The sequence below is a fragment of the Azospirillum sp. Sh1 genome (assembly GCF_008365135.1).
Lineage (GTDB): Bacteria > Pseudomonadota > Alphaproteobacteria > Azospirillales > Azospirillaceae > Azospirillum > Azospirillum oryzae.
On sequence record NZ_VTTK01000009.1, the window covers coordinates 1 to 56959 of the forward strand.

The following is a 56959-nucleotide window of genomic DNA, read 5'->3' on the forward strand; positions in this document are numbered from 1 at the left end:
CTCTCAGACCAGCTACGGATCGTCGGCTTGGTGCGCCGTTACCACACCAACTACCTAATCCGACGCGGGCCCCTCTCATGGCGTAAACTTTCCCCCGAAGGGCACATCCGGTGTTAGCGTCCGTTTCCAGACGTTATTCCGAACCATAAGGCAGGTTCCCACGTGTTACTCACCCGTGCGCCACTAAGGCCGAAGCCTTCGTTCGACTTGCATGTGTTAGGCATGCCGCCAGCGTTCGTTCTGAGCCAGGATCAAACTCTCAGGTTCAGATCGCAAGACCGAAGCCACGACTGACAGGACCGCCTTAGCGATCTCCTGAAACGTCGATACTGTTACAGTTTCTCTGCTCAAAAGATGCACAGACGATCCTCATTGTGCCGATCCCCTTCAGAGAACCAACACCCCAAGGCCGCAACGGCTACCAACTGCCGCCGCCTGCGCATCCCTTCTCACAACACGGTATAAACTTGTCAAAGAACCCGCCCGATGCAGAAACCGAAAGCTCCGCCGAACCTCTGGGGTTCAGCAGTCAAGCGCCGGTTTGTCGGGCTTCCCCGTCGCGTGTCGGTCGCTGCCGTTTCGGCGGCGCCGGCGTCGTTCGCGTCGGGAGGCGCTTTATATGCGGCACCCCCCAAACCGCGCAAGACCTTTTTTCATCTCCCATGACGATTTTTTGAACGAGCCGCCGTCAGAAGGCGGCCGACGGGATCTCGTCGTCGTGCCAAGTGCGGCCGTCGCGCTCGATCAGGGCAATGGACTGCGAGGGGCCCCAAGTGCCGGCGATGTAGGGCTTCGGCATCTCGTGCCGGGCCATCCAGCCGTCGATGATCGGTTCCGCCCACTGCCATGCCGCCTCGACCTCGTCACGCCGCATGAACAGGGTGGAGTTGCCGCGCACGACATCCATCAGCAGGCGTTCGTAGGCATCCGGGAACCGGCCGCCGAAGGTCTGGGCGAAGCTGAGATTCAGCGCCGCCGGCCGCAGACGCATGCCGCCCGGTCCCGGCTCCTTGGTCATCAGATGCAGGCGGATGCTCTCGTCGGGCTGGAGCCGGACGATCAGGCGGTTGGCCTGCAGCTCGCCCGCTCCCTGCGGGAAGATCGAGTGGCGGATCGGCCGGAACTGGATGACGATCTCCGACATCTTGGCCGGCAGCCGCTTGCCGCTGCGCAGGTAGAAGGGCACGCCGGCCCAGCGCCAATTGTCGATCTCCAGCTTCAGCGCGACGAAGGTCTCGGTGCCGCTGCCGGGCGGGATGCCGGGTTCGTCAAGATAGCCGGGCACCGCACCGCCGGCGACCGCGCCGGCGCGATACTGGCCGCGGACGGTGCAGCCGCCGATCTCGTCCGGCCCGATGGGCTTCAGCGAGCGCAGAACCTTCAGCTTTTCATCGCGCACCGATTCCTGGGCGAGCGAGATCGGGCACTCCATGCCGACGAGACAGACGAGCTGCAGCAGATGGTTCTGCACCATGTCGCGGAGCGCGCCGGACTGGTCGTAATAGCCGCCGCGCTCCTCCACGCCGACCGTCTCGGCGACGGTGATCTGCACATGGTCGATATGGTCGGCGTTCCAAAGCGGCTCGAACAGGGAGTTGCCGAAGCGCAGAGCCAGCAGATTCTGCACCGTCTCCTTACCCAGGTAATGGTCGATGCGGTAGATCTGCGGCTCGGTGAAGACGGCACCGACCCGGTCGTTGATATCCTGCGCCGACGCGAGGTCGCGGCCGATCGGCTTCTCCAGCACGACGCGCGAGTCGGGCGTGGCGAGACCGAAAGCGCGCAGCTGGTCGCTGACCGGGCCGAACAGGCTGGGAGAGGTGGCGAGATAGAAGATGCGGACGGCGTCGTTGCTGCGCGACGGCGGATTGTTCAGCCGGTCCGCCAGTTCGTCCCAGCCGTCGTCGGAGGTGACGTCGACCGGCACATAATCCAGCCGCTCCAGGAAACGCGCGATCACCGCGGTATCGCGCTCATCCGCCGGCACATGCTGGCTGATCGCCTCCTCCGCCTTGGCGCGGTAATCCGACGGGGCGAGCGGGCTGCGCGAGACGCCGATGATGCGGCTGCCGTCGGCCACCTGCCCCGCCTTGTCGCGCAGATAAAGCGCCGGCAGCAGCTTGCGCAGGGCCAGATCGCCGGTGCCGCCGAACACCGTATAGTCGAAGGGAGGCAGTGCGGGGGCTGCGACGGTGGAGCGGGAGTGCATCTTCGGACCTCTCGACGTCGATGGCACGGTGCCTTCGGCAACCCGTGCGTCATGGTGCCACAGGGATGGGCCGGTCACAATGCGGGCCGGCATGGCCCGATGCCGGCCCAAGGTTCCAGGGTTTTCTCCTGCCAGCTCAGCCCGGCAGGTTTCAGCCCAGCAGGTTGAGGACGGACGCGCCGCTCTCCGCCGGGCCGGCATTGTTGCGGAATAGGGAGAACAGCTCCCGCCCGCAGCCGTGGGAGGCATCCTCGCTCGGCGGCGGGGGAGCGCCGCGGCTCTCCCACTCGGCGGCATCGACCAGAGCATTCAGAGTCCCGGCCTCCGCATCCAACCGCAGGATGTCGCCGTCGCGCACGCGGCCCAGCGGACCGCCGCCCTTCACCTCCGGCGTGACGTGAATGGCGGCCGGTACCTTGCCCGACGCGCCGGACATGCGGCCGTCGGTCACCAGTGCGACCTTGAAGCCCTTGTCCTGCACCACGCCCAGCGGCGGCGTCAGCTTGTGCAGTTCCGGCATGCCGTTGGCGCCGGGGCCCTGATAGCGGACGACGACGATCACGTCGCGGTCGAGTTCGCCGGCGCGGAAGGCGACCTGAACGGCTTCCTGACTGTCGAAGACACGGGCCGGTGCCTCGACGAGGCGATGCTCCGGCTTGACCGCCGAGATCTTGATGACGCCGCGACCGAGGTTGCCGGTCAGTACGCGGAGGCCGCCTTCGGCCGCGAAGGGAGCCGCGGTGGTGGCGACGACCGCCGGGTCGCCGCTCTGGTCGGTGGCTGCGCGGGTCCAGGTCAGGGCGCCGCCCTCGTCCAGTTCCGGCATGCCGCGATAGGGCTCCAACCCGCCCTCGCCATAGATGGTGGAGATGTCGGTGTGGACGAGCCCGGCGTCGATCAGCTGGCCGATGATGAAAGGCATGCCGCCGGCCTGATGGAAGCGGTTCACGTCGGCGGTTCCGTTGGGATAGACGCGGGCCAGCAGCGGGACGACCGCCGAAAGCTCCGCGAAGTCCTCCCAGTTCAGTTCGACGCCGGCGGCGGCGGCGATGGCCGGGATGTGCAGGGTATGGTTGGTCGAGCCGCCGGTCGCGAGCAGCCCGACGATGCCGTTGACCAGCGCGCGCTCGTCGACGATGCGGCCGATGGGGGTGCCGGCGCCGGGTGTGGTCATCGCCACCACCCGGCGGGCGGCGGCGTCGGTCAGCGCATCGCGCAGGGGCGTGTTGGGGTTGACGAAGCTGGCGCCCGGCAGGTGCAGGCCCATGATCTCCATCAGCATCTGGTTGGTGTTGGCGGTGCCGTAGAAGGTGCAGGTGCCGGGCGCGTGGTAGGACTTGGACTCGGCCTCCAGCAGTTCCTCGCGGCCGACCTTGCCCTGGGCATAGAGCTGGCGCGCCTTGGCCTTGTCGGCGTTCGACAGGCCTGACGGCATCGGGCCGGCGGGCACGAAGATCGTCGGCAGATGGCCGAAGGCGAGCGAGCCGATCATCAGGCCGGGGACGATCTTGTCGCAGATGCCCAGGCACAGCACGCCGTCGAAGGTCGCATGGGACAGCGCCACACCGGTCGCCAGCGCGATCACGTCGCGGCTGAACAGTGACAACTCCATCCCCTCATAGCCCTGGGTGACGCCGTCGCACATGGCGGGCACGCCGCCGGCGACCTGCGCCACGCCGCCGGCCGCACGCACCGACTCGCGGATCATGGCGGGATAGCGCTCGTAGGGCTGATGGGCCGAGAGCATGTCGTTGTAGGCGGTGACGATGCCGATCGACGGCTGGGTCTCGCCGCGAAGCGCCGCCTTGTCGTTCGCCCCGCAGGCCGCGAAGGCGTGGGCGAGGTTGGCGCAGCCAAGGCGGTGGCGGCGCGGCTTCCCGCCTGCGCTCTCCAGCCGCGCCAGATAGGCGGCACGGCGGTCGCGGCTGCGCTCGGCGATGCGCTCCGTCACGCGGGCGACGACAGAATTCAGGGGGGCGGGCTTGCTCATGATCGCGTCTCGACCGTTTGTGGGAGGCGATGATTTCCGAAACGGACCATACGCCAGGGGCAGCGGACTGTGAAGAAAATTTTTTTCATATATGGGGTGCTTCGACTGGATTTCTCGCCATACACGGCAAAATTCTTCATAGTGACAGGAGCACCCCTTGCAGCACCGCGACTGTCCGGCAACCAGCAGGTCCGCCCCATCCAGGGAGTTAACTTTACGTCATGGCATCCCCGGTCAACAGCGCAGCCGCCAATCCTGCACCAACGGACATATTGGATGAGGTTCGCCGGCTGCGGGGCGAACTGAAACGGTCGGAAGGGCAGATCGCGGATCTGGTGCTCAGTGACCCGCGGCGGGTGCTTGACCTCAACGTCACGTCCCTGGCGCAGGCGGCCGAGGTCAGCGAGGCGACGGTCGTCCGCTTCTGCCGCAGCGTTGGTTGCGGCGGCTTCCCGGACTTCAAGCTGCGGCTCGCCGAATCACAGGCGCGCGATGCACTGCGTGGCGAGGTGCGCAGCGGCACCCCTTATGTCAGCCAGGATGTGGCGCCGGATGACGATGTCGGCACTCTGGCGCGAAAAATTTTTTCATCGAGTGCCGCGGCCCTGACCTCGGCCTCCGCAACGCTGGATGACGGGGCGCTGGAGCGGGCCATCGCCCTGCTGGCGGATGCACCGCGCGTGCTGTGCGTCGGCACCGGCGGGTCGAGCGCGCTGGCCCAGGACGCTGCGCACAAGCTGCTGCGCTTCGGTGCCGACGCCCAACCCTGTGCCGATCCGGTTCTGGCACGCATGCTGTTGGTCAATATGGCGGCCGACGGGGTGTTGCTGGCGCTGTCCAACACCGGGCGCAGCGGGACGATCAACGAGTTGGCGGCGGCGGCGCGGGCGCAGGGCACTGCCGTGGTGGCGATCACCGCGCCACGTTCTCCGCTGGCGGCGATGGCAAGCGTGGTCATCGCCAGCCAGCCGGTGGAGGACACCGAGATGTACACCCCGATGGCATCGCGGCTGGTGCACCTGACGCTGATCGACGTGCTGTCGACCGGCGTGGCTCTCCGGCTGGGTGACCCGGCGGTGCGGCAGTTGGCCAAGGTGAAGGCGGCGATCAATGCCGGACGGCTGCCGTCCCTGACCTGACGACCGCGACCCCCGGCCGGCGGCATGCCGCATGCGTCATCCGACCATCGACCAAGACGGTACGGCGTGAGCGTGACCGTGCACACGGCTCTTGTACCATCGTCGAATAAATACGCGAACGAACGATTGCTATCCTCGGCCGCAATCAGAATCGGCAACCGTCCTGCGCACCCGCGAAACCGGGCCAACGGCAGGACGGCAAGCGAAAGCCGAATGACGGATGCAGGAAGAGGACGCACAGATGACGCACAGGTCCGCCACGCCGCCCAAACGCCTCCGCCGCCTGGCCCCCTTCGCTCTTGCCGGGTTGATGGCGGCAGGCCTCGCCGGTCCGGTCTTCGCCCACGGCGATGTCGTTCCCCAGCCGGTCGACACCACCGGGCTGGAGAAGCTGGGCGAGACCTGGCGGGACAGCAATCCCTATCGTGGCAACGAGCGCGCCATCGAGATCGGCGCGTCGGCCTTCAACCAGAACTGCGCACGCTGCCATGGGCTGGGTGCGGTGTCCGGCGGCATCGCTCCCGACCTGCGCTATCTGGAAAAGGGCGACGCCGGCGACGAGTGGTTCAAGGAGCGCGTCACCAACGGTTCGATCCGCAACGGCGTGACCTATATGCCGAAGTTCGGCGAGGCGTTGGGACAGGAGGCTCTGTGGGCAATCCGTTCCTGGCTGGAAACCGTGCACGAGGAATGACGGCAGGGTCCAGACGATGGGGGTACGCCCAATGGCAGTGCGGCATGTTCGCGCACAAAACAATTGGCATCATTCGCGATGTTGCGCCTCCCCATTTCGGTCTGACACAATGGATGCGGGAAGCCTTCCCGCAGTTTGTTCTATCCGCCGCTGTGCAAGGAACCGCAGGCCATGACTCGGATCCTGATTGCCGATGACCACCCGATGGTGCGCGATGCGTTGCGCAGCGCGGTGCTTTATTCCTGTCAGGCCACCGACGTGATGGAGGCGGACCGGCTCGACAGCGTCATGCAGGCGCTGGAAGAGCGGGGCGACCTCGATCTCGTTCTGCTGGACGTCAACATGCCCGGCATGAACGGGCTGGGCGGGCTGCGTACGTTGCGCCAGCGTTTTCCGGCAACCCCGGTCGTCGTCGTTTCCGCCCATGAGGAGCGCCGCTGGGTGCGCGAGGCGATGGAGAGCGGGGCCGCCGGTTTCATCCCCAAATCGACCCCGCGCGACGCCATCGCCGCGGCGCTGCGCCAGGTGCTGAACGGCGAACTCTATGTTCCGCCCTCCGCCACCGACGAGGACGCCGCCGAGGTTCTGGAAGATGCCGAGACCGCGGAGATCGCGCGCCGCATCGCCACGCTGACGGCGCAGCAGTTGCGGGTGCTGGAACTGCTGGGCACCGGCAAGCTGAACAAGGAGATCGCCTTCGATCTCAGCATCACCGAGACGACGGTGAAGGCCCATGTCTCCGCCATCCTGCAGAAGCTGAAGGTCTACAGCCGCACCCAGGCGGTGGTGATCGCCAACCGCGTTCTGGCCGACCGGCGGTGAGGGGCTTGTGCGGCTATCAGCGCTCTTGATTTACCTAACCCTGCCCCCTCCCCGACCCTCCCCCGCTTCGCGGGAGAGGGAGTTTGGTGGCAGGGCTGCGGAGTTCCCTCTCCCGCGTAGCGGGGGAGGGTTAGGGAGGGGGCAAAGCTGGAGGGGGCAAAGCTGGAGGGGGCGAGACTTCCCGAAGATCGCCACTCTCCTCCTCGCTCTCCTCCCCACCCCCGCCCTCGCCACCGGTGTGCCGCAGCCGGAAGGCTACCGCCTGTCCGATTACCGCTCCCCCACGCCCGATGGCGTGACCGGCGCGACGACGGTCGACACGCCGGCCGTGCAGTCCCTGCTGTTGCAGGGCCGCGTCATCCCGATCTTCGTCCAGCGGCTGGAGCGCAGCACGCTTCCGGGCGGACCCTGGCTGCAATCGAAGCCCTACCGGCAGATCCCCGGCAGCGTCTGGCTGCCCAATGTGGGGGTGGGCGCACCGGACGCCGCGACGCTCGGCTGGTTCGAATCCAATCTGGAGCGGCTGACCGGCGGCGACCGGGCGCGTGATCTTTTGTTCTACTGCCTGTCCGATTGCTGGCTTTCATGGAACGCCGCCAAGCGCGCGGTGTTGCTTGGTTATGCCCGGGTCCATTGGTACCCGACGGGCATCGACGGCTGGATGGAAGCCGGCCTGCCGACGGAGGAAGCGCACCCGCTGCCGCCGCCGGCCGCTGCCGCCCCCTGACGCCGCAGGTGGTCCGGCGCCGAAAGAGGTGGCGGATTACACCATGGTAGCATGGCGGTCGACCGCCCCCGACCGCTACTCTTCACCTTGCCAACCATCATGGTCAGCAACAGTCAGCAAGCAGGAGTATCACGCGATGAAGACCTGGCGCAAACCCAAGACCACCGAGATCGCCGTCGGCACCGAGATCAACGCCTACGCCTGCGCCGGCCTGTAAGCCGGACGATCGGAGACCGGGGAAGGACGGCGTGACATCCTCTTCCCCGGCCCTTTCTCTCCCAGGACCGTGCATGAGACGGTGGCCATGAAGATTCTCGTACTCGGTTCGGCGGCCGGCGGGGGCTTCCCGCAATGGAACTGCGCCTGCGAGGGATGCCGCCGTGCCCGTTCCGGCGACCCGGCGGCAAAGCCGCGCACCCAATCGTCGCTGGCGGTTACCGCCGACGGCGAGCGCTGGCTGCTGCTGAACGCCTCGCCCGACCTCGGCGCGCAGTTGCTCGCCAGCCCGCAGCTGCATCCCCAGGGAGCCCTGCGCGGAAATCCGATCAGCGCGGCCCTGCTGACCAACGCCGACATCGACCATGTCGCCGGGCTGCTGACCTTGCGCGAATCCCACCCCTTCGCCGTCTATGCCACGCCGCGCGTCCACGGCGTGCTGGCCGCCAACAGCGTCTTCAACGTGCTGAACCCGGAACTGGTCGCCCGCCGGCCGGTGGCGCTGGGCCAGCCGTTCCAGCCCGCCGGCGCCGACGGCCGGCCGCTGGGGCTGGAGGTGGAGGCGTTCGCGGTGCCCGGCAAGGTGGCGCTCTATCTGGAGGACGCGTCGGCCGGCCCCGGCTTCGGTTCCGTCGCGGAGGACACGGTCGCTTTGCGCATCCGACCGACCGACGGTTCCAGCGACGGCTTCTTCTACATCCCCGGCTGCGCCGGCATGCCGGGCTGGCTGGCCGACCGGCTGTTCGGTGCGCCGCTCGTGCTGTTCGACGGCACCACCTGGACCGACGACGAGATGATCCGCAGCGGCACCGGGGTGAAGACGGCTGCACGCATGGGCCACATGCCGATGTCGGGACATGCCGGCAGCATGGCCGCCTTCGCGCCGCTGAACGTCGCCCGCAAGATCTACATCCACATCAACAACACGAACCCCGCCCTGCTGGAGGATTCGCCCGAACGGGCGGAGGCCGAGGCGGCCGGCTGGCGCATCGCCCATGATGGGCTGGAGCTGACCCTATGACCGAATTCATGTCCCGCGAGGAGTTCCGCGCCGCCCTCTATGCCATCGGCGAGCGGCAGTATCACGACCTCCACCCGTTCCATCAGCTTCTGCACGGCGGCAAGCTGCAAAAGGGGCAGATCCAGGCCTGGGCGCTGAACCGCTTCTATTATCAGGTGTCGATCCCGCGCAAGGATCTGACCATCATGTCGCGCATGGACGACCCGGCGCTGCGCCGCGCCTGGATGCAGCGCGTGCTGGACCATGACGGGCTGACCCAGACCGGCGAAATGGACGAGACGAAGGTCGGCGGCATCGAACGCTGGCTGCGCCTCACCGACGGGCTCGGGCTGGATCGCGACTACGTGAAGTCTCTGGAAGGCATCCTGCCCGCCACCCGCTTCGCGGTGGACGCCTATGTCAACTTCGTCCGCGACCATTCGCTGCTGGAGGCGGTGGCGTCCTCGCTGACCGAGCTATTCGCGCCGTCCATCCACCGCGAGCGCATCGCCGGCTTCGAGCAGAACTATGCCTTCGCCAACGACAGCACGCTGTCCTACTTCCGCAAGCGGCTGGACGAGGCGCCGCGCGACGTGGAGTTCGGGCTGGATTATGTGCTGACCAACGCCAAGACGGGCGAACAGCAGCGGCAATGCCTGCGCGCCCTGCGCTTCAAGACGGAGCTGCTGTGGGCGCAGCTGGACGCCCTGCACCATGCCTATGTCACCCCCAACCTGATCCCGCCCGGCGCCTTCGTGCCGGCGGACATGGAACCGACGCGGTACAGCCGGTGAACGCGATCGCCCCCCATCTGACAGAGACCGACCGGCTGCGGCTGGCCCCCGGCGTCATGCTGCGCAACGACCGCCGCCGCGAGCAGTGGATGCTGATGGGGCCGGAACGGCTTCTGGTGCTGGACGAGATGGCGCTGGCGATCGTCCGCGCCTGCGTCGGGCCGGAGATCGCCGACGTGGCCGCCGGCATCGACCGGTTGACCGTGGAGTATGATGCCCCGCGCACCGAGGTCGCCGCCGACGTTCTGGAGATGCTGACCGACTTGCGCAACAAGGGCTATGTCATCACATGAGGTGCCTCCCCAGGAGATGCGTCCAATGAGCTGCGCCCTGCCCGCCTTCGCCGCCGCTTCCAATGCCGAACCGGCCCCGCCCTTTGCCGTGCTGATGGAGCTGACGCACCGCTGCCCGCTGCGCTGCCCCTACTGCTCCAACCCCGTGGCGCTCGACCCCGCCAGCGCCGAACTGGACACCGCCACCTGGAAGCGCGTGCTGGACGAGGCGGCCGACGTCGGCGCCCTGCAGGTCCATTTCTCCGGCGGCGAGCCCTGCGTCCGCAAGGATCTGGAGGAGCTGGTCGCCCACGCTACGGAAATCGGGCTCTACAGCAATCTCATCACCTCGGCCGTGCTGCTCGACCAGCCGCGGCTGGAGCGGTTGCAGCGGGCCGGGCTTCAGCATGTGCAGATAAGCCTGCAGGACGCGGAGGCCGCCGGGGCCGACCGCGTCGGCGGCTTCAAGGGCGGTCACGTGAAGAAGCTGGAGGTCGCACGGGCGGTTGTCCGGCAGGGTCTGGCGTTGACCATCAACGCGGTGCTGCATCGCCACAACATCGACCGTGTGAACGACGTCATCGATCTGGCGATGGATCTCGGCGCCGGGCGGATCGAGATCGCCAACGTGCAGTATTACGGCTGGGCGCTCGCCAACCGCGCGGCGCTGATGCCGTCGCGAGACCAGCTGCTGGCGATGGACGCCGCGGTGCGCGCCCGCCTGCCCGAACTGGCCGGTCGGATCGTGGTCGATTACGTCGTGCCCGACTATTACGCCCGACGGCCGAAGAGCTGCATGGGCGGCTGGGCGCGCCGCTTCATGAACGTGAACCCGCGCGGCCGGGTCCTGCCCTGCCACGCGGCGGAGACGATTCCGGGAATGGAATTCGAGACGGTGCACGACCGCAGCCTGTCCGAGATCTGGCGCGACGGTCCGGCCTTCACCCGCTATCGCGGCACCGACTGGATGCCGGAGCCCTGCCAATCCTGCGACCATAAGGAAGAGGATTGGGGCGGTTGCCGCTGCCAGGCCCTGGCGCTCGCCGGCAGCGCCGATGCCACCGACCCGGTCTGCGAACTGTCACCGGCCCATGCCGACGTTGCCGTTCTGCGCGACCGTGACGCCGCCGCGCTGGACAGTGATTGGACCTATCGCGGCGCCTGACACGTCTCTATGAGAAGCGTTCGAGCACCATCTGCGTCGTCACTTCGGCCACGCCGGGCATGCCGGCGATGGCGGCGCGGATCGCTTCGATGCCGCGAATGTCGGGTGCCTCCGCCCGGATGACCAGATCGATCGCCCCGGCCACCGCATCCATCGCGACGATGCCGGGAATCCGCCGCAGTTTGGGAACCAGCTGGGCACAGCTCCGCCCAGGCTCATGGCGCAGCAGGAAATAGGCGGCGACACAATCCGCGGCCGGGCCGTCCTCGACCGTCGTGAAGCCCCGGATGACCCCCGACTTCAGCAGCCGGTCCAACCGTTCCTGGGTGGCGCTGCGCGACAGCCCGACGTCGCGGGCCAGCGCCACCAGCGTGCGGCGGGCGTCCTTGCGCAAGGCCGCCAGCAGAAGCCTGTCCTTCTCGTCCATCCCCGTCCCCACACCCCCACACCCGCACCCGGCGGCGAAATGCCGGTCGGCCGGCATCTTGCCGGGCTGCAACCGGCAGCCTTTCGGCGGAACTTAGCGGACAGGGACCATGGACGATTTGCACGGAGTATCCAATGACCTTGCTTCCGGCCAACTCGCTTCTGCTGCCGGTGGACATGCAGCGCGCCTTCGACGGGCCGTCCTGGCCGAAACGCTGGAACCGCGCGGCCGACCACAACGGCCTGCGCCTTCTCGCCGCGTGGCGGCGCAGCGGCCGGCCGGTGATCCATGTGCGTCACGATTCGGCGGAGCCGGCCTCCACCCTTCGCCGCGGGCAGCCCGGCAACCAATTCCGCGAAGGATTCGAGCCGCTGGACGGCGAAGCGGTGGTCGCCAAGAGCGTCAATTCCGCCTTCATCGGCACCGATCTGGATTTGCGGCTGCGCCGGCTCGGCATCGAACGGCTGGTGGTGTTCGGCATCTCGACCGACATGTGCGTGTCTACCACGATCCGCACCGGTGCCAATCTGGGATGGCCGATCACGCTGGTCAGCGACGCCTGCGATTGCTTCGAACTGCCGGACGGCCTGGGCGGGACGATCCCGGCGGAGCAGGTCCACACGGTTCATGTCGCCACGTTGCGCTATGAGTTCTGCGAGGTGACCACCACCGCCGGAATCATCGAACGCCTGTAGCTCACCGGGCGCGCCGGGCGGCGGCCGTTCAGGCCCTGTCGCCCGATCCGCCCTTCTTGCCGCCGCCGTCCTGCTTGTTGACGGTCGCCCACGCCCGCCGTTCCGCCTCGTCGTGTGAGACTCCGCGCTTTTCGTAGCCCTCCTCGATATGCTCGGCCTTGCGCTTCTGCTTGTCGGTGTATTTGTCCTTGTCGCCCTGGGACATCGGGTCCTCCTGTTGCGGTTTCCCGTACAACAGACCGTGGCAATGGGAAGTTCCTCCGTGGAATAGGCTGAAACGCATATCCGGGACCGGACAGACGAAAAGCGCGGCTTGCCGTGAGCGACGCCGTCACCCATCCTTTCCCCAATACTTTCAGGGGGAGGTTCAGGGGTGTTCACGATCTTCAACAAGGGCCGCGCCATCATGGGGGCGGCGGCGCTGGCATTCGGGCTGGTCGCCGGTACGGCGCAGGCCGCGGACGCGGTGCGCGTCGGGTCCAAGCTGGATGCGGAAAGCGGACTGCTCGGCACCATGATCCTCCAGGTGCTGCAGGCCAACGGCATCCCGACGGAAAACAAGATACAGCTGGGTCCGACCAAGATCGTGCGCGGCGCGCTGCTGTCCGGCGAGATCGACATCTATCCCGAATACACCGGCAACGGCGCGTTCTTCTTCAACATCGACAGCGATCCGGTCTGGAAGAAGGCCGGCGCCGGCTATGACAAGGTCCGTCAGCTCGACAAGGAGAAGAACGACATCGTCTGGCTGAAGCCGGCCCCGGCCAACAACACCTGGGCGCTGGCCGTGCGCCATGACGTGGCCGACGCCAACACGCTGAAGACGATGGAGGATTTCGCCAAGTGGGTCGGCGGCGGCGGCAAGGCGAAGGTCGCCGCATCGGCCGAATTCGTGGAGAGCCCGGCGGCCCTGCCCTCCTTCCAGCAGACCTACGGCTTCGCGCTGAAGCCCGACCAGATGCTCGTGCTGGCCGGCGGCGACACTGCCGCGACCATCCGCGCGGCGGCGGAACAGACCTCCGGCGTCAACACCGCCATGGTTTACGGCACCGACGGAGCCATCGCCGCACTCGACCTCGTCGTCCTCGCCGATACCAAGGGCGCGCAGATGGTGTATGAGCCGGCGCCGACCGTCCGGGCCTCGGTGCTGACAGCGCACCCGAAGATCGCCGACCTGCTGAACCCGGTCTTCGCCAGCCTGGATGCCGAAACGCTGCGCCGGTTGAACGCCAAGATCTCGGTGGAGGGGCAGGACCAGAAGCAGGTCGCCACCGAATACCTGAAGTCCAAGGGCTTCCTGAAGTAAGCCGACGACGTGACCAGCCGCCTTCGCCTGCACAACCGCGTCGCCCTGCTGATGGCTCTGGCCGCTCTGGCCGCCGCCGTCGCATTGCCGTTCCTCGGCTTCGCACCGAACCGCCTGTTGTCCGGCCGGCCGGTTCCGCTGTGGACGGCGGTGCAGGGATTGGGCGGGGCCGCGGCCCTGCTGCCGGGGCTGGTCCTGTTGGCGACGCCCTTCCTGCGGCCAACCCGCTTCGGCCTCGGACTGACCGTCGCGGCCGGCGGGCTGTTCACGGCCGGGCTGGTCTGGCTGGCGGGCGTCCAGGCGGCGGCGCTGGCGCAGGGAGCGTCCGCGGCGGCACGAACCTCCTTCGCCTCCGGCTTCTGGGTGATGGCGGCGGCGGGTCTGTTGGCGGCGGTCGATGCCGCGCGCCGGCTGGGGCTGGGTGCCGTCGGCCGGATGGCGGTCGGTGCGGCGATCGCCGGGCTTGTAGCCCTGCAACTGGTCTCCGGCCATCTCGACGCCCTGTCGATCCTCAAGGAATACGCCAACCGGCGGGAGGTGTTCGCCGACGCCGTGTTGCGCCATGCCATGCTTGTGGCGGCGGCGCTGGTCCCGACGCTGCTGATCGGCCTGCCGCTGGGCGTGGCGGCTCACCGGGTGCAGGCGGTCGGACGCGCGGTATTCCCGATCCTGAACGTGGTGCAGACTGTGCCGTCCATCGCCCTGTTCGGACTGCTGATGGCACCGCTGGCCGCACTCGGGGCCATGCTGCCGGGATCGGGGATCAGCGGGGTCGGGCCGCTGCCGGCGGTGATCGCGCTGACGCTCTATTCTCTGCTGCCGATCGTGCGCAACACCGCGGTCGGGCTCGACGGCGTGCCCGCTCCGGTACGGGAAGCCGCGAGGGGCATGGGGCTGACGCAACGCCAGATCTTCCTGCGCGTCGACCTGCCGCTGGCGCTGCCGGTCTTTTTGTCGGGGCTGCGCATCACCGTGGTCCAGGCGGTCGGGCTGGCGGCGGTGGCGGCGCTGATCGGGGCCGGGGGCCTCGGCGCCATCATGTTCCAGGGGCTTTTCGCAAACGCGCTGGACCTCGTGCTGCTGGGGGCCGTTCCCGTCATCCTGCTGGCGGTGGCGGCCGACGCCCTGTTGTCCATCGGCATCGCCGCCGCCACCCACCGCATCGGCGTTCTGCCGGGAAGGAGTGCGCCATGATCGAATTCGAGCGCGTGACCAAGCGCTTCGGCTCCTGGACGGCGGTGGATGCCGTGTCCTTCACCGTGGCGGAGGGGGAGTTCCGCGTGCTGATCGGGCCGTCCGGCTCCGGCAAATCGACGGTGCTGCGGATGATCAACCGGCTGATCCCGGCCGACGAGGGCGCCATCCGCATCGACGGCGAGGACATCGCCTCGCTGAAGCCGGAGGAGCTTCGCCGGCGCATGGGCTACGTCATCCAGTCGGTCGGGCTGTTCCCGCACTGGACGGTGGAGCGCAACATCGCCACCGTCCCCGGCCTGCTCGGCTGGCCCAAGGCGCGCATCTGCGACCGGGTGACCGAACTGCTGGAGTTGTTGAACCTCGACCCCCGCCGTTACCGCTCCGCCTATCCGCACCAGCTGTCGGGCGGACAGCAGCAGCGCGTCGGCGTCGCCCGCGCGCTGGCGGCGGAACCGCGCATCCTGCTGATGGACGAGCCGTTCAGCGCGCTCGATCCCATCACCCGCGCCAGCCTGCAGACGGAGCTGTCGGCCATCCACCGCCGCACCGGCACGACCGTGGTCTTCGTCACCCACGACATGGACGAGGCCTTGCGGCTGGGTGACAGCATCGCGGTGATGGACCATGGCCGGCTGATCCAATGCGCCAGCCCGCTCGACATCCTGACCCGCCCGGCCAGTCCGCTGGTCCGCGACCTCGTCGGGCGCGAGGAATGGGGGTTGAAGCGGCTGGCGGTGGAGACGGTCGGCGATCGCGCCCGCCGGCAGGAAAGCGCGGCCGGCGAACCGCTGGCTGCCGAGACCCCGCTGCACCGCGCCCTGTCGGAGATGGTCGCCCGCGGCACCGAACGGCTGCCGGTGGTGGACGGCGACGGCCGGCCGGCCGGCGTGCTGCATCTGTCCGACCTCGTGCGCCCCAGCACGGGCGGAACGGCATGACCGTCGCCGGCATGGCCCCGCGCGAGTTTCTAACCGACCGCCTGATTCTGGGTCTGGTGGCGCTGGTGGCGCTGGTGCTTGGCATGCCCTCGCTGAAGCCGCTGTTCGCCACGCTCTATCCCGGCCTGGACCGCCCTTTGTACGAGGCGGAGAGCTTCGTCCGCCTGACCCTCGACCATATGGCGCTGGTCGGCATCTCCAGCCTCGCGGCGATTCTGCTCGGCGGCGGGGCTGGAATCGCCGTCACGCGCCCCTGGGGGCGGGAGTTCCGCGGCCTGCTGGAAACCATCGCCACCATGGGCCAGACCTTTCCGCCGGTGGCGGTGCTGGCGCTGGCGGTGCCGGTGATGGGCTTCGGGCCCGAACCGGCGCTGATCGCGCTGACGCTCTACGCCCTGCTGCCGGTGGTGGAGAACACGGTCGCCGGGCTGGACGGCGTTCCCGCCCCGGTGCTGGATTCCGCCCGCGGCCTGGGCATGGGACCGGCGGAGATGCTGTTCCGGGTGGAGCTGGCTTTGGCCGCCCCGGTGATCCTGGCCGGCGTGCGCACCGCCGTCATCATCAATGTCGGCACCGCCGCCATCGCGTCGACCGTCGGCGCCAAGACCCTTGGCCTGCCCATCATCGTCGGGCTGAACGGATCCAACCAGGCCTACGTCATCCAGGGCGCCCTGATCGTTGCCGCGCTTGCCGTGGTGATCGATGCCGGATTCGATCGTCTGGCAATGTGGCTGGCGCGCTGGTCGCAACACTGAAAAGTCGCGATATTTCAGATAGTTATCTTGCGTGAGACAGTTAGCAATCTTTTAGCATTCCGGTAAGAAACAGTTAGTACCCGAAAGCCGATTAGCGCGCTTATGGTCCCTTCCGAACACAGGCCGTTCGGAATGCAACATCGCTGCCCCCTCCCTAACCCTCCCCCGCTTTGCGGGAGAGGGAACTCCGCCGCTCTCGGACTTAACTCCCTCTCCCGCGCAGCGGGGGAGGGTTGGGGAGGGGGCACCGGGATAAGGCAAATTAGCAAGCATGCATCCGGACGGTCCCCAATTCAGGGAGACCGCCACCATGACCATCCGTCCACTGGACCCTGTCCAGGCCCTGGAACGCATGATGCTGATCCGGGCCTATGAAGAAACGCTGATCGATCTGCACGGACGCGGGCGCGCCGCCGGGACCTGCACCTCCGTGGGGCAGGAGGCTCCGGCCGTCGGCGTCGTCTCGGCCCTGACCGCAGACGACCTGATCCTGACCAACCACCGCAGCGCCGGCCACCTGCTGGCCCGCGGCGCCGATCCCGGCCGCATGCTGGCGGAGGTGATGGGCAAGCAGGACGGCTATTGCGGCGGCAAGAGCGGGTCGCTGCACATCTCCGCCAAGGAGCTGGGCGTCGTGCTGACCTCCACCATCGTCGGCGGCGAACTGGCTCTGGCGACCGGCGTCGGGCTGTCGCGGACGATGTTGAGCAAGCCGGGGCTGAACCAGCCGGGCATCGTCGCCTGCTTCTTCGGCGACGGGGCCGCCACCGAAGGACGCTTCCAGGAATCGCTGAACCTCGCCGCGGTGTGGAAGCTGCCGATCCTCTATGTCTGCGAAAACAACCAGTGGCAGGCCTTCGTCCACCGCAAGGAGACGATGCTGGCCGACGGCATCGCCGGTCAGGCGGCGGCGCTGGGGGTGGAAAGCGCGGTGGTCGACGGCAACGACCCGCTGGCGGTGTTCGAGGCCGCCGGCGCCGCCATCGACGCCATCCGCCGCACCGGCAAGCCCTTCCTGCTGGAGGCGATGACCTACCGTCTGCGCGGCCATTTCGAGCCGGACGACCAGGGCTATGTCGACAAGGCGGAGTTGGCCCACTGGCGCGACCGCGACCCGATCCTGTGCCTGCGCGCCCGGCTTGAACGCGAAGGCCGCCTGACCGCCGAAGCCGTCGCCGCCATCGAAGCCCGCGTCCGCGCGACAATGGAGGATGCAACGGCCTTCGCCGACGCCAGCCCCTATCCGGGCCCCGATGCCCTGACCACCGATGTCTACGCCTGAGCGGAGGCCCACCACCATGACCACCATGACCGTCAACGACGCGATCTCCGCCGCCCTGGCCGAAGAGATGCGGCTCGATCCCACCGTGATGATCTTCGGCGAGGGCGTCGCCACCAAGCGCCACGACCTGCTGGCGGAGTTCGGCGGCGCCCGCGTCCGCAACACCCCGCTGGCGGAGGGCATCATCGCCGGCACCGCCGCCGGGGCCGCCGCGACCGGCCTGCGCCCGGTGGTTGACCTGCTGTTCGCCCCCTTCCTCTGCTATGCGATGGACGAGATCGTCAACAGCGCCGGCAAGCTGCGCTACATCTCCGGCGGGCAGTTCAAATTTCCGATGGTGGTGCTGGCGATGACCGGTGCCGGATGGGGCGTCGGCGCCCAGCACAACCACAATGTCGAAAGCTGGTTCGTCCACAGCCCCGGACTGAAGATCGTCATGCCCTCTACCCCCGCCGACTTCAAGGGGCTGATGAAATCGGCGATCCGCGACGACAACCCGGTGCTGGTCTTCGCCGACATCGCCCTCGGCTACAGCGCCGGAGAGGTGCCGGAGGATGCCCATGCCATCCCGCTGGGCAAGGCGGCGGTGCGGCGCGAAGGCCGTGACGTGACGCTGGTGTCCTACGCCAAGACGGTCGGCACCTGCATGGCCGCCGCCGACACGCTGGCCGCCGCCGGCATCGAAGCGGAGGTGATCGACCTGCGCAGCCTGAAGCCGCTGGACGAGGACGCCATCCTGCGATCCGTCGCAAAAACCGGCCGGCTTGTCGTGGTGCATGAGGCGAGCCGCCTGTGCGGCGTCGGCGCGGAGATCGCCGCCCTGGTGGCTGAGAAAGCCTTCACAAGCCTGCGGGCACCGGTGCTGCGCCTGACCGGGCCGGACGCGCCGGCCCCGGCCAGCTTCCCGCTGGAACAGGCCTTCGTGCCGCAGGCCGATGCGGTGGTCGCCGCCGTCCGCTCGCTGGTGGCCGAACCGGCGACCGCCTGACCGCGCACGCCTCCCGCCCTTCTCCGGCTCTCCGCGCCCCGCCTCCGCCACCGGTGGCGGGGCGCGGAGACATTCCGGGCCTCGTGAAGCCCTACTTTTGCGAATGACTTGCATTCGCATTTCGAAAAGCCTACCCTCCGCTCATCCAATCCAAGCGGAGTCCGTCATGTCCAGCATGCAGTCCCATCGCCGCTCCATGCCCGGCCGCGAGCGCTTCCAGGACCTGCGCGGCGCCGAGGCGCTGGTCGTCTCCGTTCTGCGGCTGTGGGCGGAACCGTTGCGGGAACCGGAACGCCGGCACCCGCACTGGCAGGACGGCATGGCCGAGGCCGGCCTGTCGAACGATGCGGCGGTGGCCTTTGACACGCTGATGCGCATCGTGCTGGCCGCCACCACCCGTCCGCTCGACCTGCACCGTCCGCCCTGCCCGTCTCTGGGTACGGACGAAGCGCTTCTGCTCGACATTCTGCGGCTGGCGCAGCACGACCAGCATGGCGAGGCGGGGCTGCTGATGAATGACTGGCTGCCGCTGGCCGGCGTGCGCATGGCGATGGCCCCGCTCTGCGTCCTGGCCGCCGCCCTCGGCCGTGCCGGGCTGCATCTACCGGACCCGGCAGAGGCCACACCTTCGCCGAACCGTCCAGCCGTCGGCCGCCTGGACCGGCCTCACCCCAGCGCGGACCGCGGCGCCACCCTGCTGCATTGAGGCGCCGGCAAGCTCGATCCTGCTTGGCTAACGCCGCACACCGGCGGCGATGCGGTCGGCCAGCGCTCCGACCGCTTGGCTCATTGCCCGGACCTGGGCATCGGGTCCGGTTCCGGCGGACGGCACCTCGACGATTTCGCGCGTCGGGCCGCTCTTGCGCCCGCCGGACCCGCCGCCCGGCGACAGGCTCCATTGCGCATCCAGAAGCACGCGGCCGGTGGCGTCGGCGTCGAAGCGCAGCACGGTGACGGCAAGCACCGCAGTTCCCTCCGCCACGTTGCTTCCGGCCGTCGGCAGCACCGTCGTGCCCGGCAGGCGCGCCGACAGGTCGCCGGCCAGTGTGGAGCGCAGCCCGTCGGCCAGCGGCTCGGCCCAACGGTCGAACTCCAGCGTCTCCACCCGGTTGCCGTCGATCCGGCGGACGATCTGCGGCCGGTCGATCAGCATCGGCAGGTCCAGTGATCCCAGCGCCAGGATTTGCGGCGCGGACCGGGCGGGCTGCGCCGTGCCGGCGGGCGGCACCACCGCCAGCGTGTAGAGCCGGCTCTCCGGCGTCGACTGGCAGGCCGCCAGCACGAGAAGCGGCGCCGCCAGCGCGGCATTCCGCAATCCGCGCACCCAATCCATCACCCTCTCCTCCCCATTCCGTTACCTCTTGCCCCGAAGCAGAGCCTCCGGGTGGCGTTCGAGATAGTCGGCCAGCACGCGGAAGGACCGCGCCGCATCGTTCAACTGCCGCATCACGCCGGGCAGATCGGCCTGTCCACCTCCGCCGGCCAGCAGCCCGTTGGCACTATTCAGCGTGCCCTGGGCCGCGGTCGCCACGCCGCGCAGGCTCTTCACCAGCTGCGGCAGTTGCCGGTCGGCGTCTCGCATAAGCGCGTCGGCGCTGCCCAGCGCCTTGGCAAGCGCCGCCAGCGAGCGCGCGAGGTCGGGCGAGCCGGCAACGCCGCTGATCGACTGCAGGGTGCCGCGCAGGTCGGCCAGCAGCGCGTCGAGCGGCAGCGCCGCCACCTTGTCCATCACCTGCCCGGCCGACCGTGTCAGGGACTCCAGGTCGCTTGAGGCGACGGTCGGCAGTTCCGACCGCTCGGTCCCCGGCGCCGTCGGCGGATTGCCGGGCTCGTAGTCGAAGGACACCAGCTTCTGCCCGGTCAGCAAATTGCCCGAAGCCAGCCGGCCGCGCAGCCCCTTGGCAACCTGCGTGGCGATTAGCTTGCGCACCGCCGCCTCGTCCATCGGCTTGCCGTCGATCACGGCATAGGTCCGGGCGACCAGATCGGGTTCGATGTCGATGTCGACGGGGATGTGCAGTACCTGCCTGTTCTCGTCATACTCCAGCCGCACGGCGGCGACGTGGCCGACGGTCAGGCCGCGCATCAGCACCGGCGCGCCGGCCTGCAGCCCCTGCACCGAGCCTGGGAACTCCAGCCGATAGCGCACGCGCAACCGGTCGCGCGCCGCCGCGGCAGAGGCCTGATCCTCGTAGAGGGTGAAGGTGGCCCAGTCATTTGCCTGCGCCCCGGCCTCCGGATCGGGCGGGGTTTCCAGAACGACGCCGCCCAGCGCCAGCGACTTCAGCGATTCGGTCTGGAACTTGATGCCGTCGGCCCCGGCGGAGAACTGGATGCCCGACGACCGCCAGAAGCGGCTTCCCTCATGCACCAGATTCTCGTAAGGCGCCCGGACGAAGACCGACACCGACACCGTGCGGTCCTGCGGCGACAGGTTGTAGCCCATCACTTCGCCGATCTGGACGCCACGGAAATAGACGGGAGAGCCCTGGGCCAGCGACCCCAGCTGTTCCGTCTTCAGGTTGAAGCTGCGGCCCGGCACGTCGGCGCGGATCACCGGCGGCTCGTCCAGCGCATCGAACTCCCGCCGGTCGTCGCCGCCACCGGGTTCCATCTCCACATAGGTGCCGGAAACCACCGTGCTGAGCCCCGACACCCCGCCCAGGCTGAGGCGCGGCGCCACCATCCAGAAGCGGGTCCCCTCCTTCAGGTGGCGGGTGGCGGTGCGGTCCATGCGGGCGGTGGCGATCACCTGCGACAGGTCGTCGGACAGCCGCACCGATTCGATCACGCCCAGATCGACGTTCTTGTGCTTGATGCGGGTCCGCCCGGCCTCCAGCCCGTCACCGGACTGGAAGGTGATGACGATCTGCGGCCCACGCTCCTCGAACCAGCGCCAGCCGAGCCAGCCTGCGATCAGCACCGCCACCAGCGGCAGAATCCATAAGGGCGACAGCCGCCGGCGCGACGGCGTCGCGACCTCTGGCGGATGGCCGTTCGGGGTTTCGTCAGCCATGCGGCACCGCCCCCGCTTGGCGATCCGGAGCCGGATCGGGTGCCTCCTCCTCCGCCCGGTCCCACATTACGCGCGGGTCGAAGACATGGCTTGCCACCATGGTCAGCACGACCACCGAGGCGAAGGCGATGGCGCCGGGATCGGCGCGGACGGAGGCGACGGCGCCGAATTGCACCAGGGCCGTGAGGATGGCGATCATGAACACGTCGATGTTGGACCAGCGCCCGATGGCGTCGATGATACGGTACAGCCGCGTCCGGGCATGCAGCCTTGCGGCCGAACGCCGCCACGCGGCCAGAAGGAACCAGCCGAGCCCCGCCAGCTTCAGCACCGGCACGGCGACGCTGGCGACGAAGACCAGAATGGCCAGCGGCCACAACCCGGCTTCCGCCAGCTCGTGCACGCCACTGAGGATGGTGCTGGGGGCGCCCTGGCCGAAATTGATGACGGTCATCACCGGCAGCAGATTGGCCGGGACATAAAGGACCGCGCCGGCCGTCACCAGCGCGGCGGTGCGCTCCAGGCTGTTCGGCTCGCGCGGGTGCAGGCGGCTGTGGCAGCGGGTGCAGCGCTCCGGAGCCGGGCCGTGGTCGCAGCCATGAATCCGCTGGCAGACGGTGCAGGCGACCCAGCGCGCCGGTGCCGGCGCACCGGACGGCGGAACATGGTCGATGGCCTGCCAGATCCGGCGGCTGTCGAGCGACAGGTCCATCAGCGTGCGGACCAGCACGAAGCCGCCCAGCGCCAGTCCGCCGGCCAGGAATTCGGCATTGGCGAAGCCTTTCAGCCGCGAATATCCGACCAGCAGCCCCAGCAGGAAAACGTCCAGCATCGCCCAGGGCCGCAGCCGCTCGGCCCAGGCGAACAGACGCGCCGTTTCCCGCGCATGGACGGGTGGGCGGCCTTCGTGCAGGCGCTGCAGTACGGCGATCACCGCCATGTTGCGGGCGAAAGGGGCGGCCAGCACCAGCGCGCCGACCAGCAGCGCCAGCGGCCACATGCCCTGGTCGGCCAGCGTTTCGACCCCGGTGACGACCAGACTGGTCCGGTCGTTGCCCTGGATGTTCACCCCCATCAGCGGGTTGGCGGCGATCAGCAGCAGCAGCAGGGCGCCGGCGACCGCCACCGGCAGCGCATGGTGCAGCCCGCCCCTGGTGTGCCGGAACAGCACCGCGCCGCAACGGGTACATTCGGCCCGGTGGCCCGGTGCCGGCAGGCGGATGCGGTGCAGGCGTCCGCAGTCGTGGCAGGCGACGAGATCGTCACGAACCTCCGCCACCGTCCCCATCAACCCTTCCTTGCCCGATCCGACCAGCATGCACGCACTCGAACCTTCAAAACTGCGAAACCCGCTCTCCAATTGGCTTTCTTGAACGGCTGCGCAAGCCCTTGCGAAGCGGATAGGCGAGAATCCGCCGCACCGCAGCATAGCCAAGGGCAAGATCGGGAATTCGCGATTGACCGAAAGATTATGTACATACATTATCGCCGGAACGTCACATCGCAACGCGGCGCGGAGAGCGGGGTGCAGGGGTTGGTACGGCAAAACCTGACCGGACAGGACCGCGGTGGCGGACCGGCTTCCCAGCCGGGCGATCCGGTGCAAGGTGGCCTGACCCTGGACAGCAGCCCCAGCGGCTCACTGGATGGCGCCCTGGACGGCCGCGGCCCCCTGTTCGACCAGATCAAGCGTGCCGTCGCCGGCCAGATCCTGCGCGGACGCTGGCAGGCCGGCCAGCGACTTCCCAATGAGGCGGAGCTGTCCAGCCTCTACGGCGTCTCCCGCCAAACGGTGCATAAGGCCATCGCCCTGCTGGCGCGGGAAGGGTTCCTGGTCCGCCGCCGCCGCGCCGGCACCTTCGTCGCCACCAGCCGCCGCGACCGCTTCGCCCTGCCAATCGAGGACATCGGCGACGTGGTGGCACGAGAGGGGCGTGTCTATGAATTCCGCATCCGCGACCGCAGGAGCCTCCGCAACGGCGAGGGCATCCGCTGGCCGGACCTGCCCGACGGAACGCCGATCCTGACGCTGGAATGCCTGCATTTCAGCGACGGGACGCCGATTCAGCACGAACGCCGCCTCGTCAACCTCGACGTCGTGCCGGAGGTGATTGACGAACCGTTCGACGTCGTGGCACCCAGCCGTTGGCTGGTCGACCGGGTTCCCTGGTCGTCCGCCGACCACACCGTGCGGGCGGTCAACGCCACGGCGGAGATGGCGGCGCTGCTGGGGGTGGAGGCCGGTACGGCCTGCCTGTCGATCCGGCGGCAGACCATGCATCTCAGCCGGCCGGTGACGCTGGTGCATTTCCTGTCGGTGGGCGACCGCTTCAGCCTCAGCGGGTCGTCGATCACCGACAGCGCGACAGAGTTGAATTTGTAAACACAAAAGGACCGGCGACAGCCGCCGGCCGCAACAGGGGGTCCTTTCATGATGGAGAGCAAGGCTATGGTTCGGACGATGGTCAAGGCGGCGCTGCTGGGCGCCACGATGCTGGTCGCGGGCGCCGCCGCCGGCACGGCGATGGCCGACACGCTGGCCGACGTGAAGAAGGCCGGCGTCCTGACCGTCGCCACCGAGATGCAGTTCCCGCCCTTCGATTTCCTTGAGAACAACGAATACCAGGGCGTCGACCGCGACCTGATCGACGAGGTGGCCAAGGAACTGGGCGTCAAGGCCAAGTACATGGACCTGCCCTGGACCAGCGTGCTGCCCGGCCTGGAAGCCAAGAAGTTCGATCTGGTCATCGCCCCGGTCACCATCACGAAGGAGCGCATGAAGCGCTATTCCTTCACCGTTCCGATTTCGGAGGCGACCGCCGCCCTGATGAAGCGGGCCGACGACAAGACCATCAACAAGCCGGAAGACATCGCCGGCAAGAAGGTCGGCGGCGGCAAGGGCACCTCGCAGTTGGCCCAGGTGAAGGAATACGGTCAGACCCTGCCGACGCCGCCGGACGTGCGCGAATATGTCGACAGCAACCAGTCCTACGCCGATCTGGCCGCCGGCCGCGTCGACGCCTCGGTCAACTCGCTGCCGAACCTGAACTTCGCGGCATCCAAGCGCAAGGACACCTTCGCCGTCGTTCTGCCGCCCTTCGGCAAGCCGTCCTACTTCTCCTGGGTCGGCCGCCTGGACGAGAACGACAAGAGCCTGATTGAGGCGGTCAACGCCGCCCTGGTGAAGATCCAGAAGGACGGCCGTATGGCCACCATCCAGAAGAAGTGGTTCGGCGTCTCGCAGGACCTGCCGACCACCGTTCCGGAACCGCAGCTGTAAGAGGCGCATGACCTTCCCTCTCCCGCCCCGGGAGAGGGAGGGGACCCACGAAGTGGGGAGGGTGAGGGGCAATCCGGACATGGATTCCCCAATCCTCGCATCACCCCTCACCCTTCCCAAGCTCCGCTTGGGCCCCTTCCCTCTCCCGGGGCGGGAGAGGGAAAAGATCACCTAAGGCCCACTCGATGAAGTTCAGCGTCATCATCGACGCCCTTCCCTATCTGCTGGGGGCGGCCGTCACGACCATCTGGGTCTCGCTGCTCGGCGTGCTGCTGGGGCAGGTGTTCGGCGTTGTCGTCTGCGTGGCGCGCCAGTCCGGCGGCCGGGCGGCCGACATGGCCGGCGGCGTCTATGTCAGCTTCTTCCGCGGCGTGCCGTTGCTGATCCAGCTTCTGCTGATTTACTACATGCTGCCGCTGATCGGCATCGACGTGCCGCCGCTGGTCGCCTCCGTCGCCGCCCTTGGCCTCGCGTCGGGCGCCTATGTGTCGGAGATCTACCGCGGTGCGCTGAACGCCGTCCCGCATGGGCAATCGGAAGCCGCGCTGGCGCTGGGTTTTCCCGCCCAATCGATCTGGACGCGCATCCTGCTGCCGCAGGCCTTCCGCATCTCGGTTCCCGCGCTGGTCAACGAGCTGATCCTGCTGTTGAAGGCGTCCTCGCTGATCTCCGTCGTCGGGGTGGCGGAGCTGACGCGGACCAGCCAGACCATCTCGGCCAGCAACTACCGCCCGCTGGAGATCTATCTCGCGGCCGGGCTCATCTATCTGGCGATCAACGGCGCGCTGGCCCTGTTCGGCACGCTGGTCGAACGCCGCCTGCAACAGGCCTGATCCGATGTTGGACCTTTCCCTTCTCGTCCAGTACGGCCCGGCGCTGCTGCGCGGCTTCGGCGTCACCATCCTGTGCTGGGGCGCCGGCTGCCTCATCGGCATGGTCCTGGGCTTCGTGCTGATGCTGCTGCGGCAATTGCCGATCAAGCCGCTGCGCTGGATCATCCGCGCCTATATCGAGGTGATCCGGGGCACGCCCTTCCTGATCCAGCTGTTCCTGCTCTACAGCGGCGGCCCGTCGATCGGCCTGCGGCTGGAGGCGACGACGGCGGGCATCCTTGGCCTCGGCATCTATGGCAGCGCCTATTTCGCCGAGATCTTCCGCGCCGGCTATCAGGCGGTGCCGAAGGGGCAGGTGGAGGCGGCGCTAAGCCTCGGCATGTCCTACGGCTCCATCTTGCGCCGGGTAATCGTACCGGCGATGCTGGTGTCGACCATCCCCGCCATCGTCAACATGATGGCGATCCTGACCAAGGAGACGGTGGTGCTGTCGATCATCACCGTGCCGGAACTGATGTACGAGATGCAGACGATGGCGGCGGAGACCTTCGCCACCTTCGAAACCATCCTTGGGATGGCGCTGTTCTACTGGATGCTGGTGGAGGTGGTGTCGCGCCTGGGCCGCCGGCTGGAGGCGCGCGTCACCCGTTTCCTGACCCACGCCTCGCCGCAAGGGTCGTCGTCCGAGACTGCAACCGCGAGGGCGTGATGACCGCCGTTTCCCAAACCGCCACCCCGCCGCGCACCACGGTCCAGGGCGATGCCGTGCCGATGGTCTCGATCCGCAGCGTCGGCAAGAGCTTCGGCACCAACGAGGTGCTGCGCGACATCGACCTGACCGTCAACAAGTCGGAGGTCGTCTGCCTGATCGGCCCCAGCGGATCCGGCAAGAGCACGCTTCTGCGCTGCATCAACTTCCTGGAGGTCTACGACCGCGGCGAGATCCGCATCGAAGGCACGCTGGTCGGCTATACCGAGGACACGCCGCGCCGCCGCCTGTCGAACCGCGACCTGCGCAGCCTGCGCCGCAACGTCGGCATGGTGTTCCAGCAGTTCAACCTGTGGCCCCACATGACCGCGCTGGAGAATGTGGCCGAAGCCCTGGTGCAGGTCCGCGGCATGGACAAGGCGTCGGCTGCCGCGCATGCCGGCCGGATGCTGGACCGGGTGGGTCTGGCCGCCAAGGCCGACGCCTACCCCGCCCGCCTGTCCGGCGGCCAGCAGCAGCGCGTCGCCATCGCCCGCGTCATCGCGATGGAACCCCACCTGATGCTGTTCGACGAGCCGACCTCGGCACTCGACCCCGAACTGGTGGGCGAGGTGTTGCAGGTGATGCGCGATCTGGCCGCCGACGGCATGACCATGGTGGTGGTGACCCACGAGATGGGCTTCGCCGCCAACGTCGCCGACAAGGTGGCGTTCCTCGACCGCGGCCGCATCGCCGCCTTCGGCACCCCGCGCGAGGTCTTCCACGAGTCCAGCGAACCGCGGGTGCAGCAGTTTTTGCAGACCTACCACGAACGGAACAGTTTCTGATCTCTTACAGCGCATCACTCGGTATTGCCCCCTCCCTTCCCATGCTGACGCATGGGCCCCTTCCCTCCCCCGCCTTCGGCGGTAGAGGGAGTTGACTGCGGAGCATCGGCAGTCCCCTCTCCCGCGCAAGCGGGGGAGGGTTAGGGAGGGGGCATAAGTTGCGATTTTGGCAACTTCCCCCCTGGCACGCGCTCCATATACTCGCTAAGAACCTTTCGCACGCGCAACAGAACTGCAACGCGAAAGCCCCGTCTCCGTCGATGATCGAACTCCGGTCCGTCACCCACGCCTATGGCGACCGTCCTGTCCTGCACGACCTCTCGCTGCGGCTGACGGAACGGCGCATCGCCATTCTCGGCGGCAACGGCTCGGGGAAGAGCACGTTGGCGCGGCTGCTGAACGGCCTGATCCTGCCGACCGCCGGCACCGTCACCGTCGATGGCCTGGACACCCGCAGCGACGGACGGGCCGTGCGTCAGCGGGTCGGCTTCGTCTTCCAGAATCCCGACACCCAGATCGTCTACCCGACGGTGGAGGAAGACCTCGCCTTCGGGCTGAAGGCGCGCAAGCTGCCGAAGGACGAGATCGCCCGCCGCGTCGCCGGTGCGCTGGAACGTTACGGCCTCGCCCGCTACCGCCACCAGCCGGCACACCAGATGAGCGGCGGCGAGAAGCAGCTGCTCGCCATCGCCGGGGTGCTGGTGCTGGAACCGGCCTATGTGATCTTCGACGAGCCGACCACCCTGCTCGACCTGCGCAATCGCCGCAAAGTGATCGAGTTGCTGCGCGGGCTGCCGCAGACGGTGATCGTCGTTACCCACGACCTCGACATGATCAGGGACTTCGACCGGGCGCTGGTGCTGGAGGATGGCCGCGTCGTCGCCGACGGTCCCCCGGCGGAGACCGTGCCGGCCTACATCGAGCGGCTCGGCTGATGCTGGGGCTCTACCTGCATCGGGAGTCTCCCATCCACCGCCTGCCGGCGGGGGCGAAGCTGGGCGGGCTGCTGCTGGTGACGATGGCGGTGCTGGCGCTGCCCGGTGCCTGGGGGGCGCTCACCGCCGGACTGATCGGCGCCGCCGTGCTTGTCGCGGCGAGGCTGCCGGCCAGGCGGGTGCTGGCGGAACTGCGGGCGCCGGTCGTCATGCTGACCCTGCTGTTCGGCTTCCAGGCCCTGCTGGCCGGCGGCGGATGGGAGGAAACGGCCATCGCCGTCGCCCGTTTCGCCGCCCTGATCCTGCTGGCGACGCTGGTCACGCTGACCACCCGCGTGATGGACATGGTCGATCTGTTCGAGCGGCTGTTCGGCCTGCTGCGCCCGGTCGGGGTCAATCCGGCGAAGATGGCGCTGATGCTGGCCCTGACCATCCGCTTCATCCCGCTGCTGGGCGAACAGGTGCGCGAGGTGCGGATGGCCCAGCGCGCCCGCGGCGTGGAGCGCAACATAGCCGCCCTGTTCGTTCCGCTGCTGGTCAAGATCCTCACCATGGCCGATGATCTGACCGCCGCACTGGAAGCGCGCGGCTACGACCCGGCGGATGCCGGGGCGAACGACACCAAAACCAAAAACAGCACTCAACGATAACGTCACCAGCCGAAGGAAGCGTCCGCCATGTTGTCCACCCGCGACCTCGTTCTCTGCGCCCTGTTCGCCGCCCTGCTGGGCGGGCTTGGCATGGCGCCGCCGATCCCGCTCGGCTTCCTGCCGGTGCCGGTCACCGCGCAGACGCTGGGCGTCATGCTGGCCGGCACCATCCTGGGCGCCAAGCGCGGCGGCATCGCAGCATTGCTGTTCGTCCTGCTGGTCGCGGCCGGGCTGCCGCTGCTGGCGGGAGGGCGCGGCGGCATCGGCGTGCTGATGGGGCCGACCGGCGGCTTCGTGCTGTCCTGGCCGGTCGCCGCCTTCGTCACCGGCTGGCTGGCGGAGCGGTTCGCCACCAACGCCAACCCGATCCGCCTGTTCGCGGTCAGCGTCCTCGGCGGCATCCTGGTCGTCTATGCGGGCGGCATTCCCTGGCTGTCGCTGGTCGCCGGCCTGCCGATCGAGAAGGCGCTGTTCGGCTCGCTGGCCTTCGTGCCGGGCGACCTGATCAAGGCCGGTGTCGCCGCTGTCGCCGCCTCGGGCGTCCGCCGTGCAGGCATCCTGCCGATCCATGCCTGATCGAATGGCGCCTGACCGACCCTCCTTTGTCGGCAGCCATACCGGGGCGGACAACCTCGCCCGCCCCTTCGCACTGGCCGCCGGGCGGGCGCCCGGCCATCCCGCGCTGGTCTTCGGCGACGAGGTGGTGTCCTACGGCACCCTGCTCGACCAAGTGCGGCGGGTGGGAGCCGGCGTGTCCGCCGTGCGCCGGGACGGAGTGCCGCCGCGTGTGGCGCTCGGCCTCGGCAACCGGGCGGAGTTGCCGGCCCTGTTCTTCGGCATTGTCGCGGCGGGCGGCATCGTCGGGCTGTTCGACCCGAAATGGAGCGCCGGCCAGACCGCCGCCGCCATCGATACTTTCCGTCCCAACCTGCATCTGACGGCGGAGACGGCACCCGCCTGGATCGCCGCTCAGCCGGCGGGCTGGACCATCCCGGCGGTCGATCCGGAAACGCCCTTCCTGGTCGGCTTCACCTCCGGCACCACCGGGCGGCCGAAGGCCTTCATCCGCAACCAGGGCTCCTGGCTGGCGACGCTGGAGGCGAGCCGCTTGGAGTTCGGCATCGGACCCGATGACATCGTCCTGGTGCCGGGACCGCTGGTCCATGGCCTGGGTCTCTATGGCGCGGTGGAGGGGCTGTCGGCGGGCGCCACCGTCCGGGTGCAGCCGAAGTTCGACGCAACGGACGCCGCAACGCAGTTGGCGGAGTGCGGCGTCACCACGCTGGTGCTGGTGCCGACGATGCTCGTCGCCATCCTCGACGCGGCGGAACGCGACGGCCGGCGCTTCCCCGCCCTGCGCCGGGTGGTCTGTTCCGGCGCCAAACTCGCACCCGCGGTGCATGAGCGGCTGTCCGCCCTCTGCCCGGATGCGGCCGTGCTGGAATATTACGGCGCGTCCGAGCTGAGCTTCGTCAGCCTGCGCTCGTCGCGCGAAGGCGCCCCCGCCGACAGCGTCGGCCGCCCCTTCCACGGGGTGGAACTGAGCCTGCGCGACGACGACGGCAATCCGGTGGAGCGCGGCCGGCCCGGCACAGTCTGGGTGCGGAGCGACATGCTGAGCGACGGTTATCTCGGCACCACCGACGGCGCCGGCTATCGCGAGCACAACGGCTGGGGCACGGTCGGCGACTATGGCTGGATCGACGCCGAAGGCTGGCTGAGGCTGGTCGGCCGGGCCGGTGACATGGTCATCACCGGCGGGCTGAACGTCTACCCGGCGGAGGTCGAAGCGACCTTACGCGCCCATCCCGCGGTGGCGGAGGCGGTGGTGTTCGGCCTGCCCGATCCCTATTGGGGCGACGCCCTGTCCGCCGTGGTCTGGTGGCGCGGCGCGGCGCACGCCTCGCTCGCCGAGCTGCGCGGCTGGTGTCAGGAGCGGCTGGAGGCCTACAAGGCCCCGCGCCGGGTCTTCGCGGCGGCCGACATGCCCCTGACCGGCAGCGGCAAGATCGCCCGCTCCGATGTCCGCGAGCGGGCAAGGGCCGGCGGGCTGGAGGTGGTGGGGTGAGCAACCGTCCCATAGTCGTCGCCGCACGCCGCACGCCGGTCGGCCGCATCGGCGGCTCCCTGCGCGAGTTGCCCGTCGAGGGTCTCGCCGCCCCGGTCATCCGCGCGGTGCTGGCCGACGCCGGCGTCGACCCCGCGGAGGTGGACGAGGTGCTGCTGGGCAACGCGGTCGGGCCCGGCGGCAACGTCGCTCGGCTGTCGGCGCTGGCCGCCGGCCTGCCGGTTTCGGTTCCCGGCGTCACGGTGGACCGGCAGTGCGGATCGGGGTTGGAGGCGGTCAACCTCGCCGCCCGGCTGGTGCAGTCCGGCGCCTGCGACATCGTCCTCGCCGGCGGGGTGGAGAGCACCAGCACCGCACCCTGGCGCGTCGCCAAGCCGTCCAACCTCTACCGCAGCCCGACCTTCTACGACCGCGCCCGCTTCGCCCCCGACGAGATCGGCGACCCGTCGATGATCGAAGCGGCGGAGAATGTCGCCGCCGTCTATGGCATCGACCGCGCCCGCCAGGACCGCTACGCCCTGGACAGCCACTGCAAGGCCCTCGCCGCGCAAGCCGCCGGACGGTTCGACCGCGAGATCGTGCCGCTCACCCTCCGTGATGGCCGCGTCATCGACCGCGACGAGTGTCCTCGCGCCGACACCAGCCTCGACCGGCTGGCGGCCCTGCGCCCGATCCTGCGGCCCGACGGCACGGTGACCGCCGGCAACGCCTGTCCGGTCAATGACGGCGCCGCCGTCGTGGCGGTGGTGTCGGAGCGGAAGTTCCGCGAACTCGGCCTGACCCGCGGACTGGCGGTGGTCGACAGCACGGCGGCCGGCGTGGATCCCAAGCTTCTGGGCACCGGTCCGATCCCGGCGGTGACGAAGCTTCTGGCCCGCAACCCCGGCCTGTTCGTCGCCGACATCGACCTCGTCGAGTTCAACGAGGCCTTCGCCGCCCAGGTGCTGGCCAGCCTCGACGCGCTCGCCATCGACCCGTCGCGCGTGTCGGTCGGCGGCGGTGCGCTGGCGCTCGGCCATCCCTACGGCGCGTCCGGGGCCATCCTGGTGACGCGCCTGTTCACCGAGCTGCTGTTCCCGGCGGCGGGCACCGCGCCCCGCCGGGGCCTCGCCACGCTCGGCATCGGCGGCGGACTGGGGCTCGCCACACTTCTGGAGCCAGTTTGAATGACCAGCGCCGCCACGGCCGGGGATAGTTTCCGGTCGGCCTTCCGTCACCGCGCCTTCGCCCTGTTCTGGAGCGCGCGGGTCTGTTCGATGCTGGCGATCCAGATGCAGGTGGTGGCGGTCGGCTGGCAGGTCTATGCCATGACCGGCGACCCGCTCGACCTCGGGCTGGTCGGGCTGTTCCAGTTCCTGCCCTCCCTGGCGCTGGTGCTGGTCGCCGGACATGTCGTCGACAACAACGACCGCAAGACGGTGCTGTTCGGCGCCCTGTCGATCGAGATGATCGCCGTGGCCGCGCTGTTCCTGCTGACCATGGCCGGTGGGCTGTCGCCCCACGCGATCTTCGCCGTGGTGGCGCTGATCGGCCTCGCCAAATCCTTCGAGGGGCCGGCCAACCAGGCGATCCTGTCGGCGACCGTGCCGGTGGAGGACCTTCCCAACGCCGTCGCCTGGCAGTCGTCGGGGGTGCAGGTGGCGCAGATCTCGGGCCCGGCGCTGGGCGGGCTGCTCTACATCGCCGGCCCGGCGGCGGTCTATGGCGTCAGCACGGCGATGCTGGTGCTGTCGGTGCTGCTGATCGCCGCCTGCAGGCCGCGCCCCGTCACCATGACCAAGCGCGCCATGAGCCTGACGAGCATGCTGGCCGGCGCCGCCTTCATCCGCAGCCGGCCGGAGATCCTGGGCGCCATCTCGCTCGACCTCTTCGCGGTTCTGCTCGGCGGGGCGACGGCGCTGCTGCCGATCTATGCCCGCGACGTTCTGCATGTCGGGCCGTGGGGCCTCGGCCTGCTGCGTTCCGCCCCGGCACTGGGGGCGCTCGCCATGGCGATGGTCATCACCCGCTGGGGAGTGAAGCGGCATGCCGGGCGCTGGATGCTGGTTGCCGTCGCCGGGTTCGGCGTCGCCACCATCGCCTTCGGCCTGTCGGCCGATCCGGTGCTGTCCTTCGTCGCCCTTCTGGCGGTCGGCGCCACCGATCAGGTCAGCATGTTCGTCCGCCAGACGCTGATCCAACTCTCCACCCCCGACGAGATGCGTGGCCGGGTCGGTGCCGTCACCTCTCTGTTCATCGGTGCCTCCAACCAGTTGGGCGAGTTCGAATCCGGCAGCGTCGCGGCGCTGGTCGGCGCAGTCCCGGCGGTGGTGCTGGGTGGCGTCGGCGCGGTCGGGCTGGCCGGCCTATGGGCGGTGATGTTCCCGGCCCTACGCCGGGTGGACCGGCTGCTGGGGCGGTAGAAGGTGGCGTGGGAAGCAACCTGAAATCCACCGACACACCCTCGACATTCTAAGATTGCGCTCTTACACTTATGGGTATGTTCGACAGTCGACGACTGTCGACATTTAATTTGAAGGAGCTAATGGACCGGGGTCCGCAATCTCGACATCGCCTCGGTGGTATCGTCACAGACGACGCCGGCCGCCGAACATGCGTTCAGTAATATTCCTGTCGGATTTCTTGAGGATAGATACATGACCACTGTCGTCGCAAATGTCTCAATCAATTTATCAGGGTCGGGAGATACCGCAGGTATCGTCTACGACAATTATTCCATTCTCGCACAGGACGGCTCGCGGATTGCGTTCCGTTACACGCTGAATGGCGCGCCGGTCATGGACGTCACCGTCACCGGTTCTTTCAATGTCACCAGTTATAATGTATCGGGAAGAATAACCTCCGTGTCGGCAACCCTGCCCAACGGAAACCCGCTGATGTCATTCAGCAATGCCGACATCAGCTTTTACAGCATCTACAGCCTTGGTTATGCGCTGACCACCCAGAACATCCTGTCCGGTAGCGACCAAATCTTTGGATCGTCCTATGCCGACACCCTCTATGGATATAACGGAAACGATTATATCAGCGGCGGCGGCGGTGACGACCTCATCAGCGGCGGGTATGGAGTCGATACGATCGACGGAGGTGACGGTGTCGATACGGTCATATCCAGCCAGAGCTATGCGCCCAATAAACTGATGAGCTACGGCGGCCAGTCTGCGATCATCGACCGCCTCAACGGTTCCGATCTGATTCGGAATGTCGAATATATCCGGTTTTCCGACCGTACGGTATCGGCCTCCAGCGCGACCGCCTTCGACGCGATGAGCTATCTCGCGGCCAACCGCGACTTGGCTGCCGCGTTCGGAACCAACGGTACGGCTGCCTTCTATCATTACGTCCAGAACGGACACCTCGAGAACCGGTCGACGAGCTTCGATGCCGCGAGTTATCTGGCTGCGAACCGCGATCTTGCTGCTGCATTCGGCACGAACACCGCGGCTGCGACGGAGCATTATATTGTTTTCGGCCGCTCGGAAGGGCGCAGCACGACGTTCAACGCCATGAGCTATATCGCGGCGAACCCGGATCTGATCCAGGCATTCGGCACCGACACGACCGCCGCAGCTTTGCATTACGCCCGCAGCGGACGCCTGGAAGGGCGGACGACCACCTTCAATGCGGCGGCCTATCTGGCGCGCAATCCGGATGTGCAGCGCGCCTTGGGCAGCACCGAGGCGGCGGCCGCCAACCATTACATCCTGTTCGGCTATCGCGAAGGACGCTCCACCGCTCCGCTGACCACCACGGGACGGGCGGCCCCGATGCTTGAGCCGGACACCATGTCCGGAACGCTGGCGGTGATGTCGTAAGCGGACGCGCGACGAGCGGCGGGCATCCACCGTGCCCGCCGCATCGCCAGACGATCACAGATACCGGATCGTCACCTTGTCCGCCGCCCGCTTGGCCAGCGCCCGTGCGTCGTCGGTGTCGCTGCCGGTGGCGAGCGCCACGCCCATGCGGCGGTTCTTGCGGGTGGTCGGCTTGCCGAACAGGCGGACGTCAACTTCCTGTTCCGCCGAACCGAGGCGCAGCGCCTCGGCCAGCCCCTCGATGCGGAAATTCTCCGCCTCGCGGTCGGCCAGGATGACGGCCGACGCCGACGGGGCGCGGCAGACGATGTTGGGGATCGGCAGGCCCAGGATGGCGCGGGCGTGCAGTTCGAACTCCGACAGATTCTGCGACAGCAGCGTGACCATGCCGGTGTCGTGCGGGCGCGGCGACAGTTCGGAGAAGATGACCTCGCCGGCCGTCACGAAGAACTCGACGCCGAAGATGCCATAGCCGCCGAGATTGTCGACGACGCGCGCGGCCATCGCCTTCGCATCGTCCAGCATCGCCTGCGGCATGGCGACCGGCTGCCAGGATTCCTGATAGTCTCCGCGTTCCTGCCGGTGGCCGATCGGCTCGCAATAGAGGATGCCGTCGCGGGTGCGGACGGTCAGCAGGGTGATCTCGTACTCGAAGGGAACGAATTCCTCGACGATCACCTTGCGGCGGTCGCCGCGCATGTTCGCCACCGCATAGTCCCAGGCGGCCTCCAGCCCGGCGGCCTCCTGCACCGTGCTCTGCCCCTTGCCGGACGACGACATCACCGGCTTGACGACACAAGGGAAACCGGTGTGTTCCGCCCCGGCACGGACCTCTTCCAGGCTTTCGGCATAGCGGTAGCGCGAGGTGCGCAGGCCGAGTTCGGTGGCGGCGACCTCGCGGATGCGGTCGCGGTTCATCGTCATGGTGGCGGCACGGGCCGACGGCACGACGGTGGTGCCGGCATCCTCGAACTCGTGCAGCACCTCGGTGCGGATCGCCTCCACCTCCGGCACGATATAGTCGGGGCGGTGCTTGGCGATGGCGGCGCGCAGGGCGTCGGCGTCCAGCATGGAGAACACCTCCGCCGCGTCGGCGACCTGCATCGCCGGGGCGTTGGCATAGCTGTCGCAGGCGATGACCTCGCACCCCAACCGCTTGGCCGCGATAACGAATTCCTTGCCCAGTTCCCCGGAGCCGAGCAGAAGGATCCTGGCGGTGAACATCCACGCACTCCCCATATTGGCGACAGCAGCCCGACCATAGGGCTTCCAGCCGGGCAGGCCAAGCCCCGCCGCAAGCCATCCGTATACACCGGCCGGGCGGAAGCAGTGCGGAAGCGGGGCGGAATAAATATTTCTAAAATGAAATTATAATGGTATCGGATGAAAAACGCTGCTCATGTGTTCATGCGTAAATGAAGCCCTATTCCGGGAGGCGGCGATGGGAACGGTGGCGCGGCGCGGAGTTTTTGGTGGCAGGACCGTTATGGCCGCTTGCCTGGCGGCGTCGCTGGCCTTGCCCGGCTGTGCCGGCAACGGCAACGACGACATGGCGGGCGCCCTGCTGATCGGCGCCGCGGTGGTCGGGCTGGGCGTGCTGGCCGCCACAGCCGGCGATGACGACGACGATGGCGATTACAACCGCGGCCGGCATCATCACCGTCGCGGCGGCCAGGACAATGGCGGATACTACGGCAACGGCTACGACGGCGGGTACAGAAGCCGGGGCCACGGCGGCTACAGCCGCTATGCCGGCAACGGCCAGTGCGACGATTCGCGTTACCGCACCTCCAACGGCGGGCGGGCGGAGGCCGGGACCGACGAACGGGACTGCCGCCGTTTCGGCGACGGCCGCAAATGACCGGTCAGCGCCGCCGTCCCTCCAGATTCTTGCGGGCGATGCCGGCGATGATCAGCAGGAAGGCCAGCAGGCGCAGCAGATAGACCCAGCTCTGTTCCTCCCGCTCCAGCCCGCCCAGCGCCAGCACGATCTGATTGGTCGCCAGCAACGCGAAAGCCAGTGCGAAGCTGACGAACAGCGCATCGCGCGTCCGTCTCCAGAAGCTGAGGAAGAACAGACCCGCGACCGCATACAGCGCCGCCAGCGCCCCGGTGAAGAAACTGTAGGTCGTGGGCAACATCACTCGGCATCCCAAATGAAGCCATACAGCAGAATCCCGACCCCGGCCAGGGCGGAGAGATGGCGGAACGGCAGCAGGTCGACCTCCGTCGGCAGAACGACGACGTCGATGAACAGCAACAGGTTGTTGATCGCCAGTCCGACGAAGCACAGCGTGCTCCACAGCAGCAGGCGGCTGCGCGACCGCAGGTAACTGCGCAGCAGCAGCAGCATGCACAGCAGGCTGGCGGCGAAACACAGCAGATAGACCGCAGACTTCAGGACATCCATGTCAGCGCCCTTCTTTCCCTCTCCCCGGCGGGGAGGGGAGCCGATGCGGGCCGGGTATATCCATTGCAGGCACAGCCATCGTCGAAACAGCCATCGTATCTGTCCAATAAGTCTCAGTCATTGAGGCGGAACCTGAAGGAGTCGGCGAAGACCTGCACCTTGTTGCCGGGTGCCGCGAAGATCTCGCGGATGATGGCGGACGGACGGGTGGCATAGGCCTGCGCGATTTCCTCCACCCACTTGTCGAGGATCGGGGCAGCGGGCTGGTAGCGGTGACGGCCGTCCGCCAGCGCCACCAGAAGCCCGGCACCGAGAAAGCCACCCAGCGCCTCCTGAACCACGACGTCGCTGCCGCGCAGTTCCCTCACGAGGTCGCCATTCGACCAGTCGCGATCGGGATGCCGCCGCAACAGCAGAAGCAGTTCCAACGCCCAGACGGATCGGATCGAACTTCTGAGCAGGGTAAGCGCGTCGTCGGACAAAACCATGAACCGGAACCTGACCTGATATGCACAACCGGCGGCGTGGGACGGCGCCGCCCTCGATCCCCCTCATCATCCCCGGACGGCCTCCGCCGGGGCGAGAGGGGCCTGCAAATCCAGCGCGCGCCGCAGCGCCCGGGCCAGAACGCCGTCGCGGTAAGGTTTCGGCAGCGTTTCCGCCCGGCTCAGCACGGCACCCAGCACGGCGCCGGGATCGGCGGCGCCGCCGGTGTCGGCGGACGCGCCGGCCTCCGGTTCCGGCGCACTGGTTCCGTTGGCATAGCCCGAAGCGAACAGCACCCGCAGCGAGGGGTGGCGGCGCAAACCCTCCAGCGCCAGTTCGCGCCCGTTCAGGCCCCCGGGCATCACGATGTCGGTGAACAGAAGGTCGACCGGCTGACGATCCAGCAGGGTCAGCGCCGCTTCAGCCCCGTCGGCCTCCAGCACGCGGTATCCCAGCGCCGTCACCGCCTGGACGGCGACCGCCCGCACGTCGGCGTCGTCATCCACCACCAGCACCGTCTCGCCACGACCGGCGAAGGCCTCGTCGGCACCGTCATCGTCCGGAGCGGGGCCCTGCAGGGCGTCCATCGCCGCCCGCGGCAGATAGAGGCGGAAGGTGGTGCCGGCGCCGGGGGTGCTGTCGATGCCGATCAACCCGCCCGACTGCTTGACGAAGCCGTGGATCATGGCAAGGCCGAGGCCGGTGCCCTTCCCCGTCTCCTTGGTGGTGAAGAAGGGTTCGAAGGCGCGCTCCAGCACGTCCGGCGGCATGCCGCATCCGCTGTCCGACACCGACAGCAGGATATAGTCGCCGGCCGGAACCGACATGCCGTGTGCCGTCTGCGGTTCCTCGAAGCGGGTGTTGACGGTGCGGATGCGCAGAGTTCCGCCGCCGGGCATGGCGTCGCGGGCGTTGATGACGAGGTTCAGCAGAGCCGATTCCGCCTGCGAACGGTCGACCGACGCCGTCCACAACGGCTCGGCATCGGCCGGCGACGCCTCGATGGCGATGGCGACGCCGCCGCCCAGCGTGCGCTCCATCAGTTCGCCCATGCCGGTGACCAGCACGCCGAGATCCACCGGCTCCGGGTGAAGCTGCTGGCGCCGGGCGAAGGTCAGCAGACGCCGGGTCATGTCGGAACAGCGCAGCGCCGCCTGCAGCGCCATCTCCGCCCGCCGCGCCGCCTTCGGATCGTCGGCGAGGCCGGGGACCAGACGCTCCAGGCTGCCGATCACCACCATCAGCATGTTGTTGAAGTCGTGGGCGATGCCGCCGGTCAGCCGGCCCACCATCTCCATCTTCTGCGCATGGGCAAGCTGCTGCTGGGCCTGGCGGGTCTCCGTCACGTCCATGATGGTGCCGAACAGCTCGGTAGGCACGCCGTCCTCGTCGCGCACGACGACGGCCTGGTCCAGCAGATGGCGTTCACCGCCGTCCGGGCCGCGCCAGCGATATTCCACCATGGTCAGCCCGGTCTCGTGGACCGCCTCCAGCTGGCGCAGCACGCGGCTGCGGTCGTCCGGATGCAGCCCGGATTCCCAGAATTGCGGGTCCTCGATGAAGCGGGCGGCGGGGCAGCCCAGCACCGTTTCGGTGGTGTCCGACAGGTAGCGGAACGGAATGCCCGGCGTCAGATCGGCGGTGTAGAGAACGATGGGAAGCTGGCCCAGGATCAGCGCCTGCCGCTCCTCCGACCGGCGCAACGCCTGTTCGGCCTGCCGCATCTCGCGCCGCACCCGCTCATTCTCGTCCAGCAGGCGCTGCTTGGCCTCGACCTCGCGCTTCACCTCCTCGGTCTTGCGGTAGAGGTCGAGGAAGACCGCCACCTTGCATTTCAGGATCAGCGGGTCGACGGGCTTGAACATGTAGTCCACGGCGCCGGTGGCATAGCCCCGGAAGATGTGCGTCTCGTCCTTGTTGATGGCGGTCAGGAAGATGATCGGGATGTGGCGCGATTTCTCGCGCAGGCGGATCAGCTCCGCCGTCTCGTAGCCGTCCATGCCCGGCATGTGCACGTCCAGCAGGATCAGCGCGAAGTCCTGCCGCAGAAGATGCTTCAGCGCCTCCTCGCCCGACCGGGCGAGCACCAGCTGCGCCCCCAGATCCTCCAGCGTCTCGCGCACGGCGAACAGGTTCCGCGGGTCGTCGTCGACGATCAGGATCGCGACGTCCGCCTTGTCGGGCTGGGGATTCGAATCGCTGGTCATGGTTCCGCTTTCCCATCCCGCGGGGACGGCAGCCGGGCCGGCGGGCGGTGGCACCGGCATCACGTCGGGTGCAGGGGCCGCCGGCAGAAACGTCTGGCGAACGGCATCTTCGCCGGGCGTCGGGACGCTGGTGGTGCCGAGCAGCGTCGACCGGCGGACCGGCGGTATCGGACAGGCGGGAGGCGGAACGAAGGGCGCGCGCCGCCCCCTCCGCGCCGTCTGGAGCTTGCGCCGGGTCATGGCTGCACCCCGCCGCGTGCCTGCGGCCGGCTGCCCTTGGCGGTCCAGATCCGCAACAGCGACAGCAGATGGTCGATGTCCACCGGCTTGGCGATGTAGTCGGTCGCTCCGGCCTCGATGCATTTGTCGCGGTCGCCCTTCATCGCCTTGGCGGTGACGGCGATCATCGGCAGGCCGCGGAACTCGTCGATGCCGCGGATCGCGCGCATGGTCTCATAGCCGTCCATCTCCGGCATCATGATGTCGACCAGCACCACGTCCACGTTGGGGTCGGCGCGCAGCCGCTCGATGCCCTCGCGCCCGCTTTCGGCATGCAGGACCTCGATCCTGTGGGCCTCCATGACGCTGGCGAGCGAGAAGATGTTGCGGATGTCGTCGTCGATCACCAGCACCCGCTTGCCGGCCAGCGACGGGTCGTGCTGGCGCAAATCCAGGATGCTGCGCCGCTTCTCGTCGGGCAGCCGGTCGACGGCGCGGTGCAGGAACAACGCCGTCTCGTCCAGCAGCCCGGCCGGCGACCGCGCGCTCTTCAGCACCACCGTCTCGGCCAGCCGGCGCAGCCGTGCCTCGTCCTCCGCCGCGATGTCGGCGGCGACATAGACCACCACCGGCATCCAGGCGAGCGTGTCGCGGGTACGCAGCCATTCGATCAGCTCGAAATCGACCGTGACCGGTCCGGACAGGGTCGGGCTGGACAGGTCCAGCACCATGCAGTCGAAGCGGTCGGCCGTCAGCGCCGCCATCGCCGCCTCGATCGAGGTGACGGTGTGCGTCTCCACATCGCCGTTGCCGATCAGGGCGGCGACGGCGCCCGGCTGCGGGCTGTCCTTCTCCACCACCAGCAACTTGCGATGGTCGCGCTCCTTGAAGCTCTTCACCCGGTTCAGGGCGTCGAAAATCGCCTCGCGCTCCACCGGCTTTTCCGAATAGTCGAAGGCGCCCATCGACAGGCCGCGCCGGCGCTCGTCCTTTGCCGAGATGACGTGGACCGGGATGTGGCGGGTCTGCGGATCGCGTTTCAGCAGGTCGAGCAGCGCCCAGCCGTCCATGTCCGGCAGCCCGATGTCGAGCAGGACGGCGTCCGGCCGGTATTTGCGGGCCAGCGGCAGCGCCGCCACCCCGCCGCTGGACAGGATGGTGCGGAACCCCTTTTCCCGCGCCAGATCGAGCAGGATGGAGGCGAAGGTGTTGTCATCCTCCACGATCAGCACCACCGGCTCGCCTGGGCGCAACTTTTCGCGGTCGTCGCCACCCGGCTGCATGTCCAGGAGCGCCAGGCCCTCCTGCGGGCCGGACGCCACCACCGGCCAGGTTGTCGTCTCTGTCCGCTTGGGCAGAAGCCCGGCCGGCGCGGGCGAGTTGCCGATTGCCGCGCTGGCCGCAGCGACGGCGGGGGCGCTCAGCGGAGCGATGGCTTCCGCCACGGTGTCGAAGCTGCGCGGGACGAACAGCGTGAAGGCACTGCCCTGGCCGGGCGTGCTGGCGACGCGGATTTCGCCGCCCAGCAGCCGGGCGATCTCGCGACTGATCGACAGCCCCAGGCCGGTGCCGCCATATTTGCGGCTGGTGGTGCCGTCGGCCTGCTGGAACGCCTCGAAGATGATGCGCTGCTTGTCCTCGGGGATGCCGATTCCGGTGTCGATGACCGTGAAGGCCAGTACCGACGATGCGGCCCCCAGCGTCGGGTGCGCCGTACTCCAGCCTTCGGTGGCGGGGGCGACGCGGAAGGTGATGCCGCCACTCTCGGTGAACTTGAAGGCGTTCGACAGCAGGTTGTTCAGCACCTGGGCCAGCCGCTTCTCGTCGGTCTGGACGCTGGCGGGCAGCGCCTCGTCCATCTCGATGGTGAAGGCCAGCTTCTTCTCCTGAGCCAATTGCGAGAAGGTCCGCTCCACATGGTTGCGCAGGTCGCCCAGCACGACCTCGCCGATCTCCAGCGTCACGGTGCCGGATTCGATCTTCGACAGGTCGAGAATGTCGTTGATCAGCCCCAGCAGGTCCGATCCGGCGGAATGGATGGTGCGGGCGAACTCCACCTGGCGGTCCGACAGGTTGGTGTCGGGGTTGTCGGCCAACAGCTTCGACAGGATCAGCAGACTGTTCAGCGGCGTGCGCAACTCATGGCTCATGTTCGCCAGGAACTGCGACTTGTATTTGGAGGTCAAGGCGAGCTGTTCCGCTTTCTCCTCCAGCGCAGCCTTGGCGAGCACGACCTCGCGGTTCTTGCGCTCGACCTCGATGTTCTGCTTCTCCAGCTGTTCGGCCTTTTCCTCCAGAGCCTCGTTGGTGGTGGTCAGCTTTTCCTGCTGGGCCTTCAGCAGCTCTTCCGACTTGCGCAGCGAGGCGGCCTGCTGTTCCAGCCGCTCGTTGGTGGTCTTCAGCTCCTCCTGCTGGCTCTGCAATTCGGTGGTCAGCCGCTGCGACTGCTTCAGCAGACCTTCGGTGCGCATGTTGGCGGCGATGGTGTTCAGAACGATGCCGATGCTCTCGGTCAGCTGCTCCAGGAAGCTCTGGTGCGTCTCGCTGAAGCGGCCGAAGCTCGCCAGTTCGATCACCGCCTTCACGTCGTCCTCGAACAGCACCGGCAGGACGATGATGTTCAGCGGCGGCGCCTCGCCCAGGCCGGAGCTGATCGACACATAGTCGCGCGGCACGTTGGTCAGCAGGATGCGCTTCTTCTCGTAGGCGCACTGTCCGACCAGACCTTCCTTCAGATGGAAGCGGTTGGACAGGTTCTTGCGCTCCTTCAGCGCGTAGGAGGCGACCAGTTCCAGCAGCGGCTCGTCGCGGTCGCGGGTGGCGACATAGAAGACACCATGCTGCGCATTCACCAGCGGCGCGATCTCCGACAGGATCATGTTGGAGACGGTGACCAGATCGCGTTCGCCCTGCAGCATGCGGGTGAATTTGGCGAGGTTGGTCTTCAGCCAATCCTGTTCCGCATTCTTCAGCGTCGTGTCGCGAAGATTGCGGATCATCTCGTTGATGTTGTCCTTCAGGGCCGCGACCTCGCCCATCGCCTCCACGGTGATGGACCGGGTCAGGTCGCCCTTGGTCACCGCGGTGGCGACCTCGGCGATGGCGCGCACCTGGGTGGTCAGGTTGGCGGCCAGCTGGTTCACGTTCTCCGTCAGATCCTTCCACAGGCCGGCGGCGCCCGGCACGCGGGCCTGACCGCCCAGCTTGCCTTCGATGCCCACCTCGCGCGCCACGTTGGTGACCTGATCGGCGAAGGTCGCCAGCGTGTCGATCATGCCGTTGATGGTGTTGGCCAGCGCCGCGATCTCGCCCTTGGCATCCACCGCCAGCTTGCGCTTGAGGTCGCCGTCGGCGACCGCGGTGACGACGCTGGCGATGCCGCGCACCTGACCGGTCAGGTTGGCCGCCATCATGTTCACGTTGTCGGTCAGGTCCTTCCAGGTGCCGCCGACGCCCTCAACCTTCGCCTGACCGCCCAGCTTGCCTTCGGAGCCCACCTCGCGCGCCACGCGAGTCACTTCCGAGGCGAAGCTGTTCAGCTGATCCACCATGGTGTTGATGGTGGATTTCAGTTCGAAGATTTCGCCCTTCACATCGACGGTGATCTTCTTCGACAGGTCGCCCTTGGCGACCGCGGTGGTGACTTCGGCGATGTTGCGGACCTGACCGGTCAGGTTGGCCGCCATCATGTTCACGTTGTCGGTCAGATCCTTCCAGGTGCCGGCGACGCCCTTCACCTGGGCCTGACCGCCCAGCTTGCCCTCGATGCCCACTTCGCGCGCCACGCGGGCGACTTCGGAGGCGAAACTGTTCAGCTGATCCACCATGGTATTGATGGTGGATTTCAGCTCCAGAATCTCGCCCTTCACGTCGACGGTGATCTTCTTCGACAAATCGCCGTTCGCGACCGCGGTGGTCACCTCCGCGATGTTGCGCACCTGCCCCGTCAGGTTGGTCGCCATCGCGTTCACATTGTCGGTCAAATCCTTCCAGGTGCCGGCAACGCCCTTCACCTGCGCCTGACCGCCCAGCTTGCCTTCCGAACCCACTTCCCTGGCGACGCGCGTCACTTCCGAGGCGAAGCTGTTCAGCTGATCCACCATGGTGTTGATGGTGGATTTCAGCTCCAGGATTTCGCCCTTCACGTCGACGGTGATCTTCTTCGACAGATCGCCGTTGGCGACCGCCGTCGTCACCTCCGCGATGTTGCGGACCTGCCCAGTCAGGTTGGTCGCCATCGCGTTCACGCTGTCGGTCAGGTCCTTCCAGGTACCGCCGACACCCTTCACCTGCGCTTGGCCTCCGAGCTTGCCCTCGGAGCCCACCTCTCTCGCCACGCGCGTCACTTCCGACGCGAAGCTGTTCAGCTGGTCCACCATCGTGTTGATGGTGTTCTTCAACTCCAGGATTTCGCCCTTCACCGGCACGGTGATCTTCTTCGACAGATCGCCGTTGGCGACCGCCGTCGTCACGTCGGCGATGTTGCGCACCTGCCCAGTCAGGTTCGCCGCCATCAGATTCACGCTGTCGGTCAGATCCTTCCAGGTGCCGCCGACGCCTTCCACACGCGCCTGACCGCCCAGCTTGCCTTCGGAGCCCACCTCGCGCGCCACGCGCGTCACTTCCGAAGCGAAACTGTTCAGCTGGTCCACCATGGTGTTGATGGTGGATTTCAGCTCCAGAATCTCGCCCTTCACATCGACGGTGATCTTCTTCGACAGGTCACCCGTCGCGACGGCGGTGGTCACGTCGGCGATGTTGCGGACCTGACCGGTCAGGTTGGCCGCCATCATGTTCACGCTGTCGGTCAGGTCCTTCCAGGTACCGCCGACGCCCTCCACCTTGGCCTGACCGCCCAGCTTGCCTTCGGAGCCCACCTCGCGCGCCACGCGCGTCACTTCCGAGGCGAAGCTGTTCAACTGGTCCACCATGGTGTTGATGGTGGATTTAAGCTCCAGAATCTCGCCCTTCACGTCGACGGTGATCTTCTTCGACAAATCGCCTTTGGCGACCGCGGTCGTCACTTCGGCGATGTTGCGGACCTGACCGGTCAGGTTTTCCGCCATCATGTTCACGTTGTCGGTCAGGTCCTTCCAGGTACCACCGACACCCTCCACCTTGGCCTGACCGCCCAACTTGCCTTCGGAGCCCACCTCGCGCGCCACGCGCGTCACTTCCGAGGCGAAGCTGTTCAGCTGGTCCACCATGGTGTTGATGGTAGATTTCAGCTCCAGAATCTCGCCCTTCACGTCGACGGTGATCTTCTTCGACAAATCGCCCTTGGCGACCGCCGTCGTCACCTCCGCGATGTTGCGGACCTGACCGGTCAGGTTCGCCGCCATCACGTTGACGTTCTCGGTCAAATCCTTCCAGGTGCCGGCAACCCCCTTCACCTGGGCCTGACCGCCCAGCTTGCCCTCGATGCCCACTTCGCGCGCCACGCGGGTCAGTTCGGTGGTGACGGTGACCAGCTGCTCAACCATGGTGTTGACGTTGCGGGCGGTGCGCAGGAACTCGCCCTGCAGCGGGCGGCCTTCGATTTCCAGCGCCATGGTCTTGGACAGGTCGCCCTTGGCGACGGCACCAATGACGCGGGCGATTTCCGTCGTCGGCTGGATCATGTCGCCGACCAGCGTGTTGATGCTGTCGACGCAGGTTTCCCACCCGCCCGACGCGTTGTTCAGCTTGGCGCGCTGGCTGATGCGGCCTTCCTTGCCGATGGCGACGCTGAGCCGGCTGGTCTCGGTGGTCAGGTTGTGGTTCAGTTCCACCACATCGTTGAAGGCGGCGGCGATCTCGCCGTCGATCCCGGTGAGGTCGAGCGGAAGCCGCACCGAGAAATCGCCCTTGCGCAGTTGCCGCAGGGCCATCAGCAGAACCTTCGGATCCAACGCGTCCGCCGTCTCGACCATCGCCGTCATGCCGTTCCCCAATCCGCGCGCCGAGCCCACCATGGACCGCGCTCCGCCCATCCCCGAAATCGCTCTGCAAAACCGCTTTGTTGCGCGGTCGAAGAAAACGCAAGCCAACACAACCGGAATGCCGAATACCCGCAATAGGGCTGTGCGTACACCACTCCAGTCCGAAGAGTGACTGCGCAGTCCTACAGTCCCGCACGATGAAGTAAAGGCGATTCCGGTCAATTTAGCCTTTCGTAGGCGGCCCAAATTCGTGCGGAAGGATTATGCCTATGACTTATGACGGAGACGGCCGGTTCTTGAGCTTAACCGGCCTCATCAGCTCGTTCATTCAGCCGAACGACCATTGCGCACCAAGCGGATACCGGAACGATTCACCCGTCGTCATCGTTAAGGATCCAGCCACGGCGGGTCTTTTCGGCACCGGCCGCCTGGCGCGGGGCAAGACGACACAACCTTCTTCACAGCCCGGGGCTTGGCCATGACTCTGTGGACATTTACCATGCAGGCTTCGATGTGCTGCATGCTCTCTTGGATGCGCGCCTGCCACCAGGGCGTGGCCTTGGCCCATTCTTTCGCCGGAATGCCCGGATTGCCGATGCTCAACCCGCCGCGCCCTCCGGCCGACGTCCTGCCCTTTCCGGCGCGGCGCGCGGGGCGCGGCGGCGGGCTCGGTGGACCGGCAGTGGTGATCCCGCTGGGACGGCGCTGAATCCCCGCTCACGCAATCGTGTAGACCCTGTGATTTGCCGGCGGCCGGCTGCGGACCTATGGTTAGTGGCAGGAATGGTCCGTTCGGGAGAGGGTCGATGCTGTTCAAATTCCCCACCGCGTCGCAAGCGCGCGAAGACGAGGTGACGCCGCGGGAGCTTTTCCTGTCGCGCCGCAGCCTGATGGCCGGTGGCGCCGCCGCGATGGCGCTTGGCAGCCTGCCGGTGTGGAGCGGCAACGCTCTGGCCGCCGCCTTCGAGGCGCAGACCACGATCAAGCCGGCCGATCCCAAGTTCGATCCGACGACGCCGATGAAGTCGGCTACCACCTACAACAACTTTTACGAGTTCGGCACCGGCAAGAGCGATCCGGCCGAGAATGCCGGCACGCTGAAGATCCGCCCGTGGGAAATCGCCATCGGCGGCGAGGTCGCCAAGCCGATGACCATCGGCATCGAGGAGATGCTGAAATTCCCGATGGAGGAGCGCATCTATCGCCTGCGTTGCGTCGAAGGCTGGTCGATGGTGATCCCCTGGGTCGGTTTCCCGCTGGCCGAACTGCTGAAGCGGGTGGAGCCGACCGGCAACGCCAAATACGTCGCCTTCCAGACCCTGAACGATCCCAAGCAGATGCCGGGCCTGCGCTCCTGGGTGCTGGACTGGCCCTATACCGAGGGGCTGCGGCTGGATGAGGCGATGCACCCCCTGGCCTTGCTTGCCGTCGGCATGTATGGCGAGGTTCTGCCCAACCAGAACGGCGCACCGATTCGGCTGGTGGTGCCGTGGAAGTACGGCTTCAAGTCGATCAAGTCGATCGTCAAGATCACGCTGACGAAGGACCAGCCGGCGACCGCCTGGAACAAGTCGCAGCCGCGTGAGTACGGCTTCTACTCCAACGTCAATCCGGAGGTCGACCACCCGCGCTGGAGCCAGGCGACGGAACGGCGGGTCGGCGAATTCTCCCGCCGCAAGACGCTGCCCTTCAACGGCTATGGCGAAGAGGTCGCGTCGCTCTATGCCGGGATGGACCTGAAAGCGAATTTCTGACGATGGCCGACTCCATAGCCTCCGCCGGCAGCGTCGATTGGCGTGCCGCCGCCAATGCCCTCCTTGCGTCCCGCTGGGCCAAGCCGGTCGTCTTCACCGCCGCCCTGGTTCCCCTGGTCTGGACCGTCTGGCTCGCCTACACCGGCGAGCTGGGAGCCGAACCGGTGCTGGAAAGCGTCAAGGCCAGCGGGCTCTGGGCCCTGCGCTTCCTTCTGATCGCGTTGGCGCTGACGCCGCTGCGCATGCTGACGGGCGTGGCCGGGTTGGCGCGCTTCCGCCGGATGCTGGGTCTGTTCGCCTTCTTCTATGCCTGCGTCCACCTGTCCACCTACATCGGGCTGGACCAGTTCTTCGACTGGCCGGCGATCTGGAAGGAGATCGTCAAGCGGCCCTACATCACGGTCGGCATGGGCGCCTACCTGATCCTGACGGCGCTGGCCGCCACCTCAACCGACGGCATGGTCAAGCGGATGGGTGGCAAGAACTGGCGCGCCCTGCATCGGTGCGTGTTCGTCGCCGGGCTGGCCGGCTGCCTGCACTTCATCATGCTGGTGAAGGGCTGGCAGACGACGCCGCTGATCTATGCGCTGATCTGCATCGGGCTGCTGGCCTTCCGCCGCTGGCCGATCCGGCTGGGACGGCCGACGGACAGGCGGCGGAAGGACGCAAAGCCGATCGGAACGCGGCCGGTCAGAACACCGCCCGCAACAGCCCTACGGTCCGGCGAAGCGCCAGAACCGCACTTTCCGGATGGAAGCTCCCCCGCTCGTCGCAGTTGAAGCCGTGGCCGGCCGGATAGACATGCACCGGCACCCACGGATAGCGCGAGCTTACCCCCTCGGCGACCGACAGCGGGATGGCGTGGTCCTGCTCGCCGAAATGCAGCAGGGTCGGCACCCGTGGGGCGCTGTCCAGCGTCTTGCCGATCTCCCCGCCGTAATAGCCGATGGCCGCGCGCACCGGCAGAGCCGAGGCCGCCGCCCAGGCGATGCTGCCGCCCCAGCAATAGCCGACGATGGCGGCCGATCCCTCACCGCCCAGATGGGCCAGCGCAGCGGCGACGTCCTGCAGGGCATCGGCGGTCGCGACCGCGCCCTTCAGCGCGATGCCCCTCTGGATGCCGGCATCGTCATAGGTCAATTCGACCCCGCGCTCGGCCCGGTCGAACAGATCCGGCGCCACTGTGGTGAAGCCCTGCTTGGCGAAGCCATCGCAGACGCTGCGGATGTGGTGGTTGATGCCGAAGATCTCCGGCGCCACGATCAGGCGACCGATCTCCTCGCCCTTGGCCGGCGCCCGATAGGCGCGCAGCCGGTGGCCGTCCGCCGCCGTCAACTCGATCCAGCCGGCGGCTGATGCGTCACTCATGTCCCGAATCCTCATCTTGCGAGACCGTCCAGGCGGTCATTGCCCAGGATCATAGGGCGCTGGACCGTCACGGCAACTGGCGACAGGGCAGCGGATCGCCGCGATGGTCATATCCACCCTTCCGTTCGCATTAATGCTCCGTTACAGCGTGGATTGCGGCCACGATTGCCGGCTCCGCCATTCCCGGCGTCCTCACCGGCCGAACAGATCCTTGAGGGCCGGCGGCAACTGTCCGCCGGGAATGGGCAGGGGAAGGTTTCCCGCCGGCTTGTCGGCGGTGCCGGAATTGCCGGAATTGCCTGAACCGAGGACGCCGCCGAGGATTTCGGCCGGTGAGGCGCCTTCCTTCAGGCGCCTTACCGCCTCTGCGGCCTTCGCCGGATCCTTTATGGCCGATAGAGCGACCCCGCTGAAATCGGGCTGGATCGAGGGTGCGCCGAAGCTCCCCGTCACCAGGACTGGGATCGTCACGCCGGCCTGTTCGAATTGCCCGCCCTGCCCCTTCAGGCTGGAGGTCACGGTCGGATCGAGGCGGAGGTCCAGCCGCCGATCCGGCAACGAAACCGTGCCTGCCCCTTCCACGCGGAAGATCGGCGCCAGCATGCGCAGGTCGCCGGTGCGGGCCACGCCGTGATCGATGCGGAAGTTGCCCCCGAACTCGGCGAAGTCGGTTTCGCGTGCAGCGGCCTGCAGCCGCCCGGTGGCGGCGGCGACCGGATCGCGGAGGATGGCCGCGATGTTGATCCCCCGCAGCGCGCCGTCGCGGAACAGGATGTGGGTCGTGCCCATCAGGGCGGACACCAGCGCCTTCTGGCTGCCGCCGGCCGAGGTCACGTCGATGTCCAGCGCGGTGGTGCCGCGGATCACGTTGGTCCCGGCGAAGGTCGCCAGCACCTGTTCGGCCTGCAGGCCGTTGGCGGTCATCTTCAGCCCGTAGCTCGCCGGTTGCTTCGTAGCGTCCAACTTCACTGCGCTGCTGGTGCGGCCGCCGAAGGCGGAAAGGTCCGGCACATCGACCGCCAGAACGCCGTCCCGAAGGGCGATGCTGGTCCGGGTGGGCCCGATTTCGATGCCCCGGATTCTGGTCCCCTTGCTGTCGACGACCGCATCCAGGTTCAGACGCCGCAGCGACGAAACGTCGATCGGCTCGTCGCTCCAGCCGGCGGCGGCGGAACCGGGGCCCGATCCCTGGGCCGGCACACCCCGGGCTGGAGCAGGGGCGGGAAGGAAACGGTCGAGATCGATCGGATCGACCGACGCCCGCAGCGTCACGGCCGGCACCTTGACGGACCAATCGGCGCGCACCGCACCGCTCGCCTTGGCATCGTCGAGCATCAGGTTGAAATCGTCCAGCGACGCCTGAGGCCCACCGAGGCCGGCCTTGCCGGTGAGATGGACCGTCCGCACCGGCAGCGTCCCCGCGTTCGGAACCCCCAGCCACCCGGCCAGGGCGGGAAGGTCCGGCACCGACGCCGTCAGCGGCCCGCCGGTACGACCGTCGGCCTCCGGTTTCGCATCCAGCTTGACCTCGAACAGGTCGGATGCCAGTTGCCCGCGCACCGCCGTCGGATTGCCGGCGGCCAGCGCCCGCGGGGAGTCGATCTGGGCCGTCAGGGTCAGCGCACGGCCATTGACCGCGGCATGGCCTTCGATATGGGCCGGCGTGTCGAGATCGGGCATCGCCACCACGAGCGACCCATCCGACAGGGCGATGGACTGGCCGGACCGCTGGTCGGTGTAGCTGGCAACCACATTGCCGATGCGCACATCGCCGAAACGCAGGTCGGGAAGCTCTTGCGTCTTCGCCCCGGCCGGACCGGCGGGCGGGGCAGCCCGACCGCCATCCTGGCCGCCGAAGTCCCAATTGCCGCGCCCGGCGGTGTCCGCCACCAGATTGGCCCGCAGGCCGTCGACATGCAGACGCTCCAACTCCACGGTGCCGTGCAGCAGGGGCCACAGCGGCATTTCCAGCTCGGCGCTCCCGACCTCCACCATCGGCGGGCGTCCGCTGCCGGGCACATCGGACAGAGCCGCCGATGCGACCGCCGCTTTCAGACGCGGGAACAGGGTTATCGAGGCGATCCGGAGATCGAGATCGCGGCCGGTGCGCTCCTTCACCGCCGCGGCGATGCGCTGGGCAATGAAATCCCCGGTCAGGACAAAGGGCAGAGCGGCCACCGCGACGACGACCATACCGACGATGACGGCCAGTGCGATCAGCAGCTTTCTCATGACGACCCCCTTTGCCGCGGAGAGGGCACCGCTTGGACGGCGCCCGCCTCCCGAGCCGGACAACAGGCGATCCTACCCCTCGTTGCCCCGCCACGTCTCGGCGGATACGTCCGCCCCGGCAGTCATACGCCCATCGTTCCGCCGCAGCTTCCGAAGGCTGACCTCGATCGTCCGTTCGTAGGCGACGAGAGGCGGCTTGAGCCCATGGTTGAACAGGTCCTGCCGCAGCGCGTGGCTGGTTCCGGTCAGGATCACCTTCACGCCGCGCCGGGCCGCCTTGTGCGCCAGCCCTTCGATGGTGTTGGCGGCGGTGGAATCGAGAAACGGCACGGCGCCGAAATCGACGATCAGCACCCGATGCGTGTCGGCGATGCGGTCGAGCACCGAGCCGATGGAGGCCGCCGCGCCGAAGAAGAACACGCCGGAGATCCGGTAGATGACCACATCGGGATCGGCGGCGGCTTCATTGTAAGGCGTGCGGGCGGAGGAGGCACCGTCGGGCCGATCCTCGGCGACGAACGGAGTCTGGCTTTCGATCGCCGTCACCTTCGACATGCGATGGATGAACAGCACCGAGCCGAGCGCGAAGCCGATGACGATGGCTTCCGACAGACCGCGGAAGATGGTGAGCAGGAAGGTCGACAGCAGCACCGCGGCGTCCCCGCGCGAGGAGCGCAACAGCAGCGCGAACGCCGGCTTCTCGACCATGTTCCAGGACACGACCGCCAGCACGCCGGCAAGGCTGGCCAGCGGAATGAAGCTGGCCAGCGGCGCCGCGACCAGCACGAAGACCAGCAGGAACGCGGAGTGCAGCATGCCGGAAACCGGCCCATGGGCACCGGCGCGAACATTGGTCGCCGTACGGGCGATGGTGCCGGTGACGCAGAATCCGCCGAACAGGGCCGAGGCGACGTTGGCGGCACCCTGCCCGACCAGTTCGCAGTTGGAGCGATGGCGGCGCCCGGTCATGCCGTCGGCGACCACCGCCGAGAGCAGCGATTCGATGGAGCCGAGCAGCGCGAACGACACGGCGCTCGGCAGAACCGCCTGGATCTTGTCGAGGGTGATGGCCGGGAGGCTCGGCATCGGCAGGCCCGGCGGAATGCCGCCGAAATCCGTGCCGATCGTCGCGACCTTCAGGCCAAGGCCGGCGGTGACGGCGGCACTTCCGGCAACGGCGATCAGCATGCCCGGCCAGTGGGGTCGCAGGACTTTCAGCCCGGTGATGATGCCGATCGACCCCAGGGCCAGCCCGACCGCCGCAGGGCTCGCCGTCGGCAGGCTCGACCACAGCACCGGCAGCTTGTCGAGCAGCGGTCCCGGCTCCGGCACGCCCAGGCGGAGCCCGAGCAGATCCTTGATCTGACTGGCGAAGATGATGACGGCAATGCCGGCGGTGAAGCCGACCGTCACCGGATAGGGCATGAATTTGATATATGTGCCCAACTGGAGAAAGCCGATGGCCGCCAGTATCAGGCCGGACAGCATGGTGGCGAGGATCAGCCCGTCCATGCCGTGCGCCTGGACCGTGGCGGCGACCAGCACGATGAAGGCGCCGGCGGGGCCGCCGATCTGGAACCGGCTGCCGCCGAGAGCGGACACCAGAAAGCCGCCGAAGATCGCGGTGTAAAGCCCCTGGGCCGGCGACGCGCCGGACGCGATGGCGATCGCCATGGAAAGCGGAAGCGCGACGATGGCCACCGTCAGCCCGGCGATCGCATCGGCGCGGAAATTCGATAATCCGTACCCCTCGCGCAGAATGGTGACGAGCTTCGGGGTGAACAATTCGGCGAAGGTGGGCTGACGGGGTTTGGAGATAGGGGGCTGGGAAATCGGTTCGGTTCGGGCTGTCATCTGTCCGGCGGCCTTCAATAAGGCGGCGGGATCGTCGGCATCAGGTCGGCGGTCGCCGTCGCGGGTTCGATCAGGTGTGGCGTCAGGATTTTTCCGTCGGTGTCCTCAACCGGACGCCTCGGCCGCCGGCGATGCTTTGCGCATTCTCGCCGATCAGTTCGATTCCGGCCTGGGTGAGGGCTTCGACGACCTTGGTCAGGCTGTCGACCACGCCGCGCACGTTTCCGTCGCTCGCCTCCATGCGCTGGATGGTCGGAACGGACAGTCCGGCCATTTCGGCGAGTGTCTTCTGGTCGATCCCCAGGAGCGCCCGAGCGGCGCGCATCTGCGAAGCCGTGATCATCCTGCATACCACGCTGATACATCATTAGACATATTCAGATCATGTACAATCATGTTTTAAATATCAACATGGATGTTCAAGGATGCAGCGGCGGGGGCCGGCCGCGGAGGCCCCCGCCACGGCTCATTCCTCCTCCAGCAAGGCGCTGACCGGCATCGGCCGGACCGGGGCCTGAGCGCGCAGGCGCCCCACCTCACCGGCATGCGCAAGCCCGCCGGTGACGGCGATCAGATCGGCCGCCGCAAGCTGGCAATAGCGGCCCTGGCAACGCCCCATCCCGGCACGGCCCAGCGACTTCACCCGGTTGGCCTCCGCCCCGCCATAGGCGGCCGTTTCACGCACCGCGCCGGCGGTGATCCCCTCGCAACGGCAGAGAACCGTGTCGTCGGGCAGGGCGCGCACCTGCTCAGTCGGCCAGGGGAAGGCGCGGGCGATCCCGCGTGCGAAGCGCTCCAGCCTGTCGAGCCGCTTGAGGTCGGCAGCGGTGTCCGGCGCCGGCAGGCCCAGATCGGACAGACAGGCGGCGGCGGTGAGGCGCCCGGCGACCTCCGCCCCATCGGCACCCAGCAGGCGCAGACCGTCGCCGGCCAGATAGACGCCGTCCCCGGCACGGCCCATCCGATCGGTGCAGGGCAACCATTGCGACCATGTCGCGTCGTAGGCGAACCGGCAGCCGGCGAGATCGGCAAGCTGGGTTTCCGCCTTCAGATGCCAGCCCAGCCCAACCGCGTCGCACGCCGTCCGCCGCGCCTGCCCGCCGGCATCCGTCCAGCGAATCGCCGTCACCCCGGTGTCCGAGGCTTCAATTCCCTCCAGAACCACCCCGGCATGGTAGAGCCGCCCGAGCCGCGCCCGCATCGCCAGCCCTTGCAGGGCGAAGGACGGACGGACGGCAAGGTCGCGGAAGGCGGCGATCTGGGCGCGCATGCCGGCGGTATCGAGGACCGCGGCGACCTCTGCCCCGGCTTTCAGCAGCTGCGTCGCCAGCAGGGTCAGCAGCGGCCCCGACCCGGCCAGCACGATCCGCCGCCCCATCGCCACACCCTGGGCCTTCAGCGCGATCTGCATCGCCCCCAGGCTGTAGACGCCGGGCGCCTGCCAGCCCGGCAGCGGGGCGAGGCGGTCGGTCGCCCCGGTCGCCAGGATCAGCCGGTCATAGCCGATCCGGCGGCTTCCGCTTTCGCCGACCGTGTGCAGCGTCCCGTCGGCCAGGGCGACGACTGACCGGCGCGGCAGATGGACGATGCGGCCGGCCGCCACCAGCCCGTCGAAGGCGGTGTGCAGCGCCACCGCCTTGCCGGCCTGAGAGCCATAGAGCGTCGCGGGCGGACGGGTGAAGCCGTCGGGCGGGCGGCGGTAGATCTGCCCGCCGGCCCGCGCGCCCTCGTCGATCACCGTCGGGCGCAGCCCGGCCGCCGCCAGCGTTTGGGCCGCACGGATCCCGGCGGGGCCGGCGCCGACGATCACAACCTGCGGCTCGGTCATGGCCAATCCCTCCGCGTCCGGGTCTGTAGCCGCATGCCCTCGGCCACCGGGGTGGAGCAGGCGCGGATGCGCGGCCCCTGTTCCTGCCAGATCCAGCAATCCTGGCAGGCCCCCATCAGGCAGAAGCCGGCGCGCCGCTCGGGGCCGAATTCCGCCTGCCGCAGAGCCGGGGCGTTGGTGAGGATCGCCGTAAGCACCGTATCGCCCGTCAGCGCCATCCGCTCCGCCCCATCCAACAGGAAGCGGACCGGCTGCCGCCCCGTCTCGGCCAGCCTGACCAACCGGCCGCCGGGTTCCGGCGGGGCGCCGAACGCCGTCCCGCTCATTCCGCCGCCTCCCGGACCATGGCCTTGGAACGGGGCATCTCGGGGAAGCGGGCGTAGACCTCCTCAAGCGCGGCCTCCACCCCCTCGCCCCCGGAACGGCCGGCCATGCGGCTGAAGATTTCCGTCTTGGCGAAGAAGCGCCAGTGGATCGGCAGGCCGTCCAGGGTCCGCGTCAGGAAATCATAGGCGACAGGGGTCCATTGCCGCTCGTACCCTTCGCGCTCCGGCCCGAAATGGAAATGCCCGGTGGGCGACGGCCGGTCCGCGCGCAGCCGGTCGGTGGCCGCTGCGTCCAGCACGCCGTCGCGGATGACGACGCCATACTCCCGCTCCGCCGCCTCGACGGAGACGTAGCCGCGCGCCACGTCGCGGGCCACCCGCCATGCCTCCCGCGTGATGGGATCGCCGCGACCGCCGCCGCCGGCCGAGCGGATGTCCAGCACGTCGCCGGGCTGCAGCACCGCGGTGTCGATGTTGCCCAGCCGCCGTTCGCCCGGCGTGCCGGGATTGACCACCATGTCCGACAGCCCCGCCGCCCGGCCGCCCAGCACGCCCCAGGGGCGGAAGAAGCCACGGTCGCGGTTGCGCGCGGTGATCCGGGTGTCGGGGGAGAAGACGCGGAAGGCCATGTGGGTGGCGAGCCCGCCACGCCAGCGGCCGGCCCCGCCGCTGTCGGTCGCCAGCCCGTAGCGGACGAACTCCACCGGGGTTTCCATCTCGGTGATCTCGATCGGCGTGTTCTTGAGATAGGCCGCGTCGGCCCCGGAGCCGTTGGTGCCGTCACGGTGCGGCATGCCGCCGCCGCCGCCGACCACCGGATTGACAGCGGCGATGATGCGGTTGCCCGTCCGCTCGTCGGTGGTCATCACGTTCACGATGCAGTTGTTGCCGGCCGGCGCCGCCGGAAGCCGCTCCGGCACCGCCTGGGAGAAGGCGCCGAAGATCACCGAGCGCAGCCGCGCGCAGGTCAGCGACCGCATCCCCACCGCCGCCGGGAAGGTCGGGTTCAGGACCGTCCCTTCCGGCGCGATGCAGGTGAAGGGCCGGGTCAGTCCGGTGTTCAGCAGGATTTTCGGATTGAGGGTGTAGAGGACGTAATAGACCCCGACCAGCAGGATGGTGTGCCGCGGATCGCCGCCCGACGGCACGTTGAGCGAGGAGGCGAGTTGCGGGTCCGAGCCGGTGAAGTCCAGGATCGCCTCGTCGCCCCTGATCCTCAGGGTCAGCTTCAGACGGCAGGGGTTGGCGGCGACCGAATCCTCGTCGGCGTAGTCGGCGAACACCCACTCCCCGTCGGGCATGGCGCGCAGGATGTCGCGGGCCTGCGCCTCGGCATGGTCCAGCAGCGCGTCGACACCATCGAGGAAGGCGGCCTTGCCGAACTTCTCCACCATGGCGAGGATCTTGCGCTCCCCGGTGTTGAGCGCGCCGACCAGGGCCTTGATGTCGCCGATGTTCAGGTCGGGTTTGCGGACGTTGGTGGTCATGATCCGCAGGATCTGCTCGTCGAACACCCCTTCGCGGACCAGCTTCATCGGCGGGAAGCGGATGCCTTCCTGATGGATTTCGGTCAGCGCCCGCGACAGCGAGGCCGGAACGGCGCCG

Annotated in this window: 52 protein-coding genes and 1 rRNA gene (1 of these 53 cut by a window edge); 32 read left to right on the plus strand and 21 right to left on the minus strand. The window is 68.0% G+C overall.

The annotated features are described in order from the left end of the window. The 3 genes from FZ029_RS11340 to edd form a co-directional block, all read right to left on the minus strand. Positions 1–267, minus strand: a 16S ribosomal RNA gene (locus FZ029_RS11340); the annotation flags it as partial. A gap of 421 nt (positions 268–688) precedes the next feature. Further along, the gene (zwf, locus tag FZ029_RS11345) at positions 689–2209 is read right to left on the minus strand and encodes a glucose-6-phosphate dehydrogenase (protein ID WP_149199354.1); all 1521 of its coding nucleotides are present in this window, start codon (positions 2207–2209) and stop codon (positions 689–691) included. 151 nt (positions 2210–2360) lie between these two features. Then, positions 2361–4199 (minus strand): phosphogluconate dehydratase, encoded by a 1839-nt coding sequence (gene edd / locus FZ029_RS11350; RefSeq protein ID WP_149269339.1) that lies wholly within the window; start codon positions 4197–4199, stop codon positions 2361–2363. 272 nt (positions 4200–4471) lie between these two features. Between edd and FZ029_RS11355 the strand changes: the two genes are divergently transcribed. The 9 genes from FZ029_RS11355 (at position 4472) to pqqE (ending at position 11028) form a co-directional block, all read left to right on the plus strand. Further along, positions 4472–5338, plus strand: a complete 867-nt coding sequence (locus FZ029_RS11355; protein ID WP_247892263.1) for an SIS domain-containing protein — start codon at positions 4472–4474, stop codon at positions 5336–5338. Positions 5339–5579: 241 nt separating this feature from the next. Continuing rightward, positions 5580–6032, plus strand: coding sequence for a cytochrome c-550 PedF (pedF, locus tag FZ029_RS11360; protein WP_149269341.1), 453 nt, complete (start codon positions 5580–5582; stop codon positions 6030–6032). Positions 6033–6203: 171 nt separating this feature from the next. Beyond that, positions 6204–6854, plus strand: a complete 651-nt coding sequence (locus FZ029_RS11365) for a response regulator transcription factor (RefSeq protein WP_149199350.1) — start codon at positions 6204–6206, stop codon at positions 6852–6854. Between the two features lie 238 nt (positions 6855–7092). Next, positions 7093–7581, plus strand: coding sequence for a rhodanese-like domain-containing protein (locus FZ029_RS11370; RefSeq protein WP_149269342.1), 489 nt, complete (start codon positions 7093–7095; stop codon positions 7579–7581). A gap of 43 nt (positions 7582–7624) precedes the next feature. Next, positions 7625–7798 (plus strand): pyrroloquinoline quinone precursor peptide PqqA, encoded by a 174-nt coding sequence (gene pqqA, locus FZ029_RS33600; protein ID WP_247892264.1) that lies wholly within the window; start codon positions 7625–7627, stop codon positions 7796–7798. 87 nt (positions 7799–7885) lie between these two features. Next, on the plus strand, positions 7886–8818 hold the full coding sequence (pqqB, locus tag FZ029_RS11380; RefSeq protein WP_149269343.1) for a pyrroloquinoline quinone biosynthesis protein PqqB: 933 nt from the start codon (positions 7886–7888) through the stop codon (positions 8816–8818). Beyond that, entirely contained in the window at positions 8815–9591 is a 777-nt protein-coding gene (gene pqqC, locus FZ029_RS11385; protein ID WP_149269344.1) for a pyrroloquinoline-quinone synthase PqqC, read from the plus strand. Before pqqB ends, pqqC begins: the two co-directional genes overlap by 4 nt. Continuing rightward, positions 9588–9884 carry a pyrroloquinoline quinone biosynthesis peptide chaperone PqqD gene (gene pqqD, locus FZ029_RS11390; protein WP_149199347.1) on the plus strand — a complete coding sequence of 99 codons (297 nt, stop codon included), beginning with the start codon at positions 9588–9590 and terminating at the stop codon, positions 9882–9884. Before pqqC ends, pqqD begins: the two co-directional genes overlap by 4 nt. Positions 9885–9909: 25 nt before the next feature. After that, the gene (gene pqqE, locus FZ029_RS11395) at positions 9910–11028 is read left to right on the plus strand and encodes a pyrroloquinoline quinone biosynthesis protein PqqE (protein ID WP_149269345.1); all 1119 of its coding nucleotides are present in this window, start codon (positions 9910–9912) and stop codon (positions 11026–11028) included. A 7-nt stretch (positions 11029–11035) separates the two neighbouring features. On the opposite strand, the gene FZ029_RS11400 is transcribed toward pqqE, so the two are convergent. Beyond that, entirely contained in the window at positions 11036–11455 is a 420-nt protein-coding gene (locus tag FZ029_RS11400; protein ID WP_149269346.1) for an Lrp/AsnC family transcriptional regulator, read from the minus strand. Between the two features lie 134 nt (positions 11456–11589). On the opposite strand from FZ029_RS11400, the gene FZ029_RS11405 reads away from it, so the two are divergent. Next, on the plus strand, positions 11590–12150 hold the full coding sequence (locus FZ029_RS11405) for a cysteine hydrolase family protein (RefSeq protein ID WP_149269347.1): 561 nt from the start codon (positions 11590–11592) through the stop codon (positions 12148–12150). A gap of 28 nt (positions 12151–12178) precedes the next feature. Here the strand turns inward: FZ029_RS11405 and FZ029_RS32970 are convergent, their stop codons facing one another. Next, a complete protein-coding gene (locus tag FZ029_RS32970) occupies positions 12179–12355 on the minus strand; it encodes a hypothetical protein (RefSeq protein ID WP_188051903.1) in 177 nt (58 codons plus the stop codon). A 168-nt stretch (positions 12356–12523) separates the two neighbouring features. On the opposite strand from FZ029_RS32970, the gene FZ029_RS11410 reads away from it, so the two are divergent. The 7 genes from FZ029_RS11410 to FZ029_RS11440 all read left to right on the plus strand — a co-directional run bounded on the left by FZ029_RS11410 (position 12524) and on the right by FZ029_RS11440 (position 19322). Then, positions 12524–13456: an ABC transporter substrate-binding protein gene (locus tag FZ029_RS11410; protein ID WP_149269348.1), complete on the plus strand. Its 933-nt coding sequence runs from the start codon at positions 12524–12526 to the stop codon at positions 13454–13456. Positions 13457–13465: 9 nt separating this feature from the next. Next, positions 13466–14650, plus strand: a complete 1185-nt coding sequence (locus tag FZ029_RS11415; protein WP_247892265.1) for an ABC transporter permease — start codon at positions 13466–13468, stop codon at positions 14648–14650. After that, entirely contained in the window at positions 14647–15591 is a 945-nt protein-coding gene (locus FZ029_RS11420; protein WP_149269349.1) for an ABC transporter ATP-binding protein, read from the plus strand. Before FZ029_RS11415 ends, FZ029_RS11420 begins: the two co-directional genes overlap by 4 nt. Continuing rightward, positions 15588–16346 (plus strand): ABC transporter permease, encoded by a 759-nt coding sequence (locus FZ029_RS11425; protein ID WP_282184146.1) that lies wholly within the window; start codon positions 15588–15590, stop codon positions 16344–16346. Before FZ029_RS11420 ends, FZ029_RS11425 begins: the two co-directional genes overlap by 4 nt. A gap of 310 nt (positions 16347–16656) precedes the next feature. Further along, positions 16657–17628 carry a thiamine pyrophosphate-dependent dehydrogenase E1 component subunit alpha gene (locus FZ029_RS11430; RefSeq protein ID WP_149269350.1) on the plus strand — a complete coding sequence of 324 codons (972 nt, stop codon included), beginning with the start codon at positions 16657–16659 and terminating at the stop codon, positions 17626–17628. A gap of 16 nt (positions 17629–17644) precedes the next feature. After that, on the plus strand, positions 17645–18616 hold the full coding sequence (locus FZ029_RS11435) for a pyruvate dehydrogenase complex E1 component subunit beta (protein ID WP_149269351.1): 972 nt from the start codon (positions 17645–17647) through the stop codon (positions 18614–18616). A 166-nt stretch (positions 18617–18782) separates the two neighbouring features. After that, positions 18783–19322 (plus strand): hypothetical protein, encoded by a 540-nt coding sequence (locus FZ029_RS11440; protein WP_149269352.1) that lies wholly within the window; start codon positions 18783–18785, stop codon positions 19320–19322. A 27-nt stretch (positions 19323–19349) separates the two neighbouring features. On the opposite strand, the gene FZ029_RS11445 is transcribed toward FZ029_RS11440, so the two are convergent. The 3 genes from FZ029_RS11445 to FZ029_RS11455 are packed head-to-tail and all read right to left on the minus strand — an operon-like array spanning position 19350 to position 22950. Further along, positions 19350–19949: a PqiC family protein gene (locus FZ029_RS11445; protein WP_149269353.1), complete on the minus strand. Its 600-nt coding sequence runs from the start codon at positions 19947–19949 to the stop codon at positions 19350–19352. Positions 19950–19970: 21 nt separating this feature from the next. After that, a complete protein-coding gene (locus FZ029_RS11450) occupies positions 19971–21632 on the minus strand; it encodes an MlaD family protein (RefSeq protein ID WP_149269354.1) in 1662 nt (553 codons plus the stop codon). Further along, positions 21625–22950, minus strand: a complete 1326-nt coding sequence (locus FZ029_RS11455) for a paraquat-inducible protein A (RefSeq protein ID WP_247892266.1) — start codon at positions 22948–22950, stop codon at positions 21625–21627. Before FZ029_RS11455 ends, FZ029_RS11450 begins: the two co-directional genes overlap by 8 nt. Positions 22951–23157: 207 nt before the next feature. On the opposite strand from FZ029_RS11455, the gene FZ029_RS11460 reads away from it, so the two are divergent. The 12 genes from FZ029_RS11460 to FZ029_RS11515 all read left to right on the plus strand — a co-directional run bounded on the left by FZ029_RS11460 (position 23158) and on the right by FZ029_RS11515 (position 34749). Beyond that, a complete protein-coding gene (locus tag FZ029_RS11460; protein ID WP_247892267.1) occupies positions 23158–24015 on the plus strand; it encodes a GntR family transcriptional regulator in 858 nt (285 codons plus the stop codon). A 66-nt stretch (positions 24016–24081) separates the two neighbouring features. Next, entirely contained in the window at positions 24082–24912 is an 831-nt protein-coding gene (locus tag FZ029_RS11465; protein ID WP_247892268.1) for a transporter substrate-binding domain-containing protein, read from the plus strand. Between the two features lie 185 nt (positions 24913–25097). Beyond that, a complete protein-coding gene (locus tag FZ029_RS11470; protein WP_149199335.1) occupies positions 25098–25745 on the plus strand; it encodes an amino acid ABC transporter permease in 648 nt (215 codons plus the stop codon). 4 nt (positions 25746–25749) lie between these two features. Further along, the gene (locus tag FZ029_RS11475) at positions 25750–26454 is read left to right on the plus strand and encodes an amino acid ABC transporter permease (RefSeq protein WP_149269356.1); all 705 of its coding nucleotides are present in this window, start codon (positions 25750–25752) and stop codon (positions 26452–26454) included. Beyond that, entirely contained in the window at positions 26454–27281 is an 828-nt protein-coding gene (locus tag FZ029_RS11480; RefSeq protein ID WP_149269357.1) for an amino acid ABC transporter ATP-binding protein, read from the plus strand. Before FZ029_RS11475 ends, FZ029_RS11480 begins: the two co-directional genes overlap by 1 nt. Before the next feature lie 260 nt (positions 27282–27541). Then, positions 27542–28216, plus strand: coding sequence for an ATP-binding cassette domain-containing protein (locus tag FZ029_RS11485; RefSeq protein WP_149269358.1), 675 nt, complete (start codon positions 27542–27544; stop codon positions 28214–28216). Next, positions 28216–28866, plus strand: coding sequence for an energy-coupling factor transporter transmembrane protein EcfT (locus FZ029_RS11490; RefSeq protein ID WP_149269359.1), 651 nt, complete (start codon positions 28216–28218; stop codon positions 28864–28866). The genes FZ029_RS11485 and FZ029_RS11490 overlap by 1 nt, the downstream gene beginning before the upstream one ends. A gap of 27 nt (positions 28867–28893) precedes the next feature. Further along, positions 28894–29442: a biotin transporter BioY gene (locus FZ029_RS11495; RefSeq protein ID WP_149269360.1), complete on the plus strand. Its 549-nt coding sequence runs from the start codon at positions 28894–28896 to the stop codon at positions 29440–29442. A 4-nt stretch (positions 29443–29446) separates the two neighbouring features. Beyond that, on the plus strand, positions 29447–30934 hold the full coding sequence (locus FZ029_RS11500) for an AMP-binding protein (RefSeq protein ID WP_149269361.1): 1488 nt from the start codon (positions 29447–29449) through the stop codon (positions 30932–30934). Further along, the gene (locus FZ029_RS11505) at positions 30931–32100 is read left to right on the plus strand and encodes a thiolase family protein (protein WP_149269362.1); all 1170 of its coding nucleotides are present in this window, start codon (positions 30931–30933) and stop codon (positions 32098–32100) included. Before FZ029_RS11500 ends, FZ029_RS11505 begins: the two co-directional genes overlap by 4 nt. After that, positions 32101–33336, plus strand: coding sequence for an MFS transporter (locus FZ029_RS11510; RefSeq protein WP_149269363.1), 1236 nt, complete (start codon positions 32101–32103; stop codon positions 33334–33336). Positions 33337–33570: 234 nt separating this feature from the next. Then, positions 33571–34749, plus strand: coding sequence for a hypothetical protein (locus FZ029_RS11515; RefSeq protein WP_149269364.1), 1179 nt, complete (start codon positions 33571–33573; stop codon positions 34747–34749). Between the two features lie 54 nt (positions 34750–34803). Here FZ029_RS11515 and purT read toward each other — a convergent pair whose 3' ends face one another. After that, positions 34804–35973, minus strand: a complete 1170-nt coding sequence (gene purT, locus FZ029_RS11520; protein WP_149269365.1) for a formate-dependent phosphoribosylglycinamide formyltransferase — start codon at positions 35971–35973, stop codon at positions 34804–34806. 262 nt (positions 35974–36235) lie between these two features. Here purT and FZ029_RS11525 point away from each other — a divergent pair, with 262 nt between their 5' ends. Beyond that, entirely contained in the window at positions 36236–36610 is a 375-nt protein-coding gene (locus FZ029_RS11525; protein ID WP_247892269.1) for a hypothetical protein, read from the plus strand. Between the two features lie 4 nt (positions 36611–36614). On the opposite strand, the gene FZ029_RS11530 is transcribed toward FZ029_RS11525, so the two are convergent. The 5 genes from FZ029_RS11530 to FZ029_RS11550 form a co-directional block, all read right to left on the minus strand. Next, positions 36615–36890: a DUF5985 family protein gene (locus tag FZ029_RS11530; protein ID WP_149199323.1), complete on the minus strand. Its 276-nt coding sequence runs from the start codon at positions 36888–36890 to the stop codon at positions 36615–36617. Further along, on the minus strand, positions 36890–37159 hold the full coding sequence (locus FZ029_RS11535; protein ID WP_174757008.1) for a DUF5985 family protein: 270 nt from the start codon (positions 37157–37159) through the stop codon (positions 36890–36892). The genes FZ029_RS11530 and FZ029_RS11535 overlap by 1 nt, the downstream gene beginning before the upstream one ends. Positions 37160–37272: 113 nt before the next feature. Next, positions 37273–37647 (minus strand): hypothetical protein, encoded by a 375-nt coding sequence (locus FZ029_RS11540; RefSeq protein WP_149199322.1) that lies wholly within the window; start codon positions 37645–37647, stop codon positions 37273–37275. Between the two features lie 66 nt (positions 37648–37713). After that, positions 37714–39852 carry a response regulator gene (locus tag FZ029_RS11545; protein WP_149269367.1) on the minus strand — a complete coding sequence of 713 codons (2139 nt, stop codon included), beginning with the start codon at positions 39850–39852 and terminating at the stop codon, positions 37714–37716. A 236-nt stretch (positions 39853–40088) separates the two neighbouring features. Continuing rightward, positions 40089–46025 (minus strand): HAMP domain-containing protein, encoded by a 5937-nt coding sequence (locus FZ029_RS11550; protein WP_211104138.1) that lies wholly within the window; start codon positions 46023–46025, stop codon positions 40089–40091. A gap of 773 nt (positions 46026–46798) precedes the next feature. Here FZ029_RS11550 and msrP point away from each other — a divergent pair. Together msrP and FZ029_RS11565 are read left to right on the plus strand one after the other, a co-directional pair. Further along, the gene (msrP, locus tag FZ029_RS11560; protein ID WP_149269368.1) at positions 46799–47746 is read left to right on the plus strand and encodes a protein-methionine-sulfoxide reductase catalytic subunit MsrP; all 948 of its coding nucleotides are present in this window, start codon (positions 46799–46801) and stop codon (positions 47744–47746) included. 2 nt (positions 47747–47748) lie between these two features. Continuing rightward, entirely contained in the window at positions 47749–48525 is a 777-nt protein-coding gene (locus tag FZ029_RS11565) for a protein-methionine-sulfoxide reductase heme-binding subunit MsrQ (protein WP_149269369.1), read from the plus strand. On the opposite strand, the gene FZ029_RS11570 is transcribed toward FZ029_RS11565, so the two are convergent. The 7 genes from FZ029_RS11570 to FZ029_RS11600 form a co-directional block, all read right to left on the minus strand. Next, complete coding sequence (locus FZ029_RS11570; RefSeq protein ID WP_149269370.1) at positions 48437–49114, minus strand: dienelactone hydrolase family protein; 678 nt, start codon at positions 49112–49114, stop codon at positions 48437–48439. The genes FZ029_RS11565 and FZ029_RS11570 overlap by 89 nt on opposite strands. Positions 49115–49306: 192 nt before the next feature. After that, on the minus strand, positions 49307–51346 hold the full coding sequence (locus FZ029_RS11575; protein WP_149269371.1) for an AsmA family protein: 2040 nt from the start codon (positions 51344–51346) through the stop codon (positions 49307–49309). Positions 51347–51418: 72 nt separating this feature from the next. Beyond that, positions 51419–53200, minus strand: a complete 1782-nt coding sequence (locus tag FZ029_RS11580) for a SulP family inorganic anion transporter (protein WP_149269372.1) — start codon at positions 53198–53200, stop codon at positions 51419–51421. Positions 53201–53282: 82 nt separating this feature from the next. After that, positions 53283–53543: a helix-turn-helix transcriptional regulator gene (locus FZ029_RS11585; RefSeq protein WP_149199315.1), complete on the minus strand. Its 261-nt coding sequence runs from the start codon at positions 53541–53543 to the stop codon at positions 53283–53285. A 123-nt stretch (positions 53544–53666) separates the two neighbouring features. Next, complete coding sequence (locus tag FZ029_RS11590; protein WP_149269373.1) at positions 53667–55028, minus strand: FAD/NAD(P)-binding oxidoreductase; 1362 nt, start codon at positions 55026–55028, stop codon at positions 53667–53669. Beyond that, entirely contained in the window at positions 55025–55354 is a 330-nt protein-coding gene (locus tag FZ029_RS11595) for a (2Fe-2S)-binding protein (protein ID WP_149269374.1), read from the minus strand. The genes FZ029_RS11590 and FZ029_RS11595 overlap by 4 nt, the downstream gene beginning before the upstream one ends. Then, positions 55351–56959, minus strand: partial view of a hydantoinase B/oxoprolinase family protein gene (locus FZ029_RS11600; protein WP_149269375.1) — the 3' portion only. It continues 380 nt past the right edge of the window; only the last 1609 of its 1989 coding nucleotides appear in the window; its start codon lies beyond the right edge, outside the window; its stop codon occupies positions 55351–55353. The genes FZ029_RS11595 and FZ029_RS11600 overlap by 4 nt, the downstream gene beginning before the upstream one ends.

Bases quoted from the DNA above. Each gene is read 5' to 3' on its own strand.
- FZ029_RS11430 (WP_149269350.1), top strand. From the start codon at position 16,657: ATGACCATCCGTCCACTGGACCCTGTCCAGGCCCTGGAACGCATGATG.
- FZ029_RS11435 (WP_149269351.1), top strand. From the start codon at position 17,645: ATGACCACCATGACCGTCAACGACGCGATCTCCGCCGCCCTGGCCGAA.
- FZ029_RS11445 (WP_149269353.1), bottom strand. From the start codon at position 19,949: ATGGATTGGGTGCGCGGATTGCGGAATGCCGCGCTGGCGGCGCCGCTT.
- purT (WP_149269365.1), bottom strand. From the start codon at position 35,973: ATGTTCACCGCCAGGATCCTTCTGCTCGGCTCCGGGGAACTGGGCAAG.
- FZ029_RS11570 (WP_149269370.1), bottom strand. From the start codon at position 49,114: ATGAGTGACGCATCAGCCGCCGGCTGGATCGAGTTGACGGCGGCGGAC.
- msrP (WP_149269368.1), top strand. From the start codon at position 46,799: ATGCTGTTCAAATTCCCCACCGCGTCGCAAGCGCGCGAAGACGAGGTG.
- FZ029_RS11495 (WP_149269360.1), top strand. From the start codon at position 28,894: ATGTTGTCCACCCGCGACCTCGTTCTCTGCGCCCTGTTCGCCGCCCTG.
- FZ029_RS11540 (WP_149199322.1), bottom strand. From the start codon at position 37,647: ATGGTTTTGTCCGACGACGCGCTTACCCTGCTCAGAAGTTCGATCCGA.
- FZ029_RS11405 (WP_149269347.1), top strand. From the start codon at position 11,590: ATGACCTTGCTTCCGGCCAACTCGCTTCTGCTGCCGGTGGACATGCAG.
- FZ029_RS11365 (WP_149199350.1), top strand. From the start codon at position 6,204: ATGACTCGGATCCTGATTGCCGATGACCACCCGATGGTGCGCGATGCG.
- FZ029_RS11590 (WP_149269373.1), bottom strand. From the start codon at position 55,028: ATGACCGAGCCGCAGGTTGTGATCGTCGGCGCCGGCCCCGCCGGGATC.
- FZ029_RS11475 (WP_149269356.1), top strand. From the start codon at position 25,750: ATGTTGGACCTTTCCCTTCTCGTCCAGTACGGCCCGGCGCTGCTGCGC.
- FZ029_RS11425 (WP_282184146.1), top strand. From the start codon at position 15,588: ATGACCGTCGCCGGCATGGCCCCGCGCGAGTTTCTAACCGACCGCCTG.
- edd (WP_149269339.1), bottom strand. From the start codon at position 4,199: ATGAGCAAGCCCGCCCCCCTGAATTCTGTCGTCGCCCGCGTGACGGAG.
- FZ029_RS11585 (WP_149199315.1), bottom strand. From the start codon at position 53,543: ATGATCACGGCTTCGCAGATGCGCGCCGCTCGGGCGCTCCTGGGGATC.
- FZ029_RS11530 (WP_149199323.1), bottom strand. From the start codon at position 36,890: ATGTTGCCCACGACCTACAGTTTCTTCACCGGGGCGCTGGCGGCGCTG.
- FZ029_RS11525 (WP_247892269.1), top strand. From the start codon at position 36,236: ATGGCCGCTTGCCTGGCGGCGTCGCTGGCCTTGCCCGGCTGTGCCGGC.
- FZ029_RS11480 (WP_149269357.1), top strand. From the start codon at position 26,454: ATGACCGCCGTTTCCCAAACCGCCACCCCGCCGCGCACCACGGTCCAG.
- FZ029_RS11535 (WP_174757008.1), bottom strand. From the start codon at position 37,159: ATGGATGTCCTGAAGTCTGCGGTCTATCTGCTGTGTTTCGCCGCCAGC.
- FZ029_RS11465 (WP_247892268.1), top strand. From the start codon at position 24,082: ATGGTTCGGACGATGGTCAAGGCGGCGCTGCTGGGCGCCACGATGCTG.
- pqqE (WP_149269345.1), top strand. From the start codon at position 9,910: ATGAGCTGCGCCCTGCCCGCCTTCGCCGCCGCTTCCAATGCCGAACCG.
- pqqC (WP_149269344.1), top strand. From the start codon at position 8,815: ATGACCGAATTCATGTCCCGCGAGGAGTTCCGCGCCGCCCTCTATGCC.
- FZ029_RS11440 (WP_149269352.1), top strand. From the start codon at position 18,783: ATGTCCAGCATGCAGTCCCATCGCCGCTCCATGCCCGGCCGCGAGCGC.
- FZ029_RS11420 (WP_149269349.1), top strand. From the start codon at position 14,647: ATGATCGAATTCGAGCGCGTGACCAAGCGCTTCGGCTCCTGGACGGCG.
- FZ029_RS11550 (WP_211104138.1), bottom strand. From the start codon at position 46,025: ATGGTGGGCTCGGCGCGCGGATTGGGGAACGGCATGACGGCGATGGTC.
- FZ029_RS11565 (WP_149269369.1), top strand. From the start codon at position 47,749: ATGGCCGACTCCATAGCCTCCGCCGGCAGCGTCGATTGGCGTGCCGCC.
- FZ029_RS11545 (WP_149269367.1), bottom strand. From the start codon at position 39,852: ATGACCAGCGATTCGAATCCCCAGCCCGACAAGGCGGACGTCGCGATC.
- FZ029_RS11510 (WP_149269363.1), top strand. From the start codon at position 32,101: ATGACCAGCGCCGCCACGGCCGGGGATAGTTTCCGGTCGGCCTTCCGT.
- pedF (WP_149269341.1), top strand. From the start codon at position 5,580: ATGACGCACAGGTCCGCCACGCCGCCCAAACGCCTCCGCCGCCTGGCC.
- FZ029_RS11470 (WP_149199335.1), top strand. From the start codon at position 25,098: ATGAAGTTCAGCGTCATCATCGACGCCCTTCCCTATCTGCTGGGGGCG.
- pqqA (WP_247892264.1), top strand. From the start codon at position 7,625: ATGGTAGCATGGCGGTCGACCGCCCCCGACCGCTACTCTTCACCTTGC.
- FZ029_RS11485 (WP_149269358.1), top strand. From the start codon at position 27,542: ATGATCGAACTCCGGTCCGTCACCCACGCCTATGGCGACCGTCCTGTC.
- FZ029_RS11450 (WP_149269354.1), bottom strand. From the start codon at position 21,632: ATGGCTGACGAAACCCCGAACGGCCATCCGCCAGAGGTCGCGACGCCG.
- FZ029_RS32970 (WP_188051903.1), bottom strand. From the start codon at position 12,355: ATGTCCCAGGGCGACAAGGACAAATACACCGACAAGCAGAAGCGCAAG.
- FZ029_RS11500 (WP_149269361.1), top strand. From the start codon at position 29,447: ATGGCGCCTGACCGACCCTCCTTTGTCGGCAGCCATACCGGGGCGGAC.
- FZ029_RS11595 (WP_149269374.1), bottom strand. From the start codon at position 55,354: ATGAGCGGGACGGCGTTCGGCGCCCCGCCGGAACCCGGCGGCCGGTTG.
- zwf (WP_149199354.1), bottom strand. From the start codon at position 2,209: ATGCACTCCCGCTCCACCGTCGCAGCCCCCGCACTGCCTCCCTTCGAC.
- FZ029_RS11490 (WP_149269359.1), top strand. From the start codon at position 28,216: ATGCTGGGGCTCTACCTGCATCGGGAGTCTCCCATCCACCGCCTGCCG.
- FZ029_RS11455 (WP_247892266.1), bottom strand. From the start codon at position 22,950: ATGCTGGTCGGATCGGGCAAGGAAGGGTTGATGGGGACGGTGGCGGAG.
- pqqB (WP_149269343.1), top strand. From the start codon at position 7,886: ATGAAGATTCTCGTACTCGGTTCGGCGGCCGGCGGGGGCTTCCCGCAA.
- FZ029_RS11575 (WP_149269371.1), bottom strand. From the start codon at position 51,346: ATGAGAAAGCTGCTGATCGCACTGGCCGTCATCGTCGGTATGGTCGTC.
- FZ029_RS11515 (WP_149269364.1), top strand. From the start codon at position 33,571: ATGACCACTGTCGTCGCAAATGTCTCAATCAATTTATCAGGGTCGGGA.
- FZ029_RS11400 (WP_149269346.1), bottom strand. From the start codon at position 11,455: ATGGACGAGAAGGACAGGCTTCTGCTGGCGGCCTTGCGCAAGGACGCC.
- FZ029_RS11580 (WP_149269372.1), bottom strand. From the start codon at position 53,200: ATGACAGCCCGAACCGAACCGATTTCCCAGCCCCCTATCTCCAAACCC.